The 51,648-nt window shown below is 60.2% G+C and carries 50 protein-coding genes (1 of these 50 running past the window's edge); 33 read left to right on the top strand and 17 right to left on the bottom strand.

Annotated elements, in window-relative coordinates:
- From KTJ77_RS13015 to dnaA, 8 genes are all read right to left on the bottom strand, one after another.
- On the bottom strand, nt 1-1,260 hold the 5' portion of the coding sequence (locus KTJ77_RS13015) for a hypothetical protein (RefSeq protein ID WP_217338981.1). It extends 234 nt beyond the left edge of the window; only the first 1,260 of its 1,494 coding nucleotides appear in the window; its start codon is at nt 1,258-1,260; its stop codon lies beyond the left edge, outside the window.
- Between the two features lie 129 nt (nt 1,261-1,389).
- Complete coding sequence (locus KTJ77_RS13020) at nt 1,390-1,794, bottom strand: DUF3566 domain-containing protein (protein WP_217338982.1); 405 nt, start codon at nt 1,792-1,794, stop codon at nt 1,390-1,392.
- A complete protein-coding gene (gene gyrA, locus KTJ77_RS13025) occupies nt 1,791-4,334 on the bottom strand; it encodes a DNA gyrase subunit A (protein WP_217338983.1) in 2,544 nt (847 codons plus the stop codon). The genes KTJ77_RS13020 and gyrA overlap by 4 nt, the downstream gene beginning before the upstream one ends.
- Nucleotides 4,335-4,367: 33 nt before the next feature.
- A complete protein-coding gene (gene gyrB, locus KTJ77_RS13030) occupies nt 4,368-6,422 on the bottom strand; it encodes a DNA topoisomerase (ATP-hydrolyzing) subunit B (protein ID WP_217338984.1) in 2,055 nt (684 codons plus the stop codon).
- Nucleotides 6,423-6,541: 119 nt separating this feature from the next.
- Entirely contained in the window at nt 6,542-7,027 is a 486-nt protein-coding gene (locus tag KTJ77_RS13035; protein WP_217338985.1) for a DUF721 domain-containing protein, read from the bottom strand.
- On the bottom strand, nt 7,024-8,262 hold the full coding sequence (gene recF / locus KTJ77_RS13040) for a DNA replication/repair protein RecF (protein WP_217338986.1): 1,239 nt from the start codon (nt 8,260-8,262) through the stop codon (nt 7,024-7,026). The genes KTJ77_RS13035 and recF overlap by 4 nt, the downstream gene beginning before the upstream one ends.
- A gap of 5 nt (nt 8,263-8,267) precedes the next feature.
- On the bottom strand, nt 8,268-9,410 hold the full coding sequence (dnaN, locus tag KTJ77_RS13045) for a DNA polymerase III subunit beta (RefSeq protein WP_217338987.1): 1,143 nt from the start codon (nt 9,408-9,410) through the stop codon (nt 8,268-8,270).
- Between the two features lie 771 nt (nt 9,411-10,181).
- On the bottom strand, nt 10,182-11,579 hold the full coding sequence (dnaA, locus tag KTJ77_RS13050) for a chromosomal replication initiator protein DnaA (protein WP_217338988.1): 1,398 nt from the start codon (nt 11,577-11,579) through the stop codon (nt 10,182-10,184).
- Nucleotides 11,580-11,885: 306 nt separating this feature from the next.
- On the opposite strand from dnaA, the gene rpmH reads away from it, so the two are divergent.
- The 11 genes from rpmH to KTJ77_RS13105 all read left to right on the top strand — a co-directional run bounded on the left by rpmH (nt 11,886) and on the right by KTJ77_RS13105 (nt 19,034).
- The gene (gene rpmH / locus KTJ77_RS13055; protein WP_067196091.1) at nt 11,886-12,023 is read left to right on the top strand and encodes a 50S ribosomal protein L34; all 138 of its coding nucleotides are present in this window, start codon (nt 11,886-11,888) and stop codon (nt 12,021-12,023) included.
- 9 nt (nt 12,024-12,032) lie between these two features.
- Nucleotides 12,033-12,368 carry a ribonuclease P protein component gene (gene rnpA, locus KTJ77_RS13060; protein ID WP_217338989.1) on the top strand — a complete coding sequence of 112 codons (336 nt, stop codon included), beginning with the start codon at nt 12,033-12,035 and terminating at the stop codon, nt 12,366-12,368.
- Nucleotides 12,365-12,718 carry a membrane protein insertion efficiency factor YidD gene (yidD, locus tag KTJ77_RS13065; RefSeq protein WP_217338990.1) on the top strand — a complete coding sequence of 118 codons (354 nt, stop codon included), beginning with the start codon at nt 12,365-12,367 and terminating at the stop codon, nt 12,716-12,718. The genes rnpA and yidD overlap by 4 nt, the downstream gene beginning before the upstream one ends.
- Nucleotides 12,719-12,721: 3 nt before the next feature.
- The gene (gene yidC, locus KTJ77_RS13070; RefSeq protein WP_217338991.1) at nt 12,722-13,816 is read left to right on the top strand and encodes a membrane protein insertase YidC; all 1,095 of its coding nucleotides are present in this window, start codon (nt 12,722-12,724) and stop codon (nt 13,814-13,816) included.
- Nucleotides 13,817-13,825: 9 nt separating this feature from the next.
- Nucleotides 13,826-14,314, top strand: a complete 489-nt coding sequence (locus KTJ77_RS13075; protein WP_217338992.1) for a R3H domain-containing nucleic acid-binding protein — start codon at nt 13,826-13,828, stop codon at nt 14,312-14,314.
- A gap of 17 nt (nt 14,315-14,331) precedes the next feature.
- A complete protein-coding gene (rsmG, locus tag KTJ77_RS13080) occupies nt 14,332-14,955 on the top strand; it encodes a 16S rRNA (guanine(527)-N(7))-methyltransferase RsmG (protein ID WP_217338993.1) in 624 nt (207 codons plus the stop codon).
- Between the two features lie 694 nt (nt 14,956-15,649).
- Nucleotides 15,650-15,946: a hypothetical protein gene (locus KTJ77_RS13085; RefSeq protein ID WP_217338994.1), complete on the top strand. Its 297-nt coding sequence runs from the start codon at nt 15,650-15,652 to the stop codon at nt 15,944-15,946.
- A 75-nt stretch (nt 15,947-16,021) separates the two neighbouring features.
- The gene (locus KTJ77_RS13090; RefSeq protein WP_217338995.1) at nt 16,022-16,342 is read left to right on the top strand and encodes a hypothetical protein; all 321 of its coding nucleotides are present in this window, start codon (nt 16,022-16,024) and stop codon (nt 16,340-16,342) included.
- Nucleotides 16,343-16,752: 410 nt separating this feature from the next.
- A complete protein-coding gene (locus tag KTJ77_RS13095) occupies nt 16,753-17,685 on the top strand; it encodes a ParA family protein (RefSeq protein ID WP_217338996.1) in 933 nt (310 codons plus the stop codon).
- Nucleotides 17,685-18,662 (top strand): ParB/RepB/Spo0J family partition protein, encoded by a 978-nt coding sequence (locus tag KTJ77_RS13100; RefSeq protein WP_217338997.1) that lies wholly within the window; start codon nt 17,685-17,687, stop codon nt 18,660-18,662. Before KTJ77_RS13095 ends, KTJ77_RS13100 begins: the two co-directional genes overlap by 1 nt.
- 18 nt (nt 18,663-18,680) lie before the next feature.
- On the top strand, nt 18,681-19,034 hold the full coding sequence (locus tag KTJ77_RS13105; RefSeq protein ID WP_217338998.1) for a tryptophan synthase subunit alpha: 354 nt from the start codon (nt 18,681-18,683) through the stop codon (nt 19,032-19,034).
- A gap of 189 nt (nt 19,035-19,223) precedes the next feature.
- Here KTJ77_RS13105 and trxA read toward each other — a convergent pair whose 3' ends face one another.
- The 6 genes from trxA to KTJ77_RS13135 all read right to left on the bottom strand — a co-directional run bounded on the left by trxA (nt 19,224) and on the right by KTJ77_RS13135 (nt 25,380).
- Nucleotides 19,224-19,547 (bottom strand): thioredoxin, encoded by a 324-nt coding sequence (gene trxA / locus KTJ77_RS13110; protein WP_217338999.1) that lies wholly within the window; start codon nt 19,545-19,547, stop codon nt 19,224-19,226.
- Nucleotides 19,548-19,619: 72 nt separating this feature from the next.
- The gene (trxB, locus tag KTJ77_RS13115; protein ID WP_217339000.1) at nt 19,620-20,579 is read right to left on the bottom strand and encodes a thioredoxin-disulfide reductase; all 960 of its coding nucleotides are present in this window, start codon (nt 20,577-20,579) and stop codon (nt 19,620-19,622) included.
- Between the two features lie 45 nt (nt 20,580-20,624).
- Nucleotides 20,625-22,226, bottom strand: coding sequence for a murein biosynthesis integral membrane protein MurJ (gene murJ / locus KTJ77_RS13120; RefSeq protein WP_217339001.1), 1,602 nt, complete (start codon nt 22,224-22,226; stop codon nt 20,625-20,627).
- Nucleotides 22,219-24,387: a DUF6049 family protein gene (locus tag KTJ77_RS13125; RefSeq protein ID WP_217339002.1), complete on the bottom strand. Its 2,169-nt coding sequence runs from the start codon at nt 24,385-24,387 to the stop codon at nt 22,219-22,221. Before KTJ77_RS13125 ends, murJ begins: the two co-directional genes overlap by 8 nt.
- A 180-nt stretch (nt 24,388-24,567) precedes the next feature.
- Nucleotides 24,568-25,041 carry an S-ribosylhomocysteine lyase gene (locus KTJ77_RS13130; RefSeq protein WP_217339003.1) on the bottom strand — a complete coding sequence of 158 codons (474 nt, stop codon included), beginning with the start codon at nt 25,039-25,041 and terminating at the stop codon, nt 24,568-24,570.
- Between the two features lie 93 nt (nt 25,042-25,134).
- Nucleotides 25,135-25,380 (bottom strand): hypothetical protein, encoded by a 246-nt coding sequence (locus KTJ77_RS13135; protein ID WP_217339004.1) that lies wholly within the window; start codon nt 25,378-25,380, stop codon nt 25,135-25,137.
- Between the two features lie 177 nt (nt 25,381-25,557).
- Here KTJ77_RS13135 and KTJ77_RS13140 point away from each other — a divergent pair, with 177 nt between their 5' ends.
- The 8 genes from KTJ77_RS13140 to KTJ77_RS13175 all read left to right on the top strand — a co-directional run bounded on the left by KTJ77_RS13140 (nt 25,558) and on the right by KTJ77_RS13175 (nt 33,693).
- Nucleotides 25,558-27,081 (top strand): methyltransferase, encoded by a 1,524-nt coding sequence (locus KTJ77_RS13140; protein WP_217339005.1) that lies wholly within the window; start codon nt 25,558-25,560, stop codon nt 27,079-27,081.
- Between the two features lie 113 nt (nt 27,082-27,194).
- Complete coding sequence (locus KTJ77_RS13145; protein ID WP_217339006.1) at nt 27,195-27,452, top strand: DUF6458 family protein; 258 nt, start codon at nt 27,195-27,197, stop codon at nt 27,450-27,452.
- 45 nt (nt 27,453-27,497) lie between these two features.
- Entirely contained in the window at nt 27,498-28,925 is a 1,428-nt protein-coding gene (locus KTJ77_RS13150; protein WP_217339007.1) for a CCA tRNA nucleotidyltransferase, read from the top strand.
- A gap of 232 nt (nt 28,926-29,157) precedes the next feature.
- The gene (locus KTJ77_RS13155) at nt 29,158-29,364 is read left to right on the top strand and encodes an ATP-binding protein (protein WP_254367839.1); all 207 of its coding nucleotides are present in this window, start codon (nt 29,158-29,160) and stop codon (nt 29,362-29,364) included.
- Between the two features lie 43 nt (nt 29,365-29,407).
- Nucleotides 29,408-29,983, top strand: a complete 576-nt coding sequence (locus KTJ77_RS13160) for a carboxymuconolactone decarboxylase family protein (protein ID WP_217339008.1) — start codon at nt 29,408-29,410, stop codon at nt 29,981-29,983.
- Nucleotides 29,984-30,081: 98 nt separating this feature from the next.
- On the top strand, nt 30,082-31,410 hold the full coding sequence (locus KTJ77_RS13165) for a GAF domain-containing protein (RefSeq protein ID WP_217339009.1): 1,329 nt from the start codon (nt 30,082-30,084) through the stop codon (nt 31,408-31,410).
- A gap of 176 nt (nt 31,411-31,586) precedes the next feature.
- Nucleotides 31,587-33,134 carry an aldehyde dehydrogenase family protein gene (locus KTJ77_RS13170; RefSeq protein WP_217339010.1) on the top strand — a complete coding sequence of 516 codons (1,548 nt, stop codon included), beginning with the start codon at nt 31,587-31,589 and terminating at the stop codon, nt 33,132-33,134.
- A 151-nt stretch (nt 33,135-33,285) separates the two neighbouring features.
- Nucleotides 33,286-33,693 carry a DUF779 domain-containing protein gene (locus tag KTJ77_RS13175; RefSeq protein WP_217339011.1) on the top strand — a complete coding sequence of 136 codons (408 nt, stop codon included), beginning with the start codon at nt 33,286-33,288 and terminating at the stop codon, nt 33,691-33,693.
- A gap of 71 nt (nt 33,694-33,764) precedes the next feature.
- On the opposite strand, the gene KTJ77_RS13180 is transcribed toward KTJ77_RS13175, so the two are convergent.
- Complete coding sequence (locus KTJ77_RS13180) at nt 33,765-35,381, bottom strand: glycosyl hydrolase family 28-related protein (RefSeq protein WP_302180759.1); 1,617 nt, start codon at nt 35,379-35,381, stop codon at nt 33,765-33,767.
- A gap of 377 nt (nt 35,382-35,758) precedes the next feature.
- On the opposite strand from KTJ77_RS13180, the gene KTJ77_RS13185 reads away from it, so the two are divergent.
- Genes KTJ77_RS13185 through KTJ77_RS13750 form a run of 13 tightly spaced genes read left to right on the top strand, consistent with a single transcriptional unit; the run spans nt 35,759 to nt 47,576 of the window.
- Nucleotides 35,759-37,138 carry an ABC transporter substrate-binding protein gene (locus KTJ77_RS13185; protein WP_217339013.1) on the top strand — a complete coding sequence of 460 codons (1,380 nt, stop codon included), beginning with the start codon at nt 35,759-35,761 and terminating at the stop codon, nt 37,136-37,138.
- 35 nt (nt 37,139-37,173) lie between these two features.
- Nucleotides 37,174-38,127, top strand: a complete 954-nt coding sequence (locus tag KTJ77_RS13190; protein WP_217339014.1) for an ABC transporter permease — start codon at nt 37,174-37,176, stop codon at nt 38,125-38,127.
- Nucleotides 38,120-38,974 carry an ABC transporter permease gene (locus tag KTJ77_RS13195; RefSeq protein WP_217339015.1) on the top strand — a complete coding sequence of 285 codons (855 nt, stop codon included), beginning with the start codon at nt 38,120-38,122 and terminating at the stop codon, nt 38,972-38,974. The genes KTJ77_RS13190 and KTJ77_RS13195 overlap by 8 nt, the downstream gene beginning before the upstream one ends.
- Nucleotides 38,971-39,939 carry an ABC transporter ATP-binding protein gene (locus KTJ77_RS13200; protein WP_217339016.1) on the top strand — a complete coding sequence of 323 codons (969 nt, stop codon included), beginning with the start codon at nt 38,971-38,973 and terminating at the stop codon, nt 39,937-39,939. The genes KTJ77_RS13195 and KTJ77_RS13200 overlap by 4 nt, the downstream gene beginning before the upstream one ends.
- Entirely contained in the window at nt 39,936-40,778 is an 843-nt protein-coding gene (locus tag KTJ77_RS13205) for an ABC transporter ATP-binding protein (protein ID WP_217339038.1), read from the top strand. The genes KTJ77_RS13200 and KTJ77_RS13205 overlap by 4 nt, the downstream gene beginning before the upstream one ends.
- A 28-nt stretch (nt 40,779-40,806) precedes the next feature.
- Entirely contained in the window at nt 40,807-41,538 is a 732-nt protein-coding gene (locus KTJ77_RS13210) for an IclR family transcriptional regulator (RefSeq protein ID WP_217339017.1), read from the top strand.
- Nucleotides 41,535-42,386, top strand: coding sequence for an amidohydrolase family protein (locus tag KTJ77_RS13215; RefSeq protein ID WP_217339018.1), 852 nt, complete (start codon nt 41,535-41,537; stop codon nt 42,384-42,386). Before KTJ77_RS13210 ends, KTJ77_RS13215 begins: the two co-directional genes overlap by 4 nt.
- Before the next feature lie 42 nt (nt 42,387-42,428).
- Nucleotides 42,429-43,370 carry a dihydrodipicolinate synthase family protein gene (locus tag KTJ77_RS13220; protein WP_217339019.1) on the top strand — a complete coding sequence of 314 codons (942 nt, stop codon included), beginning with the start codon at nt 42,429-42,431 and terminating at the stop codon, nt 43,368-43,370.
- Nucleotides 43,363-44,118, top strand: a complete 756-nt coding sequence (locus tag KTJ77_RS13225) for an SDR family oxidoreductase (protein ID WP_217339020.1) — start codon at nt 43,363-43,365, stop codon at nt 44,116-44,118. Before KTJ77_RS13220 ends, KTJ77_RS13225 begins: the two co-directional genes overlap by 8 nt.
- Nucleotides 44,115-44,843, top strand: coding sequence for a PIG-L deacetylase family protein (locus tag KTJ77_RS13230; protein ID WP_217339021.1), 729 nt, complete (start codon nt 44,115-44,117; stop codon nt 44,841-44,843). Before KTJ77_RS13225 ends, KTJ77_RS13230 begins: the two co-directional genes overlap by 4 nt.
- The gene (locus KTJ77_RS13235) at nt 44,840-46,012 is read left to right on the top strand and encodes a mandelate racemase/muconate lactonizing enzyme family protein (protein ID WP_217339022.1); all 1,173 of its coding nucleotides are present in this window, start codon (nt 44,840-44,842) and stop codon (nt 46,010-46,012) included. The genes KTJ77_RS13230 and KTJ77_RS13235 overlap by 4 nt, the downstream gene beginning before the upstream one ends.
- Before the next feature lie 23 nt (nt 46,013-46,035).
- Nucleotides 46,036-46,929, top strand: coding sequence for a sugar kinase (locus KTJ77_RS13240; protein ID WP_254367864.1), 894 nt, complete (start codon nt 46,036-46,038; stop codon nt 46,927-46,929).
- A gap of 38 nt (nt 46,930-46,967) precedes the next feature.
- Nucleotides 46,968-47,576, top strand: a complete 609-nt coding sequence (locus KTJ77_RS13750) for a bifunctional 4-hydroxy-2-oxoglutarate aldolase/2-dehydro-3-deoxy-phosphogluconate aldolase (protein ID WP_217339024.1) — start codon at nt 46,968-46,970, stop codon at nt 47,574-47,576.
- Nucleotide 47,577: 1 nt separating this feature from the next.
- Here the strand turns inward: KTJ77_RS13750 and KTJ77_RS13250 are convergent, their stop codons facing one another.
- Nucleotides 47,578-48,786, bottom strand: a complete 1,209-nt coding sequence (locus KTJ77_RS13250) for a hypothetical protein (protein ID WP_217339025.1) — start codon at nt 48,784-48,786, stop codon at nt 47,578-47,580.
- A 42-nt stretch (nt 48,787-48,828) separates the two neighbouring features.
- Entirely contained in the window at nt 48,829-49,773 is a 945-nt protein-coding gene (locus KTJ77_RS13255; RefSeq protein WP_217339026.1) for a hypothetical protein, read from the bottom strand.
- 152 nt (nt 49,774-49,925) lie between these two features.
- Between KTJ77_RS13255 and KTJ77_RS13260 the strand changes: the two genes are divergently transcribed.
- On the top strand, nt 49,926-51,605 hold the full coding sequence (locus tag KTJ77_RS13260; RefSeq protein WP_217339027.1) for an ABC transporter substrate-binding protein: 1,680 nt from the start codon (nt 49,926-49,928) through the stop codon (nt 51,603-51,605).
- The last annotated feature ends 43 nt before the right edge of the window (nt 51,606-51,648 follow it).

Here is a 51,648-nt window from a genome sequence, read left to right on the forward strand (position 1 = left end):
GGTGCCATCAGCGACCGTCTCGCCACCATCGAGCGTGGCGGGAACATCCATGCCACAGCTCGACACCAGGGTCTTCTCGGCAAGGCATGACTCCAGCGATGCCCGGATAGCCTCACGAATCTCCGTGTCAGCCTCCGCGGTCAGCACGAACTCGATGTCCCACAGGCTCGTCGAGAAGTCGTACGGAATGAAAGCAGACGTGCCCTCGAATTCCACGCGCGAGTTGCTGCTGGTGAATTCGTAGAGAATCGGGAAAGCAGTGCTATCGCTCGTCTTGAGCTGAACTTCTTGACCGTTGATCAGGGGCTGGATCTTTGCCAGTTCGTCGGTTACCGAGAACTGACCGAGGCTGTACTCACTGATCTTGTAGTTCTTGCCCGACTTACGCACCGAGAAGTCCATCGAGACTTCTTCGTCACCGACCATGAAGGTTCCGGTGATGTCATAGTCACTCGTGCCCTCAACCTCGATGTCAGTGATCGGCGCTTCCTTCAGGCTGGCTTCAACAACCTTCTGGTTACCGAATGCACCCTCCACCTTGGTTTCCAGGTAGGTGTTTGCGGTCTTGACATCGCCGTCAGCGAGAGCGTCAAGGAAGGCCTGCACGACACCGGGCGCCGAGTCCGCCTTCGGCTTCTTGGTTGAGTCCTTGTCCTTGTCTTTGTCTGCATCCTGGTCAGCGTCTTTATCGGCGTCTTTATCAGAGCCCTTGTCGCTGCCGCTGGTTGCCGAGGTGTCTTTGTCGCTGCTCTTGGCAGCGAATGGTCCGGCGGTGAATGCCCAGACAGCTGCTGCCGCCAGCGCAAGCGCCGCAACCGCTGCCACGATAATCCAGATCAGCTTCTTCTTGTCGGAGCTACCCCCGCCACTGGGCGTGCCACCGTAGGGCGGGAGGCCGCCACCCATGCCACCGGCATTGTTCTGGCCACCGAAGCCCGGGGTTCCGGGGGCGGAACCATAGGGTGCCTGCCCTGGAGCGCCATACGGGGGCTGACCGGGAGCGCCACCAAACGGAGTCTGGCGATGAGCACCACCAAACGGCTGCTGAGCGGGCGTGCCACCAAAGGGAGGCTGAGCGGAACCACCGAACGGCTGCTGAGCACCAAACTGACCAGCACCTGCAGGTGGGGCCGGCGGAATCACCTGCGTTGGAGCCGTCGTCGGAACCTGAGGTACTGGCGGTACCGGCGGAAGCGGCGTGGTTTCCTGACCGTCTTGCCAGCCCTGCGGCGGCTGCGGCGGAAGGTTGTTGTCAGACATGCGTCCCCCTAGGACCTGTGCGAGAAATTAGATCTAGCTTACGACTTCACAGCTCGCGCTTAAGAAAATGAGCGGGACCCCGGCATTTACCGGGGCCCCGCTCAGCTGTTTTGAAGTTACAGCGAATGATTAGTTGGAGCTGAATCCGACCAGGAGTCCGCCCGTCACCTTGACCGCCATGTTGTAAAGACCCGCAATGACAGCACCCATCACGGTTGTCACAATGAGGTTCAAAATAGCGACAACGGCCGCTGCTGCCATAACGCGCGGCAGTGTCAAAAACTCAGCGATTCGCAATTCACCGTCAGAAATGGTTCCGACTAGGTCATCCACATCGGCAATCATGTTCGTCGCGTTCAAGACCATGTAAATCATGAAGAACGACACGAGTGTCACGATCGCGATCGCAATGCCCGCCAGGAATGACAGCTTCACTGCCGACCAGAAGTCGAGGTAGACGACCCGCAGACGAACCTGCTTCGATGTGGTCTTGCGGCTCGACTTTTTGGCGAGCTTGTCAGCTACGGTGCTCATGCTTGCGTGCTCTCCTCCGGGGTTTCGGTCGAGTCAGTGGTCGACTCTTCGTTCTCTTCACCCAGGCCTCGCTCACTGTTTCTGGCGATCGCAAGAATGCGGTCGTCTTCATCAGCGCGAGTGAACACAACACCCATAGTGTCGCGGCCCTTGGCGGGCACCTCGGCCACGGCAGAGCGTACCACCTTGCCGCTGGCAAGAACCACCAAGACTTCGTCATCCTCGGCGACGATCAAGCCGCCGGCGAGCACACCGCGATCCTCGGTCAGCTTGGCCACCTTGATGCCCAGACCGCCACGGCCCTGAACACGGTATTCCGAGACGGCAGTGCGCTTGGCGTAGCCCCCCTCGGTCACCACAAACACGAAGCTGTCTTCCTGAACAACCGATGCAGACAGGAGCGAGTCGCCATCGCGGAACTTCATGCCACGGACACCCTCGGTGGCACGGCCCATCGGGCGCAGCGTTTCATCCGAAGCGGTGAAGCGCACCGACATGCCATGGCTCGAGATCAGCATGAGATCGTCGTCACCGTTAACCAGCAGCGCGCCGATCAGTTCATCCTGCTCACGCAGGCGAATGGCAATGATGCCGCCCTGGCGGTTGGTGTCGTAGTCGGCCAGGCGCGTCTTCTTGACGGTGCCTTCGCGCGTGGCAAGGACGAGATATTCGGCGGCCGCGTAGTCCTTGAGGTCAAGGATCTGAGCGACCTGCTCATCGGGCTGCAATGCCAGCAGGTTGGCAACGTGCTGACCCTTTGCATCACGACCGGCTTCCGGAATCTCATACGTCTTGATGCGGTAGACGCGACCCTTCGTGGTGAAGAACAGCAACCAGTGGTGCGTCGTCGTCACGAAGAAGTGCTCAACGAGGTCATCGGCACGCAGCTGCGCACCCTTGACCCCCTTACCGCCGCGGTGTTGCTGGCGGTAGTTGTCGCTGCGCGTGCGCTTGACGTAGCCCTCACGGGTAACCGTGACGACCATTTCTTCTTCCGGAATGAGGTCTTCGATCGACATATCGCCGTCGAAGCCGTGCAGAATGTGCGTGCGGCGGTCATCGCCGAATTTGTCGACGATGCCGGTGAGCTCTTCAGCGATGATCGAACGCTGGCGCTCGGGCGACGCGATGATGTCTTTGTAGTCCGCAATTTTCAGCTCAAGTTCGGCTGCCTCATCGATGATCTTCTGACGTTCCATCGCAGCCAATCGGCGCAGCTGCATCGACAGAATGGCTTCTGCCTGATCGCTGTCGATATCGAGCAACTGCTGCAGACCTTCGTTAGCAGCCTGGGTCGTCGACGAACGACGAATCAACGCAATCACTTCGTCGAGTGCGTCGAGCGCCTTCAGGAAAGCAGCCAGAATGTGCATGCGCGCTTCAGCCTTTGCAAGGCGGAACTGCGTACGACGCACGATCACTTCAACCTGGTGGGCAACCCACAGCGAAATGAACTGGTCAAGCGTCAGCGTGCGTGGCACACCATCAACGATGGCCAGCATGTTGGCGCCGAAGTTTTCTTGCAGCGAGGTGTGCTTGTACAGGTTGTTCAACACAACCTTCGCGACCGCGTCACGCTTCAACACAACAACGAGGCGCTGACCGGTACGGTCACTCGTCTCGTCGCGAATGTCAGCGATACCGGTGACCTTGCCTTCGCGGGCAAGATCACCAATCTTCACCGCGAGGTTATCGGGGTTGACCTGGTAAGGCAGCTCCGTCACAACCAGGCACGTGCGGCCCTGAATCTCTTCGATATTGACGACAGCACGCATCGTGATGGAACCACGACCGGTGCGGTATGCATCACGGATGCCCTTGGTTCCGAGGATCTGCGCGCCCGTCGGGAAGTCCGGGCCGTGTACGCGAGCCATGAGTGCTTCCAGCAGCTCTTCACGCGACGCATCCGGATTCTGCAGTGCCCACAGCGCACCTTCGGCAACTTCACGCAGGTTGTGCGGCGGGATGTTGGTTGCCATACCGACGGCAATACCAACGGAACCATTGACCAGCAGGTTCGGGAAGCGCGAAGGCAGAACCGTCGGCTCCTGAGTTTCACCGTCGTAGTTCTCCTGGAAGTCGACAGTGCCTTCTTCAATGTCGCGCACCATTTCGAGCGCGAGCGGAGCCATCTTGGTCTCGGTGTATCGCGGGGCAGCCGCACCCATGTTTCCGGGCGAACCGAAGTTACCCTGGCCCAGGGCCAGCGGGTAGCGAAGCGACCACGGCTGCACGAGGCGCACGAGGGCGTCGTAAATCGCGGTGTCACCGTGCGGGTGGTACTGACCCATGACCTCGCCGACAACACGGGCGCACTTCGAGAACTTCTTGTCTGGGCGGAAGCCACCGTCATACATCGCGTAAATCACGCGACGGTGCACGGGCTTCATGCCATCGCGCACGTCAGGCAGGGCACGGCCGATGATGACGGCCATCGCGTAGTCAAGGTACGAGCGCTGCATTTCCAGCTGGAGATCGACCTGGTCGATCTTGCCGTGGTCGTGCGCGGGGGTCTGATCCGGACGTTCTTCGTCAGTCATATCGATGTCGTTTCTTGTTCTTCAGTCTCGGAATCAGATGTCCAGGAAGCGGACGTCCTTGGCGTTGCGCTGGATGAAGTTACGTCGTGATTCGACGTCTTCACCCATCAACACCGAGAAAATTTCATCGGCAGCGGCAGCGTCATCGATGCTCACCTGACGCAGCGTGCGCGTCGTGTGATCCATCGTGGTCTCCCACAGCTCCTTGGCGTTCATCTCACCGAGACCCTTGTAACGCTGGATGCCTGCATCCTTCGGCAGACGCTTGCCGTTTTCGAGGCCGAATTTGAGCAGCGCGTCACGCTCAGCGTCGGAGTACACGTATTCGTGCTCAGCGTTTGACCACTTCAAGCGGTACAGCGGCGGCATAGCCAGGTAAACGTAGCCAGCTTCGATGAGGCCGCGCATGAAGCGGAACAACATCGTCAGCAGCAGCGTGGTGATGTGCTGGCCATCAACATCGGCATCAGCCATCAGCACGATCTTGTGATAGCGCGCCTTGTCGATGTCGAAGTCTTCACCGATGCCCGTGCCAAAGGCCTGAATCATGGCCTGAACTTCACGGTTCGCCAGTGCCTTGTCCAGGCGCGCACGCTCCACGTTGAGGATCTTGCCTCGCAGCGAGAGGATCGCCTGGGTGTGCGGGTCACGACCGGAAACAGCGGAACCACCTGCAGAGTCACCCTCGACGACGAAGATTTCTGAAATGGACGGGTCTTTGCTCGTGCAGTCCTTGAGCTTGTCTGGCATCGCGGCCGACTCGAAGACACTCTTGCGGCGGGCAGATTCACGTGCCTTACGCGCAGCCATACGCGCGGTCGCTGCATCAATTGCCTTTTTGACGACGTTCTTGGCCTGCTCGGGGTTGCGGTCAAACCAGTCACCGAGCTGATCGCCGACGACCTTCTGAACGAACGCCTTGGCTTCGGTGTTACCAAGCTTCGTCTTCGTCTGACCCTCAAACTGTGGCTCAGAAAGCTTGACCGAGATGACGGCGGTGAGGCCCTCACGAACGTCATCACCGGTGAGGTTGTCGTCCTTTTCCTTGAGCAGGTTCTTAGCACGCGCATATTTGTTCACGAGCGTGGTCAATGCGGCACGGAAACCTTCTTCGTGCGTACCACCCTCATGCGTGTTAATCGTGTTCGCGTAGGTGAAAACGTTCTCGGAGTACGACGTGGTCCACTGCATCGCGACTTCAAGAGAAATGTCTTTTCCGTCACGACCGGTGTCTTCTGCTTCGAAGTCAATAATGTCTTCGTTCACAACCTCGGCCTTGCGCACACGGTTGAGGTATTCGACGTAGTCGACAAGACCGCGCTCGTAGAGGAAGACATCCGTCGGCTGAACCTGCACGATGGTTCCGTCTTCCGCCTGCGTTTCATACAGCGAAGCCTCACGCTCATCACGCAATGAGATGCGCAACCCCTTATTCAGGAACGCCATCTGTTGGAAGCGCGTACGCAGCGTCTCGTACTCGAAGTCAACCGTCTCGGTGAAGATCTCCGGGTCTGGCCAGAACGTAATCGTGGTTCCGGTTTCTTCGGTCTCTTCTTCCTTGCGGAGGCCGCCGATCGGGTTTCCACCCTTTTCGAACGTCATGCGCCATGCGTTGCCCTGACGCTTGACCTCCACCTCGAACCGGGAAGACAGTGCGTTCACGACCGACGAACCCACACCGTGCAGACCGCCCGAGACGGCGTAGCCGCCACCACCGAACTTTCCACCCGCGTGCAGGATCGTGAGCACAACTTCGACCGTCGACTTCGACGGGTCAGACGCGTGCGGGTCTACCGGGATACCACGACCGTTATCGACGACGCGCACGGCACCATCGGGCAGAATCCGCACATCGATATTGTCTGCGTGGCCGGCAAGGGCCTCATCGACCGAGTTATCGACAATTTCATACACCAAGTGGTGCAAACCGCGCGGGCCGGTGGAGCCGATATACATACCCGGGCGCTTACGGACGGCCTCGAGGCCCTCCAGAATTTGAATCGCGTCCGCACCGTAGTCGCCTGGGACGGCGTGCTTTCCCTGCGGGTTAGTCGTTTCCGGCTGGTCTTCAGGGGTTTTCGACGTCATCGCTACTAGTGCTCCGAATCTGAGTTAGTCAGCGTTCAGTCTATCAAGAAAGCGTAGGCAAACGGCCACATATGCCCCTGTGCCGCGCGAAAATGGTTCCGGGTACCGCCGTAGGTGGTTTAACCGTAGGTATCGCGAGGTCCCCGGCCTGGCGCTGTGCGTGGACCCCATTTCCACGAGGGTACGTCCGGCCCTAAGAAGCGCACAGATGAAACTTTCGCCGCGGGATGGTGAACGGCGATCTGCGTCATGATCACCGCGCGCATCAGTTGCAGCTGCTTTGCCCACGCGGTGGAGTCGCACCGAATCGTGAGAACGCCGTCGGCGAGGCCGACCGGTGTGGTGTGTTGTGCTGTCTCGTCGCCAGCGATTTCTTTCCAGTTTTGGAGGAGATCCTCCTGTGCGAGAAGGGGGTCCCATCCGGACTTTTTCGTCAGGTCGGCAAGCACACTGTCGATGGAATGCGGGTCACGGCCAGGCATGAACGGTGCGGCCGGATCGTCTTCATCGATGCGCACACGCTTACGACGGCGATTCGGAGCCTTGAGACCGCGCAGGCGAAGGTAGGTGGCGAGCGTCTCGGGAAGATCTGCGTTCTCGCTCAAAACGGTTCATCCTCCTCGGCAACGGTGACATCGCTTTCGCCTGCCGTCAGGATCGTTTCTGACACGCTATTTTCCGAGTTTTCTGCCGGTTCGATCGCGATGATCTGGCCAGATTGCACCCGCACGACGTGTGCACGCAACTGGGGCGGAACATCTTCTTCGACTGCAGACGTGACAATGACCTGCTCATAACCGGCGGCGAGCTCGGCGAGTCGTGTGCGTCGTTGGGCATCAAGCTCGGCGAAAACGTCGTCAAGAATCAGAATGGGGTCGCCTGCACTGAGCTCTTCGCGCAGAAGTTCGGCTGAGGCCAACCGCAGTGCGAGTGCAACCGACCACGATTCACCATGCGATGCGTAACCTTTCACGGGCAGCCCGCGCACCATCAACAGCAGGTCATCTCGGTGCGGACCGACGAGAGTTAACCCGCGTTCCAGCTCACTCGAGCGCTTTGCCACGAGAGCCGCACGGAACAGCTCAGCCGTGGTTCCGCTCTGCGCGCTGTCAACGGACGCCTCATTTTCTTCCGGGTCGGCGCCGGTTATTGACAGCACCCAGGTGAGTGTCGGCGAGTGGTCGGCGCCGGCGATCGCGGTGTAGGCATCGGCGACGGGAGTTGCCATTTCGGCAGCCAGGGCGAGACGCGCATCGATGAGCTGTGATCCAAACGCGATGAGTTTGTCATCCCACACCTCGAGGGTGGAGAGGCCTTCGCCCTTGACACCGCGGGCACGCGCTGACTTCAGCAGTGCGTTGCGCTGTTTGAGCACGCGTTCATAGTCAGCGATGATGCCTGCCATGCGCGGGCGACGCTGAATCAGCATTTGGTCAGCGAATTTTCGTCGTGCCGACGGATCACCACGCACAATCTGGAGATCTTCGGGAGCGAACAACACGACGTGCGCATACCGAGGCAATTCGGCCGGTTTTACCGGCGCCCCGTTTACACGCGCTTTGTTTGCGCCTTGTTTGTTGATCTGGAGATCGAGCGTGACGCGACGTTCGCCGTGCGCAAGCCGGGCCCGAACAAACGCGGCATCTTGTCCTTCGCGCACGAGCGGTGCATCTTGCGAAACGCGGTGCGAGCCAAGCGTTGCGAGGTAGGCGAGAGACTCAGCGAGGTTGGTTTTTCCCTGGCCATTGCGTCCGACGAAGACGTTTGCGCCTCGGGCAAGCGAGACTTCCGCTGTTTTGTAGTTGCGAAAGTCTTGCAGCCCGAGGTGCTCAACAAACATCGCGCTCAGCGAAGGAGCAGGTTGGGCTGCAACAGGTACTTGAAGTTGTCGCCTGAAGCACCATCGACCGACGTCTGCGCCGTGATCAATACGGGGCTGAGCTTGTTCGCGTTGTCGGTTGAGGTAAACGTGATGCGGGTGAACTCGCTCTTGACAGCGCCGAGGGCCTCGGTCAAGAACTGCGGGTTCAGGCCAATGACGACATCGTCGCCGCCGGAAAGCGTGGCATCGATCGATTCGGATGCGCGAGCCTGCTCGTTGCCTGAAGCATCCATCGTGACCGACTCGTTCGTGAAGGTGAAGCGCAGCGGAGCCGAGCGGTCAAGCACGAGCGAAACACGGCGCACAGCTTCAACGAGATCTGCGGTGTTCACGACGGCGTAGTGCTCAGTCTGCTCGGGGAACAGGCGGCGGACCGGCGGGAAATTTCCCTTGATCAACAGCGAAGTGACGGTTTTGTTGCCTGCCGTGAACGAAATGATCTCGCGATCACCTGATCCGGAGAAGGCAACCGAAATGTTTTCGGCGTGCGAGAACGTCTTGCCAACTTCGAGCAGCGTGCGGGCCGGAACCAGCGCAGTGCTGTCGACGGATTGGCCGTCCCACTGCACATCGCGAAGCGCGACGCGGTAACGGTCAGTTGCGACGAGGCTGAGCTCTGTGCCGGCAACTTCAAGCAGCACACCGGTCAGCACCGGCGTGACATCATCGCGGGAAGCAGCAAAACCGACCTGAGCAATTGCGGTGGCAAATTCCTCAGCAGGAACGAGTCCTGATTCGCCTGTCACTTCCGGGATCGCCGGGTATTCCGCGACGGGCATGGAAGCCAGCGTGAATCGGGCGGAACCACAGGTCAGCAGAATTCCACCATCGTCTTGCGTTGCCAGCTCGATGGGAGCATTCGGCAATCGGCTTGCGATATCGGAAAGCAGCCGACCATGCACGAGGATCGTGCCCGGCTCGTCGATCGTTGCCTCAATGACGGTTCGCGCCGACGCTTCGTAGTCGAAAGCCGACAACGACAAACCCTCGTCAGTTGCTTCGATAAGCACTCCGGCCAGGATCGGCTGCGGGTTGCGCTGCGGCAACAACTTGACGACGAACGAGACGGCTTCGCTGAAAACGTCGCGATTCACGTGGAACTTCACGTTCGCTCCCTTGAACTCCCTGCTTGGGGTTACAACACTAGCGCCACTGTGTGGACAAGCCACAGCCCACAGCCAAATCCGTCAAGGTCATCGGAAGTCTGGCCTATAGAGAGAGATCTGGTTAACAGTGTTAACACCTGTGGATACTGTGGACAACTCTGTGGAAGCCAAGCGAGAGTAGGGAATCACAATGGTGTTACTTGTGGAAATCGGTGTAATTACGCGGGAGAACAACCCTGTGGAAAACTTCCCGAAATCACAAGTTCTCCACAAGCCTTGTCATTTCGTTCACAATCCGTCGACAGGAAAACAGGCTTATCCACAAGTTATCCACACGTGTGTGAAACTCCTTTTTGAGGCCTTCTCGGGCGCGTCGCGGGCGATTTGACGCACTTTTTCGCCTCCAAGGTCATTTTTGATGTCGAGAAACTCGAACGGGCAGAGCGCCAGCGAGCGTTGTTTGGTGGTCGATGCCTGCTTGAGAGAATCCGTTCTGACGACTTATTTCGGCAGCTTTCGAACGCAGCTCATGGTTCCGAACGGAAAATCGTCGAAATAGCGCTCTGAGCGTCGTTGAGAGTGTGGAGCTCACTGAGCCCCGGTGGCGACCTGAGCGCGCACCGGATGGCCGGTGATACCCGTGCCAGGCATGACCGGCGCTGTGTGTGCGCGGAGAATCGTTTCAGACAACGAAAATCCCCGACTTCGAGAGATGAAGTCGGGGATTTTCGGTTTTCGCGCGATTTAACGCGCTGAGATTGATTGTGCGTGTCAGCGGCGGCTGAGCTGCGCGGTGATCTCCGTGACCTGGTTATAGATCGAGCGGCGCTCTTTCATGAGCTCGGCAATCTTCTTGTACGCGTACATCACGGTGGTGTGGTCGCGTCCGCCAAAGAGCTGACCGATCTTCGGTAGGGAAAGACTCGTGCGTTCGCGGCACAGATACATGGCAATCTGACGAGCAGTGGCGACCGCCTGGGAACGGCTGGAACCATAGAGATCGTCGACGGTGAACTTAAAGTACTGCGCAGTCACCGTAATGATGTCGGTCGGAGAAATGACATTTGCCTCAGTCTGGTCAACGATGTCGCGCAGCACCGTCTGGGCCAGACCCATGTCGAGGGTGGAGCGGTTGAGGCTCGCAAATGCGGAGACGCGGATGAGGGCGCCCTCGAGCTCGCGAATGTTCGACGAGACCATGGTGGCGATGTAGGTGAGCACCTCATCGGGAATCTGCAGCCGTTCGCTCTGTGCCTTTTTGCGGAGAATCGCGATACGGGTTTCCAGGTCAGGTGCCTGAACGTCGGTGATCAAACCCCACTCGAAGCGCGAACGCATGCGATCTTCGAACCCGGTGAGCAACTTCGGTGCGACATCACTTGTGATCACAACCTGCTTGTCGTGATCGTGCAGCGTGTTGAACGTGTGGAAGAACGCTTCCTGCGTCTCGGCGCGGCCCTGCAAGAATTGAATGTCATCGATCAGGAGAATGTCGACGTCGCGGTAGCGGGCTTGGAAAGCGGAACCACGGTTGTTGGCGATCGAGTTGATGAAGTCGTTGGTGAATTCTTCGCTGGAAACATAACGAACGCGCACGCCGGCGTAGAGATTAATCGCGTAATCGCCGATGGCGTGCAAGAGGTGGGTCTTACCAAGACCGGAGTCACCATAAATGAAGAGCGGGTTGTAAGCCTTAGCAGGCGCTTCGGCGACGGCGACAGCGGCAGCGTGCGAGAACCGGTTGGACTGGCCGATAACGAAGCTGTCGAACGTGTATTTCGGGTTCAACCTCGTGTCGTGACGAGAATTGTGCGTCTGTACTGGTTCCGGAGCCGGCTCTTCGATCGGACGCGGAATGGGATTCTCGTGCACAGTGACCGGTGCGGTGATCTGCGTTTCGTTGAGTTCAGGGTCGACAGCGATGCGGAATCCGGTCGCCTCGTTTTCGCCGACAGCGGCGAGAGCCTCGCTCATGGGCTGCTTGATTCGCTTGAGCTGGCCGGCCGTTAAATCATTCGGCACCAGGATGTAGAGCATTCCGCCCATCACACCCTGTGCGACGGCGAGGTTAAGGAAGCCATGCATTTGCGGTGTGACGCGGTCATCGGTCGCAAGGTGCTGCATGACGGCTTTCCAGACAGGAACATCCGGAATGTCGTGCTGCGTCATGGCTGTGTTTCCCCCAACGGAAGTGCGCAATGAACCTGAGTTCATGCTGTGGATAACCCGGCGTTTGTGCAACGGTAGCGAGCCGGGTGGGCAAGAGCAACCTCCACTCTACGGCGGATTTGTGCGTGTCTTCTGGGGTTTGACCGGAACGTGGGGATAATCACTAGTTTGGGTCTCAGTTTGCTTGTTGGCCGGGAAAGTCGTAGCCTAAATCGGTTGACTTATGCCCCGCTACGGGTGCATCAACCCTTGTCCGTTAGTCCCCGGAAGCACTCATCCCGGAGACTGCATCTCCGGAGTGACCCCATGAGCAAGCGTACTTTCCAGCCGAACAACCGCCGCCGCGCCAAGAAGCACGGCTTCCGCGCCCGTATGCGCACCCGCGCGGGCCGCGCGATCCTTTCTGCACGTCGTGCAAAGGGTCGCGTCGAGCTGTCGGCGTAACCACTCGCGGTGCTCGCGAGACCGCATCGAATCACCCGCGGAGCCGACTATAAAGCAGTCGTCCGACGCGGTGTTCGAGGTGCTGGCGCACACACTGTGACGTATGTCACCCAGACGGGTGAAGATCGTCCTGCGCGCTTTGGTTTCATCGTGAGCAAGCAAGTAGGAACGGCGGTCGTGCGAAACACGATCCGTCGTCGCCTCAAAGCGATCTGTTCCGAAGCATTGCCTTCGGTGCGAATGGGCGCGGATGTTGTCATCCGCGCCCTTCCGTCGTCTGCCGGCAGCGATTATCAGTCGCTGCGCGATGAAGTTCGACGGTCTTTGGAGAAGAAGGCATCATGACGAGCGCCCTTCCTGCGTACGCTCGCGGCACCGACCACCTCGCGTCGCGCGACTTCTTCCGTTCCCTTCCCCTGTGGCCGCGAAATGCAGCCATTGGCGTTATGACTGCCTACCGCGCCGTGATCTCTCCGATCTATGGCGACGTGTGTAAGTACTATCCGTCTTGTTCCGCCTATGCCGTTGGTGCGCTGCAACAACATGGCCTATTGAAGGGGGCGGCGAAAGCCGCGGCGCGCATCAGTCGCTGCCACCCTTGGGCTCAGGGCGGCGAAGACGACGTTCCCCCTCATCCGCATTTTCGACACGGACTCACGCCGCGTGGGTTTGTCGTGCCGTCTGGAAAGGACTGATCCGTGGATCTGTTTTCCATCATCCTTTGGCCCCTGAAATGGGCCGTTGAAGCGATCCTGGTCGCCTGGCACTGGCTTCTGACTGTTGTCGGTATGCCGGCCGCGAGCGGAACCACCTGGGTACTTGCCATCGTGGGTCTTGTGATCGTCGTCCGTTCGGCTTTGGTTCCGCTGACGGTGAAGCAAATCAAGAGCCAGCGCCGCATGATGGAAATTGCTCCTGATCTGCGTAAAGTCCAGGCAAAGTACAAGGGCAAAAAGGATCAGCTGAGCCGCGAGGCGATGAGCCGCGAGACGATGGCACTGTACAAGAAGCACGGCACCACGCCGGTTTCTGGTTGCCTGCCGTTGCTTGTGCAGATGCCCATCTTCTTCGCTCTTTTCCAGACGCTGAACGAAGTCAATACGAACGCAGACAAGGGCAAGGGTGGCGTTGGCTTCCTGAGCGCCGAACTGACTCAGCAGTTCAACGATGCGAAGTTGTTTGACGTTGCATCGCTGCATGACTCCCTCATGGGCTCGCTCGAGTCGAAGAACCCGGGCTGGGAACTGACCGTCACCATCCTCGTCATCCTCGTCATTCTGATGATCGGGTCGCAGTTCTTCACCCAGCTGCAGATCGTTTCGAAGAACCTCTCCCCCGAGGCTAAGACCGGCCAGGCCTACCAGATCCAGAAGATCATGCTCTATGTTCTTCCGTTCGCCTTCGTCTTCTCCGGTGTCTTCTTCCCGCTCGGTGTCGTTCTCTACTGGTTCATCTCGAACCTGTGGACCATGGGCCAGCAGTTCATCGTTATTCGCAACATGCCCACCCCTGGTTCCGACGCTGCAAAGGCTCGCGAAGCCCGCCTGCTGAAGAAGGGCAAGGCACTCGATGCCAAGGGCAACGTGATCACGATTGCGCAGTACGAAGCAGAACAGCAGCGACTGCTTGAAGAGGCAGAACAGCGCAAGGTACAGCAGCCGAAGCGTGAACAGCCCCTCGGCAAGAACCGCGCTAAGAAGCAGGCTCAGAAGCAGAACAACGCCAATCAGAGTGGCTCTGCGCAAGCCTCAGATTCGGGCACTGATAGCGCGAATCCCGACGAGAAGAAGTAGGAGGCGACGATGACTGACGCACCCGTGAATGAACCGACCGAAACGGCTGATCTCGAGCAAGAAGGCGACATCGCAGCCGACTACATTGAGGGTCTGCTCGACATCGCTGACATTGATGGTGACCTCGAACTCGACGTTCGCCAGGGCCGCGCCTATGTCTCTGTCGAGTCCGACGGAACGTCGCTGCGCACGCTCTCCGACCCGGAGACGGTGCAGGCACTGCAAGAGCTGACGCGCCTGGCTGTGCAGAACAAGACCGTGCACTTCTCCCGTGTGATTCTTGACATCGGTGGATCCCGCGATGCACGCCAGCAGGAGCTGGAGAAGCTTGTCGACCGTGCCATCGCGCGACTCGATGAGGGTGCTTCACAGGCATCGCTGCCGGCAATGTCGTCGTACGAGCGCAAGCTGGTGCACGACATCGTGTCTGACCGCGGCCTGATCTCGGAGTCCTACGGTGACGGTGCAGACCGTCACACTGTGCTCCGACGCGCTTAGTTTCACGTGAAACATTCATGACACTCGAACAAGAACCCACTGCAGCTGCGACGCTGTTCGGCGACAACATCGACAAGGCACGCGCCTTCACCCAGGCTCTCGCTGAGCAGGGAGAAGAGCGTGGCCTCATCGGCCCGTTGGAACTGCCCCGTCTCTGGACCCGCCACATCCTGAACAGCGCGATCACCGCTCCCCTGTTCTCCGGCCGTGTCGGCGATGTGGGCTCGGGCGCCGGTCTCCCTGGCCTCGTGTTGGCGATTGCTCGGCCCGATGTCGAGTGGGTGCTCATTGAGCCCATGGAACGCCGCGTCAACTGGCTCAACGAGCAGGTAGATACCCTCGCACTCTCGAACGTCACCGTCTTCCGCGGCCGCGGCGAAGAGTGGCCTGAAGGCGCCGTACTCGATGCGGTTACCGCACGCGCCGTGTCAGCCCTACGCACGTTGATCCCCTTCACTGCTCCCCTGGTGCGCGATGGCGGAGAAATCATCTTTCTCAAGGGAGCCTCGGTGCAGAATGAGATCGACGCTGCCGAAAAAGTGATCCGCAAGTACAAGATCTCGGACATCTCGGTATCTGTGCTCGGCGAAGGTGTCCTGGATGAATCAACCCGGGTGTTCCGCGGGGTTGTTCGCGGTTAGACCTGACATTTGTTAGGGCCCGTGTTTCACGTGAAACACGGGCCCTTTTCTTTTCCCTGCTGAGGGGTGGATGGATCGGGTTGCTGGCGTTGAGTTTGGACGGCGGAGCGGGGGATGACTCCGGGGATATCTCCAGGCCGCCCATGCGGGCGGCCTGCCAGACCCGCCAATATCCACTCCGTCATCCCCCACTCCTTCGAACGCCGGGTTCCGTTGCTGGGCTGGCTGAGTTGGTTGCTGGGTTGGCTGAGGTGGGGGGGCGGCGTGGCATCGGGAGCGCTTGGTACAACCGGCTTGGCCGGTTTGCGGGCGAGGTTGGGTGTTGCGCTATGCATCATCAAAAGCGTTACGTCGCGGGATTTTGGGGGAAATGTGCGGGTTGTAGGGCGGCGGTGTTGCATAACGTCGTGGGGTGGGAAGGTGCCATCGGCTTGGGATTCGACGGGCACATAGCACTGGGGTGTAGGGAGTATCTCCGGGGCATGGTGTGGGGGCGGGTAGCGGCTTCGAAGTTTGGCGGTGGTCCGTGCTCTGTTCGCTGTTGAGTGGGCATCGTGAGGGGAAATGAATCTGCGGCGGAGTGTTGACCGTTCCTTCTTGTACAGGGTGGGGGTGTTTCACGTGAAACATCGCACTGAGGTTGGGCAGGCGAGAATTGTTGGGGGGAGACGTTGCGATGGGGGTGTGCGTCGATATGAAGAAGATGGTCTTGTCAGTGATCGCGATTCTGCTGCTTGCTGGGATATTGTACGTCGCTGTCGAAACGCCCGCAGCCACCCCCGTGATAGTTCTGCTTGGTCCTGTCGCCGGTTTCGCACTCATCGGTTTCACAATTTATATCCGCCTGGGAGGTATGGCGGAGCGCACCCGGAACATGAAGGCCATCGTCAGACAAAGACGCGAAGCTGCGGAAGCAGCACGGATGGCAGAAGGCTACTCCCCCGCAAATTCGCCAGATGGTGATCAGCCAGCGACACGCGAAGCGCCGTGAGTGCATGTGCTGTCAGGGTTCCGTTTCACGTGAAACCAAATCGACCCAGCTCTTCAGGGATGTAAGGATGATGACGTGAAGAATCGGATCCTGCTCATCGCATCGATTGTTGCAGGCGGCATGTTGATGTATGTGTTCGCGCGGGGCACGATCAGCATGCCATTTATTGCCGTGTTTGTTTTGATTCCCATCATGGCCCTCGTGGGGCGGTGGCGCGCTGAACGTCTGGTGGATACTCCCGCTTATTGGGAAGCCAATCGGCCCGGTACGGGTGCGGGCCGGCAAAGTAGTTCTTCGCGCGAAAATATCGATGTAGTACCGGATGCCGACGATATTGACTCCCCGCCCGTACGGACTCCGATGTTCCGACTGATAAGTAGCCTACGTTTCACGTGAAACTTTCGCTCCATAAGCACCCCCACTGGGATTTTCGGCGTATCGCCTCGCCCGCTCCCCCGGCTGGAAAGCGCGCGCCTTTGACGGCGACCCCTTATGAGCTCCACCACCCTGCACCCGAGCTCATTAATGAGCGTTGGGGTATTGCATTGCGCATCCGCGGCTGCGCCTCAGTGAGTAAATGGGTCGCACAGGAATATGTTTCACGTGAAACCGAGTGATGCGCACGCACGTCGCGCTGATTCGATGCTTCTCGTGATGGTTTTCGCGCCTGTGTGCAATATCGATGGTGCAGACGTGATCTTTCCTGCCCATTCCGCGGCTGAATTCGCATCTCAGGACAACACGCCGACGCTAGTGTCCGCCATATCGCCTAGAGTAGAAAAGCTGGTCTTCGCGCGTAAAGGAGTGTGTTTCACGTGAAACAGTCCCCCGCTGACGACACCACGATTTTTGGTGATGACACGCCATTGGCGCGTGAACTTGCCGATCTCAGCGCTCGTCGCCGCATCTTGGAAGCCACCGACGTCAATCTCCCTGCCGAGACGCGCATTCTGACGGTATCGAATCAAAAGGGTGGCGTTGGTAAGACGACGTCAGCCGTGAATGTCGCGGCGGCCCTGGCGAGCATCGGCGCTCGGGTGCTCGTCATTGATCTTGATCCGCAGGGCAATGCATCAACAGCACTCGGTGTGCCCCACACCGCTGACATTCCCAGTGTCTATGACGTTCTGATCGACGAGTTCCCGCTCGCTGAAGTCATTCAGCCCAGCCCGGAGTCGGATAACCTCTTCTGCGCACCAAGTACGATCCATCTTGCCGGCGCTGAAATTGAACTCGTCTCACAGGTTGCACGCGAGCACCGTCTGCGTACCGCGATGGAAGAGTATCTCGAGTCCGTAGACATCAAGCCTCACTTCATCATCATTGACTGCCCACCCTCACTCGGACTACTGACCATCAACGCATTTACCGCGGCTGATGAGGTATTTATCCCGATTCAGTGTGAGTATTACGCGCTCGAGGGATTGAGTCAGCTCCTGGGTAGCGTGCAGATGATTCAGAAGCACCTCAACCCGCGACTCCACGTCTCAACGATTCTGCTGACAATGTATGACGGGCGCACTCGACTCGCGCAGCAGGTTGCGGAAGAGGTACGCTCACACTTTGCGGATCAGGTTCTCGAGACCGTGATTCCGCGTTCTGTCCGTGTGTCTGAGGCTCCAAGCTTCGGTCAGACGGTTGTCTCATATGATCCTCAGTCGGCTGGCGCAATTGCCTACCGGGAGGCTGCAGTAGAAATCGTGCGCAAAAGCGCTCGCGAAGGGGAAGGTCGAGCCTAATGGCTAAGCGAACAGGACTGGGTCGGGGAATAGGAGCACTTATTCCGACGTCTGATGCGTCCGAGGCACGTCCGGTCGACGTGTTCTTCCCCGGGGCGCCGGTAGCAAAGGACTCCCCCGCCACGAAGAAGAAGGCTGCTACCGCTGAGGAAGAAGACCTTATCAGCATTCCGGGTCTGCGCCTCATTGAGATTGACCCCAATGACATCGTCCCGAACCCGCGTCAGCCGCGTACGGTCTTCGACCCTGAAGACCTTGCTGAACTCGTGCACTCCGTCAAGGAGTTCGGTGTCATGCAGCCCGTTGTCGTGCGCACGCTCGAAGATGGCACGTACGAACTCATCATGGGTGAGCGTCGGACCCGCGCTTCACGTGAGGCGGGCCTCGCCAAGATTCCTGCCATCGTGCGCGAAACCAGCGACGAAAACCTGTTGCGCGATGCGCTGCTGGAAAACCTGCACCGTTCGCAGCTGAACCCGCTCGAAGAAGCGTCGGCTTACCAGCAACTCCTCGATGACTTCGGGATCACGCACGAAGAGCTCGCCACCCAGATCGGCCGCTCACGCCCCCAGATCAGTAACACGCTGCGTCTGTTGAAGCTCCCCGTCGCCGTTCAGCAACGTGTCGCTGCCGGTGTGCTCTCCGCCGGCCACGCCCGCGCGATTCTCTCGGTTGAGGGTATCGAGGGCATGACGAGGCTCGCGGACAAGATCGTGAACGAAGACCTATCGGTCCGCGCGGCAGAAGCGGCTGCGAAGACTATTGGTACTCCTGCCGGTTCTAAGGCCAAGCCGAGTGCTGGCGCACGCCGCGCCTACCTCGATGATGTCGCTACACGATTGGGCGACCGCCTCAACACGCGCGTCAAGGTACAGCTGGGTGCACGTAAAGGCCAGGTCAACATTGAATTCGCAAGCATTCAAGACCTGAACCGCATTTTGACTGAGCTGGGCGAGGCTGAATTTGGTTCTCGCTAGCTGCCGAACGGCATCAGTGTGACCGAGGGTATTCCGCGGCGCGCGAGTCTGGAACTGCTTCGTGCAGAAGCAGCGGACGAGCGCGCCGTGCTCGTTCACGAGCGTCTTCGCCACGGCGAAGACCCCTGGGAGTTCATGGAAGAGCTCCCCACTGTCGACGAACTTGTCGTCTATTCGCTTCGCGCCGAGAACATCGAATCCAACGGCGGGCAGCGTCCCAACGACGTGCGCAATTATCGCGTCCTTCGCCAGATCGCCCTGGAGTACCCAGATCTCACTACAACGGTCTGGAAGCTCCTCGGACACACGAACACCCACCGAGCCTGGGACGCAGTCACCAGCGACCCCACAGGCCGTCCAGGGGCCGCATAGCGTCACGTTTCACGTGAAACATCACCCCCACTCCCCCGTTTTCACGGAGAGATGTTTCGTCTCGATGTGCTCGTTCAGCTACCGGGGTGCGGGATTTCGTCTCACAGCGCTCGCTCACGGGGTGGCAAAAGTAAGGGGGCTTCGGAACCACGTGAATGATTCCGAAGCCCCCTTACGGCTAATCAGTGATTAGCCGAGGTACTTGGCGAGATCAGCTTCGAGCGCGACCTTAGGCTTGGCGCCGATGATCGTGGTCTCGACCTGACCCTTGTTGAAGACCTTCATCGCCGGGATCGACGTGATCTGGTACTTCATCGCGAGGTCGGGGTTCTCATCAACGTTGAGCTTGATGATCGTGATCTTGCCAGCGTGTTCAGCCGCGATTTCGTCGAGGATCGGCGAAACAGCACGGCACGGACCGCACCACTCAGCCCAGAAGTCGACCAGAACCGGGCCCTCAGCCTGCAGAACGTCGGTGTCCCACGTTGCAGAACTCGTTGCCTGTGCCGTCATGATTCTTCTTTCTGTAGATCGAGCGCGATCGCACTCATCGAATATAACGCCGGCGCACCGGCGGATGTTCCGTTAGACCGCGGCAGCCGTCTCGACGGAGGCGGAACCATCGGCAAGGGCCGCGAGGTAGTGCTCGGCATCGAGGGCTGCCACCGTTCCAGAGCCCGCTGCCGTGACAGCCTGACGATAGGTCGGGTCGAGCACGTCGCCTGCGGCGAAAACGCCCGGAACCGTGGTCTTCGACGAACGTCCGTCAACCCAAATGGTTCCGTCTGCCGTCAGGTCAACCTTGCCGTGCACGAGGTGCGTGCGCGGGTCGTTTCCGATGGCGATAAACAGGCCCTGCACGTCGAGGGTGCTCTCGGAACCATCGACCGTGTTGCGCAGCTGCAGCGAGCTGACAGCGCCGTCGCCGAGCACGTCAGTGACCTCGGTGTTCCAGATGAACTCGATCTTCTCGTTCGCCATGGCACGTTCCTGCATGATCTTGGAGGCCCGCAGGGTGTCCTTGCGGTGAATGACATAAACCTTCGATGCGAAGCGCGTGAGGAACGTTGCCTCTTCCATCGCGGAGTCGCCGCCGCCGACAACCGCGATAACGCGTTCGCGGAAGAAGAAGCCGTCGCACGTGGCGCACCACGAGACACCGAAGCCCGAAAGGCGTTCTTCACCAGGCAGACCCAGCTTGCGGTAAGCAGAACCGGTTGCGTAGATCACGGTCTGCGACTCGATGACCTTGCCATCGCCGAGAGTGATCTTCTTCACTGGGCCGTCAAGGTCAAGCTCAACGGCGTCAGCGTAGGCAATTTCAGCACCGAACTTCTCGGCCTGTGCCTGGATTTTCTCCATGAGCTCAGGGCCCTGGATGCCGTCGGGGAAGCCCGGGAAGTTCTCCACGTCGGTCGTCTTGGTGAGCTCACCGCCGACCTCAACAGAGCTGGCAATAACAAGCGGCTCAAGACCCGCGCGAGCGGTGTAGATGGCTGCCGTCAATCCGGCGGGACCGGATCCGATAATGGTGACCTGACGCACTTTTCCTCCTGGCTTTCAGGTATGTAAACCCATCGTAACCGCGGGTTATTCCGCCGAGCGGCGGCGGAACCGTTTGATGGTGTCGGTAGCGACCGAAACTTCGGGGGCGCGTGCGATGGCCAGCACCCCAATGTAGACAACACCGGCGACAACGCCGATGATGCCGAGACCCAGCATGGCGGTGATTTTGCCATCAAGGAGCCAGCTGGTGCTTCCGCCCAGCATCTGCCACACACCCCACCCAGCAACACCAGCAATCACGCCAGCGATCGCAAACCGGGCATACCCGCGCAGCCATGAACTCGCATTCAGCGAGCCAAAACGACGACGCAACAGAACGGTGGCCACCACAAGCTGCACAATCGTCGCCACCGACTGCCCGAGCGCCACACCGGCAGCGAGCATGCTCAGTGGCAGGAAGGCCGCGGCGAGATATGCGGAGGCCACGATCAGCACACCCTGCAACAGGGTGAAGAAGAACGGCGTGCGGGTGTCGCCGAGGATGTAGAACATGCGCTGAATGACAAAGAGGATCGCCACCGGAATGAGGTTTACCAGGTACGCAAGCAGCACCGGGGCAGACAGAATCGCCTCGGCACCAGAGTTGGTGAAGATGCGCGATGCCGGCACGGCACCCGCGGCGAGAACGGCCGTCGCGATCACGATGAAGAAGCCAAGCGTCCGAATCGACGTATCGATCGTCTCCCGCAACTCCTGCGTCTTTCCGGCGCTCCCGAACTCACTCATTCGGGTGAAGAACGGCGTACCGATCGACAACACAATGACCGAATACGGAACCATGTAAACCAGCCACGCATTGCTCATCACGAGCCCGGCGGGGTATTCACCCGAGGCGTCAGAAACCACCTGGCTCTGCACAATGCCACCAATGGTTCCGACCATCACCATCAGGAAGGTCCAGCCGGCCATTCTGACGATCTCGCCGAGGCCAACGCCGCGCCACTGAAAGTCGGGGCGCACGCGCAGTTTGGCGCGCTTCCAGAACAGCATCAGCACGAAGAATTGCACGGCAATACCGAGGGTCGCGGAACCACCGAGCAAGGCAATGCGGTCGGGTGTCCAGTCTTCGATAACCGTGAGGTTGCCGCCGTACAGCCAAATGATGAGCGCGAATCCGGCGGTCGACACGATGTTGTTGACGACCGGTGCCCACGCGTACGGGCCAAACACATTACGTGCGTTGAGTGTTTCGCCGATGAGCGCGAACACCCCGTAGAAGAACAGCTGGGGCACGCACCAGTATCCGAGCGCGACCGCGAGAGCCTTTTGCGGCGCGGAGAACTGTGGTGAATACAGCTCGACAAGCAGCGGCACCGCCAGCATCGCGAGCACGGTGATGACGAAGAGTCCAACAACGCCGATCGTGAAGAGCTTCGAGATGAAGGCCGAGCCGCCGTCAGCGTTGCGTGCGGCTTTCACGACCTGCGGAACCACGATCGCTGTCAGGAGGCCAGCCGAGACCAGCGCGTAGATCGCGTTGGGTAGTCCGTTCGCGGTGTTGAACGCGTCACCGACGGCGAAGACGCCAATGGCGGTCACCAACACCATGGTGCGAACAAGGCCCGTCAGGCGTGAAACCAGGGTGCCCGCCGCGATAAACACGCTTGCGCGCCCGATGTTAGCCATTCAAATCCTTGGGTTCTGCGTCATGACGCGCGGCATCTGTGGATCCTTCGGCGGAGCCATGGACCGCACTATCTGGCGCGATAGCGGAGGTATATTCCGTTTGGGTACGGGCTTTGCGTCGTTTATTCACTGTGCGGTATATACCGCCGGCGAACAGCAGGATGACGAGCGCTACCGATACAGCGACGCCAATCTTCTCCCACTCCGCACGCACGAGAACATCCGTGTACATGGGGGCACCGATTTCGTGTCCGTTTTCGGCAGTTAGCCAGAACCGAATCGTCACGTCGCCATTACCGAGCCCGGCCGTCACCGGAATCAGGACTTTCGTCACGGCCCCCGCCTGCGCTTGCACCGTGGTCGGTGATTCGACGGTCAGGCGGAAGTCATCGGGTTGAGCCCAGAGCTTGAGCGTGGCCGGGAACGGAAGGTCATTTCGCACCTGCAACGGAATCGATGAACCGCTCGTCAGAAACTGAATGGTCGAGATCGGCGCGATATCAATAGCGTCAAGAGTTTCTGCAACCGATTCTTGGTGATCGGCAACGGCGGCGTCCCAGTCCGCGTTGCCAACCCAGGCAGCTGAGAACAGTTGCAAAACCTCGGCACGGTCCGCACCCGTGATGAGTGTCGGGTCGGTTAAAACAACCGCCATTGCGGCCAGTGGCGTTTCGTTCTGCAGGAGAGATGTCAACGTGTTCGCACGGTCAGTCGGCTCAGGCGCAGCCGTCGCTGAAGCGGGAACCGGCGTTTCTGCCCGCAGCAACAGGTCACCGGTAAGGCGACCGTTTGATGCCGCGGTCAGAGCGGTGAGCGTTTCGGTCGTCGCGGCGGCGTCCCACTCCACGCCGCGATCGAATGCCACGAGCACCCGACTGTCGGCAGCCACGCTCGCGTGTGCCAATAATGCGCTGAGGTCATCGTTGCGTGACACCGCGTCGTCTTCAGAAACGGTGAGCGACAGCGCCGCTGACAGCTCGGCGTCATAAACGAACGCGTCTGCACCCGTGGCCTCAAGCGTGACGTGTGGCTGTGTCGCCGCGACCTGGGCGGATGACAGCAGCAGCGTTTTACTTTCGGCAGCCGCCCACTCCGCGGTCGCCTGCGTCATGGTTCCGCTCACTGGCCACGCCAGGTCATCGCGGGCACCCGGAATCGCGATCAACTCGTCAAGTGTCGGAGCGGTGCTTGGCACGGCCGTGGGGCTCGGTGTTGTCGCATCGTCTGGCTCGGTGAAACTGGCGTCCAGGTAGCGGTTAAGGGAGGTCGGGCCGAGGTCAGCCGCATTGGCGCTGACCAGAGTCGCAATGTCGGGGTCGGCAAAAGGCAACGCAAAAATGTCGTTGTCGAGCGCCTCGAAATCAGCAAGCCACGACTGCACGGAGGCAGGAGCCGCGGTGCCAAGTACCCGCATCGCTGCGATAACCGCCGGGTCAACAGCGACGATCACATTCGCCTGCTGCGCTGCACGCATCGCGATGGTGAGGTGGCCGTCAGCAGCCGTGAGCTCGGCAAGAGCCGCGGGGGTAAGCAGCCCAGAACTGATGGCGGGCGCCGTGAACGGAACCACAACCGCCACGCCGTCGTCGGCACTCGGCACCGAGATGACGGCGTTGTCTGTGCGGGTCACCGCGCCAGCAACATACGAAACCTGAATCGGGTAGACCCCGGGAGTGAGGCTGGTGAGCGCAGAAACGATGCGCGAACCACGAATCTCAAACGCGGACGAGGCATCGGCGTCTTGTGGATCAACGGTGACGGTTCCGATATCGATGAGCGGCGCCGACGACACCTCGTTGCTGAGCCAGGCACTGATATCGCCTTCGTTACTCAGCGCCGCCGCACCAATGCGCAGAGTCGCGGTGCCGCCTGCCGTCACGTCGGCGGCGTCTGTCGTGAGGCGCACGTCGACGACGAGGTCGGTACCCGGCTGGAAGATTCCGCCGGTGCGCGCGGCCGCAACGATGGTTCCGGAACCATCGGCTGGCGTCGGCTCTGGAGCGGGGCTGACCGGAGTGGCTGAGGGTGTGGGTGTCGCGTCATCCGCAGCGAACGCGGCGGGTGCCATCACGAGAGACGAACCAACCACAAGCGCCGCGGTGCAGAGTGTCGCCGCGTGGCGCCAGCGCAGGGCTGAAGGGAGAGATCGCGTCGTGGTCATAGTCACATGGTCGGGTGAACACATGCCACACGACTGCCTTGATTCTAGGACGCAACCCTGTCGCTACCCTGGCAGCACGACCAGAACCCGCGAGCGAGCGTTGTCATCTCGCCCCGGATATCACCCTGTGTGCGTCGTGCGCGCCCGCGGAACGCCCGAGACAACAGCGCAGGTACGTGCCTAGACTCCGACGCGGCGGAAGGCGTCGCGGCTGAGGCCCTGCGCCACGATGACCTTCGCCCATTCGCGGGCGCTATGCAGACTGTGGTCACGGTAGTTGCCGCAACCTTCGGCAGAAACACCCTGCACATCGCTCCACTCGGCCTCGTTTGCGATGAACTCGAGGCATTCGGTGATGGCAACGGCCACCTGTTCCACCATGGGCTGACCCCACGTGATCAGGTGAAAGCCCGTGCGGCAACCAAACGGTGAAATGTCGATCACTCCGTCGAGGCGATCGCGCAACAGGCTCGCGAGCAGGTGCTCGATCGTGTGCAGCCCTGCGGTGGGAATTTCGCCAGCGTTGGGCTGGACGAAGCGCACGTCAAAGTTGGAGATTTCATCGCCTCGAGGACCGGCGCTCACACCGATCAGGCGAATGTACGGTGCGAGTACTGCGGTGTGGTCAAGCGTGAAGCTTTCAACCTCGGCCATGGGTTCTCCGTCCCTCAAAGATTGGATCCCCTTGAACATAGCGAACGGCGCCGCGCGGATCCGACACGCACGACACCGTTCGACATCTATGGGCTACTTGAGGCCTCCGTCGCAGTGATCCTCGTTGACACCGCCCCAACGGCCGTGTTCCATGCAGTCCTTGCCCTTGTCAGGCTGAGGGTCCTGGCGGGCCGGCTTGTTGCTGTTGCCGTGGTCGCTACCGTCACTCTGCTCAGAGTGTGCGGGAGAGGCAGTCGCGGAGGTCGCCACCAGGGGCATTGCTCCGAAAGTGAGAAGACCGGCGACCATGATGCTGCCGGCGATGCGCTTGATGGACATATGACCTCCTGTGGGGACTCGTGGCGTACGTTTCGTCACGTCCGAAGATTAGGCCGATCTCATGTTCGCTGGCGAGGGTTTCCGAGACTCCTCCTGACCACACGCGCGGAATTTGCGCAATTTTGGAACCTCGCCTCCGTAGAAACGCACGTCGTCTCCGCGTGATGCAATAGAGAGGTGCATATTCACGCTGATTCCGCCCTCATCGCTGCTCTTGCTGACGACCTTCGTGAGGCACGCTTCACGTCGGAGAGCATTCGTGCCGCGTGGGGTGTGGCTGCAGACAACGCGTTTGCCCGCGGAACCAGGGTGCCTGCACTGCGTGCGCTGAAGAATCGTACGGATGCGACTGCCGTTCTGGCTCGCCTATTCGTCCTCGGCGTTGCGCAGCCGGCGGCAGACGTTGCCGCAGCGGTGCCGACCGTGGGCCTTGAGGGGTTGCGTGCGCTGAGCCTCATTCGCGGAGATGACATGTGCGCGCCGACCGTGCTGATTCGGCCGCAGTCGTTTGTGGATGAAGCGGGTGTCGGTGAATGGTGGGTCGCCAGCGACCTGGACGAAACAGCTCTCGGCGGCGCACTCCCCGATGACCACGTCTTGGGAGTCGGGGGCGCATCGCTGACGCTTGCCGGACTCCAGGTTCCGACTCCAGCCGGGAGTGTTTTTGACCTCGGCACCGGGTGTGGCATTCAGGCGCTGCGTGCTCGGCGTCATGCCGATCGGGTGGTCGCTACCGATATTTCAGAGAATGCGCTGGCCTTCGCGCGGTTCAACGCACTGCTCAATGGGGTGGCTGACATTGATGTGCGCGCTGGCAGCCTGTTCGAACCTGTGGCGGGCGAGACGTTCGATCGCATTGTGTCGAACCCACCATTCGTGATCACACCGCGCCGTGATGACGTGCCAGCGTATGAGTATCGCGACGGCGGGATGCAGGGCGATGACCTCGTTGCGGCGGTCTTCGCTGGCGTTGGCGAGCACTTGAAGCCGGGCGGAATTGCGCAGTTCTTGGGCAATTGGGAGTACCGCTGGGGCACAGACGGCCTCGACCGTGTGCGCGCGTGGGTCGAAAACTCGCCGGTGCCATTGGATGCGTGGGTCATTGAACGCGAACAGCTTGACCCGGCGGAGTACGCGGCGCTGTGGATTCGTGACGGCGGAACCGTGCAGGGTACGGATGCACACGAACTGCTGCTGGATGCGTGGCTTGACGACTTTGCGCACCGCAACGTCACAGCCATCGGATTTGGGTATGTTTTGCTGCGCCGCCCGGTTGAAGGTTCGCCGACGCTTGGCCGTTTTGAACGTGTCACCAGTCCGATCCCTGCGGAGGGGACGATTGGTGCGCATCTTTCCGACATGCTCGCGGCTCACGACGCGGTTGGCATGCTCAGCGACGATGATCTCGCAGCGTTGCACCTGGTGACAGCGCCAGACGTCACCGAGAAGCGTCACTATTTGCCAGGCGCGGAAGACCCCACGGTGATTGAACTCAACCAGGGCTCCGGCTTTGGTCGTGCGCTCTCCGTCGACCCTGATCTCGCCGCACTCGTCGGCGCATGTGACGGTGAGCTCTCGCTTCAGCAGATCAATGACGCGATTGCGCACCTGTGGGAGGTTGATCCCGTGGCCCTCCGCGCTGACCTTCTCCCCCGCGTGCGTGAACTGATTATCGGCGGATTCTTGCGCACCTCGGCATAGCGCGGCGCCAAATACCCCAGGTCACCTCCGCCGGTCAACCCTCTTCTGTGCGCATGTCGATTCGCCTAAAGTCGCGTCACATAGCAAAGCAGCACATCCCCAGAGGAGGCAGCATGACCATCGGATTCGGAATCTTCATTTTCGTCGTCGGCGCGATCTTGGCATTCGCACTCAACTTTGAGGTCGACTGGGTCGACCTCAATCTTGTCGGGTACATCATGATGGGTGCAGGCGCGCTGATGTTCATCATCGGACTTGCCGTCATGTTTAGCCGTCGCTCGTCGTCAAGTGTTTCCTCGACGCAGGTTGACCCTGCGTCCGGAAATCGTGTGACTCGCACCGAAACGCAGATGCCGAACGACCAGGTGTAGCCCGCAGTCATCATCTGTTCAGCGCCGTTTCGGTAGGCTCGAAGCATGCTGAACATGGTGGAGGGTCTCGCGCGCCTTCAAGCAGTCGCAACCTCACCCGTCGTCGCTACGGTTGCGGAGGCTTTTGCCGGTGCAGGCAAAGATCTTGCCCTCGTCGGTGGTCCGGTTCGCGACGCTCTGCTTGGGCGCCCGACCCACGACCTCGACTTCACCACCAACGCGCTGCCAGACGAAATTCTGGCGATCGTAACGCCCATTTCGACGACCCAGTGGGACATTGGACGAGCCTTCGGAACCATTGGTGCACGTGTCAAAGGCGAGAATGTCGAGATCACGACGTATCGCGCGGATGCTTACGACGGTGTCACCCGCAAGCCCGTCGTCGCCTTTGGCGACAGCCTCGATGCCGACCTGACCCGTCGCGACTTCACGGTCAACGCGATGGCGCTGAAGGTTCCGGCCGTCACGCTCGTCGACCCCACAGGCGGCGTTGAGGACCTTGTCGCCGGTGTGCTACGCACCCCGATCGACCCGCAGATCAGCTTCGGCGATGACCCGCTGCGCATGCTCCGCGCCGCCCGTTTCGCCTCTCAACTGGAATTTGCCGTCGCCGAGCCGACCCTCGAGGCGATCGTTGCCCTGCGAGCCACGATCAGCATCGTGTCGCCCGAGCGCATCCAGTCTGAAATTGTGCGCCTGTTGCAGACGGACGACCCGTCGCGCGGCATTCGTATTCTGGTGGAGTCGGGGCTCATCGACGAGTTCATGCCAGAGGTTTCGGCACTCCAGCTTGAGGTTGACGAGCACCACCACCATAAAGACGTGTACGAGCACTCACTGACGGTTCTTCGCCAAGCGATCCAGCACGAAAAAGAGCGGTTTGGTGACGCGGAACCAAATATTGCGTTGCGCTTGGCTGCACTGCTGCACGACGTGGGTAAGCCCCGCACCCGCAAACTTGAGCCCAACGGTGGCGTGACCTTTCATCACCACGACGTTGTCGGCTCCCGCATGGTGAAAAAGCGTCTGCAGGCACTGCGGTTTGACAATGACACGACGGCCGCGGTCGCGAAGCTTGTCGAACTGCACTTGCGTTTCTTTGGTTATGCCGAGGGCGCGTGGACAGACTCAGCGGTGCGCCGTTACGTGCGCGATGCCGGCGATCTGCTTGCCGAGCTGCACATTCTTACGCGTGCCGACGTGACCACGCGCAATAAGAAGAAGGCGGCGCGCCTCGCTCGCGCATATGACGACATTGAAAAGCGCATCGATGAACTTGCGGAGCAGGAAGAGCTCAACTCGCTGCGACCCGAACTCGATGGCAACCAGATTCAGACGATCCTGGGCATCGGGCCTGGCCGCGAGGTCGGCGAGGCGTACAAGTTCTTGATGGAGATTCGCCTTGATGAGGGAATCATCGGCCAGGATGCCGCAGAACAACGCCTCCGCGATTGGTGGAGCGCCCGCGCGTAAGAACACGCAGGCTGGCTTCGCCTCGCGCACCACGTCTGCGGTCACACGGCGGCTTATCGTCGTGCAGGTGACGGCCGGGTAACCGTGTCGCAAAGTTGCGACACGACGGCGACAGCGTTGCAACAAAGGCTCGATAGTCTGGCCATATGAACACAGAATCTCGCGCTGTTCGCACAGTGCGTGGCCTTGTGACCGGAGTCAGTGTGGGCGTTCTCGCCCTGGCTATCGCCGGTTGTTCTGTGGGGCCGCCGATCAACCGCACGTGTTTGATGAGCTGGCTCGGGCCGGAAACGCGCGCGATATCGCCGGCTCCGGCATCGGTCTGACGCTCGTCGCGACGGTCCTGCGTCGTCACGGCGGCGGCGTCGCCCTGCGCTCAGCAGAAGGGGCTGGCACCGTTGTGACTCTGCACCTTCCCGTGCACGCCCCTCAGCGCTAGCGACCCCCTTTTCCCAGGTCCCGTCCGGGTGTACTTTCCTGGCATGATCATCACCGTCCCGACCCTCGCTGAGGTGACGGGCCACGCCGCCGACATGTATGCATCCGACATGTCTGACGACGGGTTTGTGCACACCTACACGCAGGCGATGGCAATCAACCCCGAAGCACATCACGCCTTCGAGTCGCTGATTCGTGCCCTCGTTCCTTCGCTCGGAGTCCGCAACTACGAGGCCGCAACACTCGGCGCGGCCCGTGCGATTGGCTCTGCCCACTGCCTCCTCGCGCACGGACGAAAGTCGGTGAACGCGGGACTCACTGATGCCGCCGGTCTGCGCGGCTTTGCTCACGATGACGACAGCGCCTTCACTGACGCTGAGCGGGCCATCATGCGTTTCGCCGCCAAACTCAGCTCTGCCCCGACGACGATGACCGACGCCGATTCTGCAGAGCTTCGAACGCACGGGTTTAGCGACCGGCAGATTGTTGACATCACCCTCGCCGCCAGTGCTCGCAACTTCTTTAGCCGCGCTCTGCTCGCGCTCGTGGTTCCGGTCGATGACATGCCGGGGCTCGACCCTGATGCTGCGGAGGCACTTCGCGCACGCGCCGTTCGCTGAGGTGGTGCGTTTCGGCTCACCCCCTGACTAGATGTAAGCGGGTGCCGTCAGGCGAGCGTCATGCGTACACTGGAGGGCATCGTTCGCAGAGGAACAGCATGACTTCACAGTGGGCAGTGCCGCACGGTGTGACCCCCGAAACATCACGCCTGCTGATTGAACGTGCACACGAAGAGATCATCGCAGGCAATCTCGGCGATGCCCGTCTGCTTGACGTGCGTGAACTTGTGCGGGAATCTTGGCGCCGCTCCCTCGCGTCGGCCGTCGGTGCCGAAGATCTGCCGCCGCTGGAGTTCACGCGCGAGGCGATTGAGGCGTACCGACGGGACCACCCGCTCGCCGGAGCCCGCGACATGATCCGCGCCCTCCTGGTTCCGGGCGATGCCGCATCCTCCGGCGTTGTCGTCGCTGTCGGCGATGCCGCTGGGCGCCTGCTGTGGGTCGAGGGCGACCACGGCATCCAATCGCTCACCAGCGACATGGGCTTTGTGGCTGGCGCGAACTGGTCAGAGCAGGTGGTCGGAACCTCGGCACCAGGAACAGCGCTGGCGCTGGGACAATCGGTGCAGATTCAGGGCGCGGAACACTTCAACCGCTTCGTGCAGCCGTGGTCGTGCACGGCGGCCCCGGTGCGCGACCCTGAAACGCGCGAGATCCTCGGAGTCATCGACGTCACCGGAGGCGTCGAAGCCGTCACCCCTCAAGCCCAGCTTCTCGTCGACGCGACGGCGAGGGCTGTGGAGTCGGAACTGCTCGTCGCGCGCCTTCGGCACCGCGCCGAACCGCAGCAGTCACCCGCAACACCGCGCCGCGCACCCGCGCGCACGGCGCGCGCCAACCTGCGCGTGCTCGGACAGGAACGCGCCTATCTCGCCGTCGAGGGTGACGGTGTCAGCACACACTCCCCGCTCGGTACCCGTCACGCTGAAATCCTGCTGATGCTGGTGATTCACCGGCAGGGCCTGTCGGCCGAACGCCTCACCGAGCTCGTATACGGGGAGGGCACCAGTATCGACACGTTGCGACCCGAAATGGTGCGCCTCCGCAAAGTCTTGGCCAAGGTCGCGCCATTTATCGAGCTGGAATCCCGTCCCTACCGCCTCACGCCGATCATGGAATCCGACGCGCACCAGGTGCTCTCGCTGCTCGAGCGCGGTGCGCACCGCGTTGCGCTCGCGGCCTATGTCGGCGACGTCCTCACCGACTCCATTTCACCCGGGGTGGAAGACTTTCGCGCCACCGTGCGCACCGCGCTGCGTGAAGCTCTCATCGCGGAGGCGAGCGCCGACGTTCTGCTGGAATACGCCGACACCGATGCCGGACGCGATGACCTTGAGGTGCTGCAACTCGCTCTTGGGCTGCTGCCTGCGCGCTCGCCCAAACGCTCGATGCTCGTGAGCCGTATCGAACGCCTCACCGCGGAGTAGTCACCGCGGTAGTGAACCCGCAACTTCGGCACTGACCCCGCAGCCCCGGAATTTCCGCGGCATTCGGCGGGTGTCGAGCCGCGTGCAAGGTTGTGCAACGTTGCACGACGTACCTTCTGTGCAACGCGATTCACATCGCCACAGGTTCCACTCACAGATGTCAAAGGAGACAGCTCATGACCATTGTTGAAGAAGGCGTATCGAGCATCTACGCCGCTCCCGGCCAGGCCGGATCCGTCGCCACCTACCGTGCTCGCTACGGCCACTACATCGGCGGCGAATGGGTCGACCCGATCAAGGGACAGTACTTCGAGAACATTTCACCCGTGAACGGCAAGCCGTTTTGTGAGGTTGGCCGCGGCACCGTTGAAGACATCGACCGCGCTGTCGACGTCGCATGGAAGGCATTCCAGGGCTGGAAGAAGACCTCCCCCACGCAGCGCGCAAACATCATGAACAAGATCGCCGACCGCATGGAGCAGCACCTCGAAGCGATCGCCGTCGCGGAGACGTGGGAAAACGGTAAGCCCGTTCGTGAGACGCTCGCCGCCGACATTCCGCTCGCCATTGACCACTTCCGCTACTTCGCCGGCGCGCTTCGCGCTCAGGAGGGCGGCCTCAGCCAGCTTGACGAGAACACCGTCGCCTACCACTTCCACGAGCCGCTCGGCGTGGTCGGTCAGATCATTCCGTGGAACTTCCCGATCCTGATGGCGGTCTGGAAGCTCGCGCCCGCGCTCGCGGCAGGCAACTGCATCGTGCTGAAGCCGGCCGAGCAGACGCCAGCATCGATCCTGTTCCTGTTCGACATCATCGGCGACCTGCTGCCTGCCGGTGTCATCAACATCGTCAACGGCTTCGGAATTGAGGCTGGTGCGCCCCTCGCATCGCACAAGAAGATTCGCAAGATCGCCTTCACGGGTGAGACCACGACCGGGCGCCTCATCATGCAGTACGCCTCGCAGAACCTCATTCCGGTGACGCTCGAGCTCGGTGGCAAGTCGCCGAACGTGTTCTTCGAAGACGTCGCCCAGCAGGATGACGCGTTCTACGACAAGGCACTCGAAGGCTTCACGATGTTCGCCCTCAACCAGGGCGAAGTCTGCACCTGCCCGTCACGTGCGCTGCTGCAGAAGTCGATCTACGACTCCTTCCTCAGCGACGGCCTCGAACGCGTTGGCAAGATCGTGCAGGGCAACCCGCTCGACCCCGCCACGATGATCGGTGCGCAGGCCTCGAACGACCAGCTCGAGAAGATCCTCTCCTACATTCAAATTGGTCAGGAGGGTGGCGCGAAGCTCCTCACCGGTGGCGAGCGCGTCGACCTCGGCGGCGACCTCAGCGACGGCTTCTACGTCGCCCCGACCGTCTTCGAAGGCACGAACGACATGCGTATCTTCCAGGAGGAGATCTTCGGGCCGGTGCTCTCCGTCACCAGCTTCGAGAACTTCGACGACGCCATTTCGATCGCAAACGACACCCTCTATGGCCTGGGCGCCGGCGTGTGGAGCCGATCGGGTGACACCGCGTACCGCGCCGGCCGCGCGATTGAAGCCGGCCGCGTCTGGACCAACACCTACCACCAGTACCCCGCACACGCTGCGTTCGGTGGCTACAAGCAGTCCGGTATCGGCCGCGAAAACCACCTGAAGATGCTCGAGCACTACCAGCAGACCAAGAACCTGCTGGTCAGCTACGCAGAAGGACCGATGGGCTTCTTCTAAGCCCACTACCGTCGATTTCCCCGGGCGCCGGAAAACCTGAACCCCTTCCTGGCACCGGCGCTCGGGTGAACAATGGACTCCCACAAACCAGGGTGGGAGCAGGGCCGCTCCTGCTCCCACCCTTAACCGCTTGTATGGCAAAGGAGCCGTCATGAGTGAGTTTTCGCGGGTGGCTGTGACCGATGAGGCAGCCGAACTGTTGCGGGAGTTGACCGCGCAGCATGGGCCGCTGATGTTTCACCAGTCGGGTGGGTGCTGTGACGGCAGCGCCCCGATGTGTTATCCGGTCGGAATGTACATGCTCAGCGCCGTCGATGTGCATTTGGGCTCGTTGCATGTTGACGGGCTCGACCCGATTGAGGTGTACATGTCTGAGTCGCAGTTTGAGTACTGGAAATTCACGCACCTGACGATCGACGTCGTCGAAGGCCGCGGTGCCGGCTTCAGCGTCGAAAGCCCGACGGGCAAGCGGTTTCTCATCCGCTCACGGATGCTCACCGACGCCGAAATCGCTCACTTCGGGTTGCTCCCGGAGTCTCCGGTAACGCGACGACCGTAACTGTTCTGTAGGACAAGCTATTTGCAGAACGAGCATGGGGGCGCCGGGGACCATTCGGCACCCCCCAAGTTTCAGCTGGTCTTGGTGAGGGTTACGTTATCGACGCTTGCGCTGTCGCTGGGCCCCCAACCCGACCCAACATTGTCAACCCCGATGCGGTAGTTGCCGGGCGTTGTAACCGTGAAATTAAGGGTCTCGGTGGTCCATGCCGTGGCGGTTGTTGTGCTCGATGCCACGGTCGTGAGCGGCGAGGCCTGCACTGCCAGCAACCGGAAGGGTGTGCCGGTCGTTTTGACATCGACCGTCAGTGAGTAGGTGCCAGCGGCGAGGTAGATCCCCTGCGTGACACTCGCATAACCGGTGTTGTAGCTGGGCACCGTGGCGTATCGTCCCGTCGGGCCGACCGAGACTGCCGCGGTTGCACCCTCGGTTGACCAGAACGACAAACCAACCTGGGTCGGCCACGCATTGCCGCCGTCGAAGTTGTTGTTGTAGAGCCCTGTCGCGTTGCTCGATGTGGCGAAGTTGTAGACCGTCGGGGCATCGGTTTCGAGATCGGTCGTGGCCATGCCTGCTAAGCCCGTGCTCAGTGACCCGCCGGAACCAGGGGTGATGAACAGATCGTTGTCCACGAAACGGAGCCACTTGCTTGGCGTCTTGTCGCCAATCGACGAGTGATAAATGTCTTGATTGAGGGCACCGATGGGGTACGTCGCCGTGAAGGAGTTGTCGTGTACGTTGACGCGGGAGATCTCGACGGCGGACTTATCGGGTGCCGCCGCTGTCCAGTTAATGAACAAGAAACCATGCGATCCGTTCGTGGCCTGGTTATTCACCACGTTCTGGTAGATCTCGATGTTGTCACTCGGAGTGGGAGTGTCAGAGTTCCACCATGCGCTGCGGCGAGGGTCGTCGTAGCTGGCCCACACGTAGATGCCGTCATCGAGCGTCGTCAGATCGTTGTTGTGAACAACGAGATCTGAACTGTTCATGATCGAAATGCCATCGGAGTTGAGGGTCGCGGGTGCCGTCGTCGTGACGCCCGAAATCTCCCCACTGTCAGTGCTACGCACAGTGATGTTGTACGCGGAGGCACCGGAGATCGTCACGTCCTTGATGGAGTAGTTCGAGACCTCAAACAATCCCACGCCGTGCGTGAGGATGCTCGTTGAGTCGCCGCCGTTGCGCGTAAGGGCGATTTCGCCGTCGCCGGCAAGGTGAACATCGGTTTCATTGCCGGCGTAGATGAACGGATAGTTCTGATCAAGGTACGTGATGAACGCGATGGTGCTTCCGGGGATGACGCGGCCAAGTTGCGGAGTATTGGCGTAGTCGGCGGTGTTCTGGCTCTGCTTCAGGACTGCGTTGGCGGCGATTTCGAGCGTCACGTGCGAATCGAGTACGAGGTTGCCAGACAGGAAGACCGCGGGCGTCGTCGCCGTGCCTCCGGGCAGCGTGACGGTGCCACCACCTGCGGCGGCAACCGCGTCGATGGCGTCTTGGATTGCCTGCCGATCATTGGTCGTTCCGTCGCCAATTGCACCGAATGCGTAGACGTTGACGTTGGTCGCAGCGGCTGCGGGGCTCGCAAACGTCAGGGAACTGGCGACGAGTAACGCGGCGGAGCACGCGGTTGTCAATCGTGCGATTCGTCGCTGTTTTGAAGGGGTTGCGGTCTGACTGGACATTCTCATGCCTTTCATTAGATGGAAGTCTCTTTCAGCCTGTGTAACGGGACGATACGGGCAAACCTTCGCTGGCCACAAGAGGCTCGAGAAAGACTTTTGGGTTTCGCGTCGCGGAACTCGTCGAAGGAAAGGCAAAAAATGCTTGCAACTGGGGTGGAGATATTGTTCACTGACTGAACAGGCATTCCACCCATTGAAATAACCGAGAGGCAAGCATGAAGAAACATTCCGCCCTCGTCGCACTCTCCGCCAGCGTTTTACTGCTGGGTGGATGTAGTGCGAGTGGATCTACGAATTCTGGATCTGAGTCTGGATCTGGATCAGAAACTACAACGCTTACCGTTGGTGCGTCGGCCGCTATCACCACGCTTGACCCGGTGGTGAAGACAAACGCCTGGGAACAGGTCTTGTTTGGGCTGATGTGGAACGGGCTCGTTAAGACAAATGCTCAGGGCGAGATCGAAGGTGATCTTGCTGAGTCGTGGTCGTCGAGCGACGACCTGATGACGTGGACGTTCAAGCTTCGGTCTGGAGTTGAGTTCTCGAACGGTAACGCCCTGACGGCGCAGTCCGTCGTTGACACGATTGCGTACTACCAGGATCCTGACACGGCCACGCAGCTCAAGAACAATGTCGCACCGATCAAGAGCGTGTCCGCAACGTCCGAAACCGAGGTTGTTTTCACGCTGGACGCGGCCAACGCACTCTTCCCCCAGTCGATTGAACTGGTCAAAGTTGTTGACAAAGAAAACATCGACGAGCTGGCAACTAAGCCGGCCGTCACGGGCCCGTACATGGTCAAGGAGTTCGTCACAGACGATCACCTGCTGCTGACGATCAACCCGGACTACTTCGGCGAGAAGCCAGCCATTACGGAGATCGACCTCGTGAAGGCCGCCGATTCCTCCGCAGCGGTCACCGCTCTGCAGTCTGGTGACCTCGACGTGGTGTGGTCAGTACCGCTTTCGCAGGTCGCCTCGATCGAGGGAGAGGGCTCACTCCAGGTGATCTCTCCCGAACTGATCGGTCAGTACGTGAGCTGGGAAGTCGACATGACGTCGCCGCCTTTCAACGACGTACGCGCTCGCCAAGCGCTTGCCTACGCCATTGACCGTGACGCCATTCTTGCGAATGCGTACTACGGCCAGGGAGTGACTTCACCGACGAACAACCCGCTTACGGAGAACAACCCCGCGTTCGGCGGTGACCTCACGGACTACTCCTACGACCTTGACAAGGCCAAGTCGCTGTTTGCCGAAGCCGGCATCAAGGAGGGCGATTCAATCATCTGGTGGGGTGCGTCGAACGCCTACCCGGAGTGGAACACTAGTGCCCAAATCCTGCAGGCGAGCCTGAAGGAGATCGGTATCACGCTCGATATCCAGAACACCGATATCGCGACGTGGCCGTCGAAGTTCTATCCCGCCGGCCAGACCTATCCCAACATGGTGGTTCCGAACTTCCAGTCCTACCAAGCGGTGCCGAGCGACCTGTTCCTCTTCCTGCAGTCAGGGCGTTGTGAATGCAACTGGAACAGCACGGAGTTTGACGACCTGTACGCCTCGGCGATCACTACGGGAGATGTCGCTGAGCAGAACAAGGCGTGGGCAAAGGTTCAGGAACTCATGAACCAGGAGGTACCAATCTACGTACCGGTTCAGTTCACGACGGTGACGGCTGCAACTGGATCAGTCACGGGAATCTGGGTCGACAGCGGAGGTACACCGCACTTCGAGAATGCAAAGCTCTCGGACTGAACCCATCGCACGCAGGATGACTGGAAAGAACTGACATGGCCTACGTTTTTCGGAGGATCGCCACGAGCGCAGCAATGCTGCTCCTCGCGTCAATTCTGATCTTCGTCATCCTGCGTGCCCTCCCTGGCGACCCGGTCCTCGCACGACTGGGTGCGTCACCCGGAGTGACACAAGAAACTTTGGACCGGCTTCGCGAGGAAGCCGGGCTCGAGGATCCGCTCATCTTCCAATACCTGGGATGGGTAAAGGGTGCTCTCACAGGAGACCTCGGAATGTCTTACTTCAGCAATGCGCCGGTTGCGGAGCTCATCTCCACCCGAATGTGGCCCACGCTGCAGCTGACCGTCATGACAGTAGTCCTCGCGGTCTTGATCGCTGTTCCCGCAGCGATCCTGGCAACGCGTCGGCCCCACGGGCTCGCCGACCGAACCATCGCCTTCTTCTCTTCCGTCGGAATGGCCTTCCCGCCGTTCATCGCCGGAATCATCTTGATCATCGTGTTCGCGGTGACACTAAAATTGCTCCCCGCACGTGGGTATGTTCCCTTCTTTGAGGATCCAATCGGCAACTTGTCGCGAATGATCCTCCCCGCGCTCGCCCTCACCGTCGCCGCGAGCCCGCTCGTCTTTCGACACCTCCGTAGCACACTGAACGATGCGCTGCGCTCCCCCTTCAGCCGCACGGCTGCAGGCAAGGGCGGCTCTGCGACTCGGGTCGTGTTGCAGCACGCGTTGCCGAACGCCAGCATCCCCAGCTTGACGATGGTCGGTTTGATCTTCGGATACACGCTCGGCGGCAGCGTCATCGTCGAATACGCATTTGGAATCTCGGGACTCGGCACGTTGTCGATCGAAGCTGCGTTTCGACGCGACTACGCCGTACTCCAGTCCACCGTCTTGTTCGCCGCGGCGATGTTCATCCTTGTCGCGCTCCTCGTTGACCTTCTCATATATCGCCTCGACCCCCGATTGAAGGTGTCCAATGGCTGAGCTCACCATCACCAGCGTCATCCGCACCGGTCCGTTCGCACCAAAACGTCGATGGCGACAGCCTCTCGTTCCGCTCCTCCTGGCGCTTGTTGTTCTCGCTTGTTTCGTGGGCCCTACCTTCCTTCCGCATGCAGCCGATCAGGTCAACAACTCCAACCCATTCGCCCCACCCAGCTGGGACCACTGGTTCGGCACTGACGAAATCGGCCGCGACATGTTCGCGCGGGTACTCGTTGGAGGGCAGATTTCCCTCAGCGTCTCCTTCGGCGCGGTGGCAGTTGCATTCGTTGTCGGAACCATATGGGGAACGGTGGCAGCGCTACGCAAGGGGTGGGCAGACGAGCTGCTTATGCGTTTTGCAGACATCTCTATGGCAGTGCCGCAAATCTTGTTTGCCCTGCTCTGTGTCGCAAGTTTCGGGGCCTCAATTCTGTCGCTGATTCTCATCATCGGCCTCCTGCTGGCACCATCGACCGCTCGTATGGCGCGCGCAACGCTGCTCGAAGAACTTCGTCTCGACTATGTGGCAGCAGCTCGGGCCTACGGTGCGAGCACACCACGCGTTCTTCTCACCGAAGTTCTCCCTAACGCGTTGCCGGGCCTCTTAGCGCAGACTGCCATCAACGTTGCCAGTGCCATGATTCTCGAGGCGAGCCTCAGCTTTGTCGGACTTGGCGTACCACCACCCGCCATGTCATGGGGAGTCCTCATGCAGCAGGGCTACGGCCAGCTCTTCTCCCACCCGCTGTACATCGTTTGGCCGGCCGTCGCGATGCTCATGACGGTGTTGCTTCTAAATCTTGTCGCTGACCGCGGAGGAAATCGCTCGAAGGAGGCGACGCAATGACGGTTGTACTCGATGTCAAGGACCTAAGCGTGGGAACAGCGCACCTTCAGCTTCTCCGTGGAGTGACGCTCGCGCTCCATCGAGGCGAGCGACTGGGGCTTGTGGGGGAATCTGGCAGTGGTAAGTCGCTAACCGCCCTCAGCATCATGCGGCTTTTGGAATTACCGGCCAAGATCACGGGCGGCTCCATCAGTATCGATGGAAACGACTTGACCGGGATTTCTCGCCGAGCCCTGAACGGGTTTCGAGGTCGTCGCATTGCGATGATCTATCAAGATCCGGGTGCAGCACTTAACCCATTGATGACCATCGGATCCCAACTCGAAGAGGCGATTCGGCTTCATGACCGATCCGTGTCTCGTGCCGCCTCCCGTGAGCGCACCCTAGCGCTCCTGGAGGAGGTGGGAATTTCCGAACCGATGTCAGCCCGCGACGCTTACCCTCACGAGTTCTCGGGCGGCATGCGTCAGCGCGTCATGATTGCAATGGCACTGTCCAGCGACCCTGAACTACTCATTTGTGACGAGCCCACGACTGCACTCGATGTCACTACACAGGCTCGAGTGATGGAGCTTATCGACCGGCTAGCCAACGAGCGTGGAACTGCGGTGCTCCTAATCACCCACGATCTGGGCGTCGTCGCTGGGTTCTGCGATCGTGTAGCCGTGATGTATGCCGGACAGATCGTGGAGATGACCACGACAGCGTCGTTCCTTAGCGCACCTTCTCATCCGTATAGCCAAGCGCTGCTCGCGGCTTCTCTTGACCTGCAAACACCGGTCGGCACAAGGCTCCCTTCAATTTTGGGCGCTCCCCGTGCACCGCGCGACTTTGATGAGGGCTGTGCATTCCGCGAACGGTGCCCCATTGCGGTGCCAGCGTGCTCGCAAGGCCCAATCCCTCTCGTCGCTGTTGACGCTAATTCCGCGGCACGCTGCATCCGTATCGAGGAGGCTCGATCATGACGTCACCACTCGTATCAGTGCCGACCGCAGCGGCCGCATCGGCTGGCCCGGTTGTATCGGTCACGGGAGTTTCGAAGACCTTCCGGCGCTCCGGCGCCCCGAAACGCGCCGTCAGCAACGTCAGTTTTGATATTTTTGCCGGCCAAACGCTTGGAGTTGTTGGCGAATCTGGGTCAGGAAAGTCGACGCTTAGCCAAATCGTGCTTGGACTACTCCGCCCTGATGAGGGGCGCGTGATGTTTGATGGCATTGATATCTGGGAGCAGAACCATCGTGCAATGAGAAAACTGCGAAGCCGCATTCAAGTGGTGTTCCAAGACCCACACACATCGCTGAATCGCCGACATGACATTCGTCAGATCATTGAGGCACCGCTTCGCGCACATGGTTGGGGCAATGCAGATTCGAGAAGACAGCGTGTAGACGAACTCTTGGATTTGGTCAGAATCCCAGCCGCCCTCGTATCGCGCACTCCCACCCAGCTTTCCGGCGGGCAAGCGCAACGCGTTGCTATTGCCCGCGCCTTGGCGTTATCTCCTTCTTTCATCGTTTTGGATGAGGCTGTCTCCGCACTGGATACGTCGGTGCGAGCATCCGTACTCAATTTGCTCGCAGATCTGCAAGCAAATCTCGGCCTCACCTATCTGTTCATTTCGCACGATCTAAGTGTGGTGCGGCAAAGTTGCCACCGCGTAGCAGTGATGCGGCAAGGGGAATTCGTCGAACAAGCTGATCGAGACACACTCTTCAATAATCCTCAGCACCCCTACACGCGGGAGCTCCTTGACGCGGTGCCATCCGTGCGTCCTTATCCACCTGCCCATGTAGACAGCGAGTAAGACTATGTCGCAGAGTTCAGATCGTCTCATGTCAATTGTCGAATCCTTCCTGGCGCAATCGCGCCAAACCCTTACCGAAGTGGCCAGTGCTTGCTCCCTTGAGCCGGCCACCACAATTAGGTACTTGCGTGAACTCGTCGCACGTGGGTGGCTTGAGCGCGACGAAGACGCGAAAACCTACTCGTTGGGTGTCGCACTCGTGACGATTGGCGCTGCTGCTCAGACGGCACGACCGATGCGAGGTAGGGCGCTCCCGCTCATGCGCCGTCTCCTCGCAGAGTTCGACGAGACCGTCAATATTGCGACAGAGCATCGCGGTGATGTGGTGATCATTGATTCGCTCGAGGGCGGCCGTTCCATCCGACGTGGCGCCATGCTCGGCGAGAAGGACGATTGGTTCGGATCAAGCCTGGGTAAGTGCATCCTCGCGTGGATGCCAGAGTCGCGGGTCCGTGAGCTGTTTGAGAAGGATCCGCCCGTACGGCACACGGCGAAGAGCATCATCACTCTTGACGCGGTGATCACGGACCTCGGTGACGTTAGGGAGCGTGGCTACGCGCTTGACGATGAAGAGTTTGAAATCGGGTTGACCTGCGTCGGTGTGCCTGTGCGTACTGCTGGCGGCGAGGTCACCCACGCGCTGAGCGTCAGTGGGCCCACCCACCGAATTCAGGCACGCCTTGCCGAGATTGTCGCAAGGCTCCAAGAGACATCCCGCGAGATTTCGGCTGCTGCCAAGGCCGAGGAGAAGACGCAATGACAGAGCCACTTGTGACCGTCGATGTCCACACTCACATTGGTCAACACGGGGTGCACGTGCACGACCCGTTGGCTTCGGATGAGGTTGCCGCGTGGGGCAAGGTGAGTTGGGACGTCGACCTCGACGAGCACGCTCAAGCAGCTACCGCCGCGGGGCATTCGATCGTGTTGGCATTCGACGCGGAACCCGTAGGCGTTGTAGTCGACAATGAATACGTTGCCGAAACGGTTGCTGGACACGATAACTTGATCGGGTTTGCCAGCGTCAATCCAACTCGTAAAGACGCTCGGGACCGCCTCGTATACGCCGTTGAGAACCTAAAACTCCGCGGGTTGAAGCTTGGCCCGACGTACCAGCATTTTCACGCTCATGACGCCCGCGCGCTGGCATTGCTCGAGGTCGCGAACGAGTATCGACTGCCCATTATTTGGCACCAGGGGACGACATTTACCCCGGCCGCTATCGCCGAGTACGCTCGGCCGCTTGACCTTGATCTGGTCGCAAGAAGATTTCCCGATCTCCCCATGGTGATCGCACATTGTGGACATCCATGGGCGGAAGAGGCCGCCAGCGTAATTCGTCGCCACCCCAACATGTACATGGATGTGTCAGCACTCGACACCCGACCTTGGCAGTTTGCTCAGTCCCTCGCTTCTGCGTTTGAGTATCGGGTATTCGACAAACTGCTATTCGGGTCCGACTTCCCGTTCTCCACCGTGCAACAGTGCATCGATGGATTACGAAACGGTGCTCGCATTTGCCGCGAGCTTGGCATTGCGCCAATCACAGATCGCGATATTGATGCTCTCTGTGCGCGAGACTCCCTTACTCTTCTCGGTCTGAAATAGACCCTTCCGCTTCAATTCGCTTTTCGTCAGAAGGAGACGCCGATGTCTATCACTGTTCCGTCAATCGACCTACCTACCACCCGTGGCCGGTTGTCCGGCGTTCAAGTGGTTTTTCAAACTCCTTTCACTGCGTCCGGAGCGGTTGACTACGCCACGCTTGACGCCGAAATTGATTGGCTTTTTGCCAACGGCGCAAACGGTGTGGTTTTCGCAATGGTTTCGGAACTGTTGCGGCTGTCCTCGGAGGAACGAGACGCCATTTCGGCAGCGGTAGCGCGGCGATCAATGGGCCGTGGTGACTGTGTCCTCAGCGTGGGTGCTGAGTCCATTGACATTGCAATTCGGCACTCGTTGGTGGCGCGTGATGCGGGGGCGACTGCGGTCATGGCAGCACCGCCCACGCTGTTCCGTGTCGATGATGATTCGCTATTTCGCTATTTCGTCGCCATTGCAAATGCGGCAGAGGTGGAGCTAGTTGTTCAGGATGCGAGTGGGTATGTGGGCGCACCATTGAGCATTGATTTGCAGCGTCGCCTCCAAGTTGAACTGGGCGATCGCGTCTCATTCAAACCGGAGGCGCACCCAATCGGCCCGCGCCTCACGCAACTTCGTGACGCAACAGATGGCGCCGCACGTGTGTTTGAGGGAACAGGCGGGCTCTACCTCATCGATAGTTACCGACGAGGTGCGATTGGCACGATGCCTGCCGGTGACCTGGTGTGGGCTCTCGTGCCGCTCTGGAACGCACTTGAGCGGGGAGACTATGCCGCGGCATACCGGATTGGTGGCCCGTTGGCTCAGATTGTGTCACTTCAGACGAGTCTCGATACCTTCGTAGCCATCGAGAAACGCAACCTCGTGCGCCAGGGTGTATTCAGGTCGGACTTCATGCGTCAACCGGCGGATCAAGACATCGACCCGCAAATGCTGGATGAAGTGGATCGCCTGGTCGACCGTCTCCGTGAGGCGGTTCAAGGTGCTTGAGTCCATCATCGTGGTCGGGGCGGGCGGCGACATCGGCGCAGCATGCGCGCGGTCGGTGGCACGCAAAGGGGACCTGGTCGTTTGCGTCGATCGTGATGGAGCGGCACTTGTTCGCACGGTGCGGCAGTTCAACGATGAGGGAATCTCGGCGGTCGCTGTTGTAGCCGATGCAACTGACGCAGATTTTGCTTCAATAGTGAGTGCCCCCGTCTCCGCGCATGTGCGCAGTCTCATCTATGCCGTCGCGTTCGAGGAACACGAGCCAGCGTCATCGATCTCAGTCGAGAGCGTGCGCCGGAGTTTTGAAACCGGGCCATTGGCCGCGTTTGGGCTTGCGCAGTATCTCTTCACGGCAGGCCTCCTGGGTGCCGGTAGCAGCATCACCATGATCGGATCGCTCCACGCCAAGCATGCCTTTAGCCGAACCCTTGGATACAACTTGGCGCAGGCTGGAACCGCATCGTTAGTACAGACGCTTGCGCACGAATGGGCACCCCACGGGGTCCGCGTCAATGAAGTGGTGCCGGGCTGGACGCAAACATCGGGTGAAGTTCAGTTGTATGGCGAAGAGCAGTTGAAACGTCGGCAAAGTCAGTTGCCGATGGGCCGCGCAGGAGCCGTTGACGATATTGCGAAGGCTGTGGCTTTTCTTGCCTCTTCCGACGCTGATTATGTCTCGGGGGCCCGATTGGCTGTCGACGGAGCGCTCGGAGCTTCGCTCGCTACGCTGCCGGGAGAAGCCATATGAATGTTGTTGTTGTCATTGCCCACCAGGACGATGAAATGAGGTGCTTGGGCACGTTGCTACGCTATCGCGACGAAGGACACAGGGTCGCGATAGTCTGCGTGACCAACGGTAACCGAGGCCTGCCCTTCACTGATGAGAGCACGCTGGCGGATGTGGCGGCCGTGCGCGACCGTGAGATGCGCAGCGTGTGCGCCGTCATCGGTGCCGACTACCACTGCCTAGATCGTGGGGATGGGGCCGCTGTAGCCGACCTTGAACTGAGGAATCAACTGGTCGGTGTTCTCCGCACGCTCGAAGCCGATGTCGTATTCACGCACTGGACGTCGGACTACAACCCAGACCACGTTGCCACGGCGCGCGCGGTGATTGACGCAGCACTCTTCACCAGCCTCGGCTCATTTGCGCCAGGAACCGCACCGCTTAGGCGTCCCCCGGGAATATTTCACATGTCGCCAGGCGATGGATACGGGTATGAAGCAACGCACTTCGTGCCGTTGACAGAAGCGATATCCACAGAGAAGTCCCGTCTGATCCGTCTGCACGTGAGTCAGATGGGTGTGCTCAAGCATATGCGTGGCCGTGACTATGCCGACGATGTCGCTGAAGAAGATCGACGAAACGGTGCTCGTATGTTGGTTGATGCCGCCGAAGCATTTCGGCCCTGTCTTTCCGAACGACGGATCCCGTGGCCTGACAGCCTGCCGGGGTCCGAGGTCGAGCGATGAGAATCACCGACGTATCCGCGCACCTGCTGCAGGGGACACAAACTTACGGCGCTCACTCAGAAGCAGAGGAAGCCACCGATCAAGGCGATTATCTACTGTTGGTGTGCGTGCGAACGGATGAGGGACTCGAAGCCTGGGCTGATGTCGAGACGCTGGGCCCAGTTGGTGCCGCGGTAATCGACGGACAAAGTATGGGCGGTGCAGGGTTTCGAACCCTACGCGAGATTCTGGTCGGAACCGATCCCCTTGACATTGACTCGCGGTGGCAGGACATGTACCTGGACAGCGCGTACTACGGGCGGCGCGGCGTCGTCATGCAGTGCATCTCAGCGATTGACAACTGCCTGTGGTCGATCGCCGCGCAAGCGGCCGGCCTGTCGCTCGCTGAGATGCTCGGTGGGCGACGTCGCGACCGTCTCCCGGCCTATGCCTCCACATTGTTTCGGAGCACACCGGAGGGCAACGCGGCGGCGGCGCGACGATATCGTGACCTCGGCTTTCAGGGTGTGAAGTTTGGGTGGGGTGGCTTTGGCGTTGACCCGGGCCTTGATCGCGCGAATCTCGACGCTATCCGTGAAAACCTTGGTGGACAGTCACTCATGATTGACCCCGGCTGGTACGTCACAATCAATGGCCGGGCAATGCTCCGGGAGCCCGCCGCGGTAGATAAAATGCTCGATCTTGTCGCGGACTATTCGCCGCACTGGGTTGAGGATATCGTTCATCCGGACGAGTTGGAGACCTACGCGATCCATGCGAACCGTCATCCGGAGATCCGATTCGCTGCCGGAGAGCAGCAGGCCACCCGGTGGGAATTTGAACGACTGCTTGCGACTAACGCGTTGAGCGTTGTCCAGCCAGACCTCTCACGGTGTGGCGGGTTGACGACGGCGCTTCAACTCGCGGCCAGCGTCGGAGAGCAATGTGAGATCGTCACGCACTCTTGGCTGACAGACCTGCTGCATGGCTATAGCCTGCACTTCTTGGCATCGTTGCCGACAGCCAACTGGGTCGAGTTCAACGTTGCGCAGAGCGATCTCAGCGATGGGGTTACTCAGGGAAAAATGGCCCTGGAACCAGACGGAACAGTTTTGATCCCGGATGGTATCGGTATAGGCATCGATGTGGACGCCGCTTTTATTGGATCTCATGGGGTGATGCTGACGTGAGTCTTGTAACAGCAGGCGAAGCGATGTGCCTATTTCTGGCCGAGGATGAGTTGCCGTTGCGCAGTACCCGCGGGCTAGATATCGAGATCGCGGGGTCTGAGATAAATGTTGCGGTTGGGGTTGCGCGACAGGGTCACGATGTATGTTTCATCGGCCGAGTTGGTAACGATGCGCTCGGTGACCGTGTCTTGCAGACAATCCGTGCCGAAGGCGTGCAGGCGCTGGTGACGATCGATGAAAAGCAGCCAACCGGTATCATCGTGCGCGATCGTGCGCGCGATGGGCGGACAACCTCGGTCGCCTATTACCGCAACGGGAGCGCTGGTTCTCGACTATCTCCCAGTGACCTTGGAATTGATGCGCTGAACGACGCGCGGATTGTGTTCATCTCCGGGATAACAGCGATGATCTCCGCAACCGCGCGTGAGTTCTGCGAAAAGTTCATGAGTGAAGCGCGGGCGGCAGGAGCGGTTATTGTATTCGACCCAAACATCCGGGTTCGTCTCGGTGCTGTCGAAGAATGGCGGCGCACGACTGTTCCACTCCTGCGTAGCGCAGATGTGGTGCTCGCAGGTGATGACGAGCTCGATAACTTGGGCGTCAGCGTCGAGGATCTCCTGCTCGCCGGGGTTCGCACAATCGTGGTCAAGCACGGCAGCAAGGGGGCTACCCTGGTCGAAGCGCACAGACAGGTTGAGCTACCGGCATTTCCGACACAGGTGATTGACACCGTTGGCGCAGGTGACGCGCTCGCGTCGGGCATGATTTCCGGCATGCTCGCAGGGCTCGGTTCGGTTGAGGCTGTTGAGCGGGGAATTCGGATTGCCTCGAGCGTCGTGGCTTGCTCGGGCGATACCGCCGGGCTTCCTTATAAGGGAGAGATACCGATGCATGCCGAATCGGTGGTGATTCGGTGAACAGCATTCGGCGCCAGAACCTCGTTCGAGAGCTGCCAGTGCAGCGAGTTGTCGCTATCGTCCGCGAGAGATCGGAGGAATCTGCGCGGCAGGCCATGGCTCGACTATTGACCGCAGGTGCGCGTGTTATTGAAGTATCGCTAACGACGCCCGGCGCGATTAGTGTGATTGACGAGTTCTCGAACCATCCAGATGTGCTCGTGGGAGCCGGAACCGTGATGTCGGTTCGGCAGGTGTCTGACGTCGCAGCCGCCGGCGCTGCTTTTTGCTTGTCGCCGATCTTGGACCCCGATATCGTGGCGGCTGTTCACGCTCGTGGAATGGAGATGATGCCTGCCGCCATGACTCCGACGGAAGCAGTGCTCGCAGTACGGCTCGGCGCCGAAGCAGTCAAAGTGTTTCCGGCAAGCGCGTGGAGCCCCGATATCGTACGCGATGTTCGACAAGCACTTCCTGACTTGTGCCTTGTTCCTACGGGGGGCGTACGCGTTAGCGACGTAGATGCATGGTGGGATGCCGGCGCGCTTGCCGTAGGATTAGGCGGGGCACTGAAAAAAATGGCAGATGATGACCTCCGAAGCCTTCTGCAAAGGGCCTCATCCGCTCACGGATGCTCACCGACGCCGAGACGACCGCGTTCGGTCTGATCTAGAAGCGCACGGCCTGAATCAGCACCCAGCCGATGATCGCGACCACGACGATCAGTATCGACACCCAGTTCGCGCCGCGCCGCAGGCGTCGTCCCTGAGGAGCCACCCCCGTGGGCCCGAGGTACGGGTTCGGTGGGCGAACCCCCGCGGGCGCGGCCTGTGCGGCTTGCGTGAACGTCATGCCCATTGCGGCGCCCACCGTCGGCTGAGCAGCCGGAGCACCGGAGGGGGCACCGACTGCGGGAGTCTGCGGAACCATACCCGCAAACCCAGCCGGAGCCGTGGTTCCGGTAACCGGGTTCTGAGCTTGCAGACGCAACCGGTCGTCGCGCCAGCGCTCCCACTGATCCACCTTCGTCAAGAACGAATCAATCACCGAGTACATCCACGCCCATACATGTGGTTCCAGCGTCACGAGGTGGCGCTTCGAGTAGAAATACACCCAGTCATCGATGATTTCGACGTCGAGTTCGGCGGCGTTGTCGATGAAGCGCACCATGACGTCAGGGGTGAACAGGTAGAGAGCGTCGCGCTCGTAACCCGACGGGCAGTACAGGCGAAAATACCGATCGAAATCGCCCTCAAGACTCAGATGCTGATCCCGATCAAAGCGAATCGGGAGATTGGAACCAAAGAATCCGCTGTTGCCCTCGGCATCGAGAACGATGTGGGGAAGAAGATTCTCCAGTCGCACCGCGACATAACCCCACTGATGCGTCTGTTGTGACTTCCCGGAGCCCGTCGTGTACTGATAGTTGCCAAATTCGACCGGACGCACCGATCTCGTCCGCAAGACGCTGGTGTGCATGCGTCCGCTACCCACGTCAAACAGCATCCCGTTGTACTTACCCGTGTGCTTGCCAACGTAGGTGAGGTCATTGGCGCGCGCGAACGCCCACAGGTGCAGTGCCTGATTGAACTGCGAACTGTACGTCAACCACGCGATCCCGCCAGCGATGAGCGCACCGACGATGGCAAAGCCGATTGTCGCCCCAATCGCCGCCGAGCCGTTCGAATGACTCATTGCCGCGCCCATCACGAGGCCAGCGAAGCCGCCAAACAGGAGGCCGCCCGTCGCCCAGAGTGGGGAGTTATTCGTCGGTGCTCCGGGCGTCTTGCGAAACTCCGCCGTCCACTCCGGGCTGATCGGCCCGGTCAAAAGTTCTGGATGCAGCGGGCCGCGAGCCCAGCGTTGATCACGTGTCATGTGTGTCCCCCTACGATTTGATCGTAGTCACGTGGCTGAAAATCAGCCGTTGATCGTGTCGGCGTCGGCCGTCAGATCGGCCTCCGCCGCCAACTCCCACGTCTCCAATCGCGAATCAGCAACCAGCGCGGCAATGAGTTCGGCGCTACCGCCAATGACGGTGGAATCCCAGTCGATTTCGCTCACCACAATCCACGCCTGATCAGTGGGCCAGAGTAGCGCAGGTCCATGCGTGTGCGACGTGTGATGCGGGTCTTGCCACAGCACCGACTCCTGCCAGGTCGGGTATGTGAAAACTCCCGGTGAAGCCGAGAACAACACGTATTCGCGTTGCGGCAACTCGAAACGTGGGCCACGCGACGCGTCATCTGCGACGATCCCCGGCAGCCACACCTCCTTGCCATACGGGTTGTTCATCATTGACCGGCGAATACGACCCAAAAACGATTCGTGCGGCGACTCACCACGCGCAGCACCATCAATTGGGCGCATGACGCCGACAAGATCGCCCCAACCAGCCCAGACCGCAGCAAAACCCGAGCGCGGGGTTGCGGTGTGCTCGACAGCCGTCTGCACGATCGCCGCAAGCAACTCAGGCTCCAAGAACCCCTGCTCGCCCCCGGTATATTCAGCACCATCCGCACTGAGTGCTCGCTGATACGGATCGGTCGCCCGCGTCACCGCATGCCACTGCGCCATCGCATGCATCGTGGTTCCGAACGCCTCCGCGACCTCGCCCCACGACACCCGCGAGTCAACGTATTTCGCGATCACGCGCTCCGCGTCTGCGTCTGACAGGCGGACCATCTCGTCGGCAGACGGAACCACGCCACCGGGGAGGGTGCGCTTCGTCGCTGGGTGAAAAATGCGGGCGTACGCCTCGAATCCCCGCGGCACCACCATGTGCATCGAGCGGTCAGCCGACCAATCCGCGCTGAGGCGCGGCGTGATCCAATCGCCGACGGAGACATCGCTTTGCCAGTGCATGCCAACACTCTATTGATGCGGTGTGTCACGCACTATGTGCAAAAACATATCGCTTCGGTGTCTTTGGTAGCGCTCGGACCGAGCGCCCGGTAGGTTCAGTAGTCACTCAAGGTGGTGCGTGAAGAGGCGCATCAGGAGGGATCCACAGCAACATGCAAAAATCACGAGGACGCCTCGCGGCGGTCATCGCGGGTGCAGCTGTCATCACGCTTGCCCTGGGCGCCTGCGCTCAGTCCGAGCGCGGCGACACCGGTGGCTCGAACGGTGACGGCGGCGACAGTGGCGTTGACAGCACCTTTGTCTTTGGTGCGTCGAGTGACCCAGCAACGCTTGACCCCGCGTTCGCACAGGATGGTGAAACCTTCCGCGTCGCGCGTCAGGTGTTCGAAGGTCTCGTCGGCACAGTACCCGGAACGGCCGACGCTGCTCCCCTGCTCGCAGAGAGCTGGGAGACGGCAGAAGATGGTCTCAGCACAACGTTCAAGCTGAAGGAGGGCGTCACGTTCCACGACGGCGAGCCCTTCAACGCTGAAGCCGTTTGTGCAAACTTTGACCGCTGGTACAACTGGGAGGGCTTGGCAGCGTCCGAGGCTCTCGGTTACTACTACAACAAGCTCTACAAGGGCTACGCATCTGACCCGTCGACTGCTGTCTACGAGTCTTGCGCCCCCGACGGTGACTACTCGGTCACCGTGACCCTGGCTAAGCCCTTCGCCGGTTTCGTGCCGTCGCTGAGCCTGCCGTCGTTCTCGATGCAGTCGCCGAAGGCGATGGAAGAGTTCGGTGCTGACGACGTGGGAGGCACCGCTGAGGCGCCGACGATGTCGGAATACGGCAAGGGACACCCGGTAGGAACCGGTCCGTTCAAGTTCGAATCATGGTCGCCGGGTGAAAACGTGACCCTCGTTGCCAACGAGGACTACTGGGGAGACAAGGGCCAGATCAAGGAGATCATCTTCCGCGTGATCGATGACCCGACGGCTCGCCGTCAGGCACTCGAATCTGGTTCCATCGACGGCTACGACCTCGTCGGCCCCGCAGACGCGAAGGCTCTCGAAGACGCCGGCTACAACATGGTGTCGCGCCCGCCGTTCACGATCCTGTACCTGGCGTTCAACCAGGCGATCCCGGAGCTGCAAGACATCAAGGTTCGTCAAGCACTCTCCTACGCGATCGACAAGGATGCGCTGATCTCGCAGGTTCTCCCGGAGGGAACCCAGAAGGCAACGCAGTTCATGCCGCCGGTCGTTAACGGTTACAACGACGACATCACCACGTATGACTACGACCCGGAGAAGGCTAAGGCTCTGCTGGCTGAGGCTGGTTACACCGAAGCCAACCCACTGAAGCTTGACTTCAACTACCCGGTCAACGTTTCGCGTCCGTACATGCCAGACCCCGAGCAGATCTTCACCGTTCTGGCATCGCAGCTGGCAGAGGTCGGAATCCAGACGACGCCGATTTCGAACGAGTGGGTTGACTACCTCGACCTCACCACCGGAACCTCGACGCACGGTATCCACCTCCTCGGCTGGACGGGTGACTACAACGACACCGACAACTTTGTTGGCGTCTTCTTCGGCCAGAAGGGCAACGAGTGGGGCTTCGACAACCCCGAGCTGTTCGCTGCTCTCGACTCGGCGCGTGGCATCGCTGACCTCGACGAGCAGACCGCTCTGTACGAGGACATCAACGAGCAGGTTGCCCTGTTCGTCCCCGGTGTGCCGCTGGCACACCCGGCTCCGACGCTCGCATTCAGCGACCGTGTTGAGAGCTTCCCGGCAAGCCCGGTCAACGACGAGGTCTTCAACGAAATCGTCCTGACGAAGTAAGTCGGAGTGGTGGGTCGGCGCCCAAGCGACGCCGACCCACCAC

This window comes from Microbacterium sp. NC79, assembly GCF_019061125.1.
Taxonomy (GTDB): domain Bacteria; phylum Actinomycetota; class Actinomycetes; order Actinomycetales; family Microbacteriaceae; genus Microbacterium.

Excerpts from the sequence above, each read along its gene's own strand:
- KTJ77_RS13020 (WP_217338982.1), bottom strand. The coding sequence starts at position 1,794 with ATGAGCACCGTAGCTGACAAGCTCGCCAAAAAGTCGAGCCGCAAGACC.
- gyrA (WP_217338983.1), bottom strand. The coding sequence starts at position 4,334 with ATGACTGACGAAGAACGTCCGGATCAGACCCCCGCGCACGACCACGGC.
- gyrB (WP_217338984.1), bottom strand. The coding sequence starts at position 6,422 with ATGACGTCGAAAACCCCTGAAGACCAGCCGGAAACGACTAACCCGCAG.
- recF (WP_217338986.1), bottom strand. The coding sequence starts at position 8,262 with ATGTTTGTTGAGCACCTCGGGCTGCAAGACTTTCGCAACTACAAAACA.
- dnaA (WP_217338988.1), bottom strand. The coding sequence starts at position 11,579 with ATGACGCAGCACGACATTCCGGATGTTCCTGTCTGGAAAGCCGTCATG.
- rpmH (WP_067196091.1), top strand. The coding sequence starts at position 11,886 with ATGAGCAAGCGTACTTTCCAGCCGAACAACCGCCGCCGCGCCAAGAAG.
- yidD (WP_217338990.1), top strand. The coding sequence starts at position 12,365 with ATGACGAGCGCCCTTCCTGCGTACGCTCGCGGCACCGACCACCTCGCG.
- KTJ77_RS13075 (WP_217338992.1), top strand. The coding sequence starts at position 13,826 with ATGACTGACGCACCCGTGAATGAACCGACCGAAACGGCTGATCTCGAG.
- rsmG (WP_217338993.1), top strand. The coding sequence starts at position 14,332 with ATGACACTCGAACAAGAACCCACTGCAGCTGCGACGCTGTTCGGCGAC.
- KTJ77_RS13085 (WP_217338994.1), top strand. The coding sequence starts at position 15,650 with ATGAAGAAGATGGTCTTGTCAGTGATCGCGATTCTGCTGCTTGCTGGG.
- KTJ77_RS13100 (WP_217338997.1), top strand. The coding sequence starts at position 17,685 with ATGGCTAAGCGAACAGGACTGGGTCGGGGAATAGGAGCACTTATTCCG.
- trxA (WP_217338999.1), bottom strand. The coding sequence starts at position 19,547 with ATGACGGCACAGGCAACGAGTTCTGCAACGTGGGACACCGACGTTCTG.
- murJ (WP_217339001.1), bottom strand. The coding sequence starts at position 22,226 with ATGGCTAACATCGGGCGCGCAAGCGTGTTTATCGCGGCGGGCACCCTG.
- KTJ77_RS13125 (WP_217339002.1), bottom strand. The coding sequence starts at position 24,387 with ATGACCACGACGCGATCTCTCCCTTCAGCCCTGCGCTGGCGCCACGCG.
- KTJ77_RS13130 (WP_217339003.1), bottom strand. The coding sequence starts at position 25,041 with ATGGCCGAGGTTGAAAGCTTCACGCTTGACCACACCGCAGTACTCGCA.
- KTJ77_RS13135 (WP_217339004.1), bottom strand. The coding sequence starts at position 25,380 with ATGTCCATCAAGCGCATCGCCGGCAGCATCATGGTCGCCGGTCTTCTC.
- KTJ77_RS13145 (WP_217339006.1), top strand. The coding sequence starts at position 27,195 with ATGACCATCGGATTCGGAATCTTCATTTTCGTCGTCGGCGCGATCTTG.
- KTJ77_RS13150 (WP_217339007.1), top strand. The coding sequence starts at position 27,498 with ATGCTGAACATGGTGGAGGGTCTCGCGCGCCTTCAAGCAGTCGCAACC.
- KTJ77_RS13160 (WP_217339008.1), top strand. The coding sequence starts at position 29,408 with ATGATCATCACCGTCCCGACCCTCGCTGAGGTGACGGGCCACGCCGCC.
- KTJ77_RS13165 (WP_217339009.1), top strand. The coding sequence starts at position 30,082 with ATGACTTCACAGTGGGCAGTGCCGCACGGTGTGACCCCCGAAACATCA.
- KTJ77_RS13170 (WP_217339010.1), top strand. The coding sequence starts at position 31,587 with ATGACCATTGTTGAAGAAGGCGTATCGAGCATCTACGCCGCTCCCGGC.
- KTJ77_RS13175 (WP_217339011.1), top strand. The coding sequence starts at position 33,286 with ATGAGTGAGTTTTCGCGGGTGGCTGTGACCGATGAGGCAGCCGAACTG.
- KTJ77_RS13180 (WP_302180759.1), bottom strand. The coding sequence starts at position 35,381 with ATGTCCAGTCAGACCGCAACCCCTTCAAAACAGCGACGAATCGCACGA.
- KTJ77_RS13190 (WP_217339014.1), top strand. The coding sequence starts at position 37,174 with ATGGCCTACGTTTTTCGGAGGATCGCCACGAGCGCAGCAATGCTGCTC.
- KTJ77_RS13195 (WP_217339015.1), top strand. The coding sequence starts at position 38,120 with ATGGCTGAGCTCACCATCACCAGCGTCATCCGCACCGGTCCGTTCGCA.
- KTJ77_RS13200 (WP_217339016.1), top strand. The coding sequence starts at position 38,971 with ATGACGGTTGTACTCGATGTCAAGGACCTAAGCGTGGGAACAGCGCAC.
- KTJ77_RS13205 (WP_217339038.1), top strand. The coding sequence starts at position 39,936 with ATGACGTCACCACTCGTATCAGTGCCGACCGCAGCGGCCGCATCGGCT.
- KTJ77_RS13210 (WP_217339017.1), top strand. The coding sequence starts at position 40,807 with ATGTCAATTGTCGAATCCTTCCTGGCGCAATCGCGCCAAACCCTTACC.
- KTJ77_RS13215 (WP_217339018.1), top strand. The coding sequence starts at position 41,535 with ATGACAGAGCCACTTGTGACCGTCGATGTCCACACTCACATTGGTCAA.
- KTJ77_RS13220 (WP_217339019.1), top strand. The coding sequence starts at position 42,429 with ATGTCTATCACTGTTCCGTCAATCGACCTACCTACCACCCGTGGCCGG.
- KTJ77_RS13230 (WP_217339021.1), top strand. The coding sequence starts at position 44,115 with ATGAATGTTGTTGTTGTCATTGCCCACCAGGACGATGAAATGAGGTGC.
- KTJ77_RS13235 (WP_217339022.1), top strand. The coding sequence starts at position 44,840 with ATGAGAATCACCGACGTATCCGCGCACCTGCTGCAGGGGACACAAACT.
- KTJ77_RS13240 (WP_254367864.1), top strand. The coding sequence starts at position 46,036 with ATGTGCCTATTTCTGGCCGAGGATGAGTTGCCGTTGCGCAGTACCCGC.
- KTJ77_RS13250 (WP_217339025.1), bottom strand. The coding sequence starts at position 48,786 with ATGACACGTGATCAACGCTGGGCTCGCGGCCCGCTGCATCCAGAACTT.
- KTJ77_RS13255 (WP_217339026.1), bottom strand. The coding sequence starts at position 49,773 with ATGCACTGGCAAAGCGATGTCTCCGTCGGCGATTGGATCACGCCGCGC.
- KTJ77_RS13260 (WP_217339027.1), top strand. The coding sequence starts at position 49,926 with ATGCAAAAATCACGAGGACGCCTCGCGGCGGTCATCGCGGGTGCAGCT.